Genomic DNA, 55438 nt, shown 5'->3' with positions numbered 1-55438 from the left:
TTCTGGGGTTAAGCCTTGTAGCATGGGTGTCTCCGGTGTGCGTGTTTCTGACGTGTTTTCGGGGGTTTGCGGGCATTTTTAAAAGTCGGGTGGTACGCTGTACCACCTAAATGCTTGCATGTACCACCGGCAAACAGGATGTACCACCATGGCAACGATCAGACCGCGAAAGAGGGCTGACGGCACGATCAGTTACACCGCTCAGATTCGAATCAAAAAAGATGGGGTGCAAGTTTACACAGAGAGCCAAACCTTCGCGCGCAAGAAGGCGGCTGAGGCATGGGTGAAGCGTCGCGAGACTGAGCTAAGTGAGCCGGGTGCAATCGAGCGCGCCAAGAGGGGCGGTGTGCTGCTCAGGGATGTAATCGATAAGTACTTGGCAGAGGTCGGCCAGGCTCAGCCGCTTGGGCGGACGAAGGAGTACACACTGCGTGCGGTAATGGCTTCGTACCTGGGTGATATTACGCCAGCGCAGATGACCAGCCAGGTGCTGGTTGACTTTGCGCTATGGCGAATGAGCTCTGAGGGTGGTGGTGTTCAGCCGCAAACTGCCGGTAATGATCTAGCTCATCTTGGAGCAGTTCTATCAGTCGCCCGCCCAGCTTGGGGGTATGACGTGCCTGCCGGCGCTATGACCGATGCTCGGATGGTACTCAATAAGCTGGGTTACAAAATGAAAAGCCGTGAGCGCGAGCGGCGGCCGACCCCGGCTGAGCTGGCTCTGTTGCTCGAGCGATTCTGTGATGTTTTGAAAGCACGTCCGTTGTCGGTGCACATGCCCAAGGTCGTTCTTTTTGCGTTGTTCTCCACTCGGCGGCAGGACGAGATCGTTCGGATTCGCTGGGCAGATCTGGATGAAACACGGCAGGCGGTACTTGTCCGGGATATGAAAAACCCAGGGGACAAGTGGGGCAACGATGTGTGGTGTCATCTGCCTCCAGAGGCCTGGGCCTTAGTGCAAAGCATGCCTCGGGTCTATGAGGAGATTTTCCCGTACACCGGTGACGCGATACAGGGCGCATGGGCGCGGGCGATTGAGAGGACGCAGATCGAGGATCTTCACTTCCATGACCTGAGGCACGGTGGCGTGAGCAGGCTGTTTGAAATGGACTGGGATATTCCTCGGGTGGCGAGTGTTTCTGGCCACCGGGACTGGAACTCACTTCGGCGCTACACCCACCTGCATGGGCGTGGGGATTCTTTCGCAGGTTGGGAGTGGCTTCCGAAGGTGTTGGCGATGCCAGTGAGCTTTGGCGCGGCTGTGGCCAAGCGTAAGAAACAGCCAGGCTCATAACTGTTTGCACTCTTTGATTGCTGCAGCGCGCTGCTCGTCTAGATAGTTTGCGAGGTCTTGCAGATGGATGCCTTTGGCAGACTTCTGGCTGCTTTCAAGTCGGGTGATCGGGATTTTGATCTGTCCGGCCAGTGCTTTGCGCTGGAACATATCTGGGGTGAGGTGGGTGAAATAATCCCGACAGACCTGTTCGAGCGGGATAATCGCTTGGCCGTTGTACTGGGCCATCAGCAAAAATGTTGTGTTCATCGCTGATATCCTTTCACAACTTTTTGCGCTGCGGGTACTGCTCGTACAGGATCGGTTTCTTTGCCCGGGAAGCTAGTCGCGCATTTAACGGTCTCAGGCTGATGTTCTCTACTCATGGGTGCTTTTTGCTCAACAGTGCTGGGTGATTCATCGTGAGCAGTTTTTGCCTTTAAAGGGGGCGAGTTCCGTACCCATGAGGGGTCAGTGTTGGCGCTGATGGAAAATTGACCCACCCTGCCGATTGAAATTTGACCCAGGGCGGATTGCTGATTTTGTTACCAGCAACTGTGGATAAGTCTACCAGCGCAGCTGCTGTTGCCCCCACTCCTTCGCTAGCCCAGTTCAGTTGTTTAAGACCTGCCACACGCAGCCATGTAGCAGGCCGTCGTCGCCATGAAATCAGAACGGCTCATCGTCCTCCGGTTCTTGGCCGCCCTTACGCTTTCGCTCCCGTGATTTGATCTTGGCCTGGGCCGCCAAGCTACTGTGTTGCAGGCGATAGGACTCGTTACCGGTTTCGACGATGTGGCAGTGGTGGGTCAGCCGATCCAGCAGGGCGGTGGTCATCTTGGCGTCGCCGAACACGCTCGACCATTCGGCGAAGCTCAGGTTGGTGGTGATCACCACGCTGGTGTGTTCGTACAGCTTGGACAGCAGGTGAAACAGCAACGCACCGCCAGCCTGGCTGAACGGCAGATAACCCAGTTCGTCGAGGATGACCAGATCCATGCGCAGCAGTGCCTGGGCGATCCGCCCGGCTTTGCCGTCGTGTTTTTCGCGCTCCAGCAGATTGACCAGATCGACCGTGGAGTAGAAGCGCACGCGCTTGCCATGCCGGGTGATGCCGGACACGGCCAGCGCGGTGGCTAGGTGGGTTTTACCGGTGCCTGGCCCACCGATCAGCACCACGTTCTGCGCGGTGTCGGTAAAGGCCAGGCTGGCCAGCTCGCTGATCAGGCGTGCGTCGGCGCTAGAGGCGTTGAAATCGAAGCTGGCCAGATCGCGGTGCATCGGCAGCTTGGCCATGTTCATCTGGTGGCTCACCGAGCGCATGGCGCGATCTGTGTGCTCTTGTTCCAGCAGGTGTTCGAGCAGCCACTTGGACGAGGCTGTGTTCGACTCACCCTGTGCAGTTAACTCCGCCCAGGCCGTGGCCATGCCGTGCAGGCGCAGCTCCTTGAGTTCCGCCATCAAATCACGCATGACCGACCTCCTCGGCCTGGCCACGCAGGCGGTCGTAGCGCGCCGTGTTAGCGACGGGGGCTTCCTTGAGCGACAAGTGGGTTTCGACGCTGGGTGGTGGTTCGGATGCTGTCAGCCGTGCCACGACATTGAGGATGTGTTCGGCGCTCAGGCTGCCGCTCTCCAGTACCAGCTCAACGGCTACCAGCACGGCATCGAGTCCGGCGACCGGTACGGCAGCCAGGACTTGCGCCATGATCCGGTCACCGCCGGCATGACGCCCCAGACCGTGCTTAAGCTGACGCAGCGGCGCCGGCAGATCAGCAAAGGGCGCGCCGTTGCGCAGCGCACCGGGCTTGCGTTCGATCAGCGGGAGGTAGTGCTGCCAGTCATAGCTGACCTGGTCGCGATCCAGCAAGCGGACATGGCTGGCGATCAGCGCGTCGTCAGCCACCACCTCGATTCGCGTCGGATACAAACGGCTGCTGACCCACTTACCCGCGTACTCACACGGCACCGAGTAGCGGTTGCGCCCGACGCTGACCAGGCAGGTGCTGGAGACCCGCGCAGGCCGCTCGACGTAACCGTCGAATGGCGCTGGCACAGGCATCAGTTCAGCGCGCTCCAACTCCAGCACTTCGGCCACACTCAGCCCGCTGTATTGAGGGTGCGTCAGCTCGTTCCAAAGCGCGCGGCAGCGCTGGCCCAGCCAGGCATTGAGTTCCTCGAAGGAGTGAAACTGGCAGTCCTGGGCGTCTAGCCAGATACGCCTGCGGCTGTCTTGCACGTTCTTTTCAACGATGCCCTTTTCCCAACCAGCGGCGACGTTGCAGAAGTCCGGATCGAACAGGTAATGCGCGCACATCACCGCAAAGCGCGCATTCACCGCCCGGCCTTTGCCCTTATTGACCTTGTCGACGGCGGTCTTCATGTTGTCGTAGATGCCCCGGCGCGGCACGCCGCCCAAGGAGCCGAACGAGCGTGTATGGGCGTCAAATAACATCTCATGGCCCTGGCTCGGATACGCCACAAGCCAGAACGCACGGCTGGCACACAGCTTCAGATGTGCCACCTGCATACGCCGGTAAATGCCGCCGACCAGCAAGCCTTCCTCGCTCCAGTCAAACTGAAACGCCTCGCCAAGAGCAAAGGTCAGCGGCACAAAGGCCTGCGACGCCTTGCCCTGTCCCCCTCGCCAGGCACGGATAAACGCGGTGAGCTGGCTGTAGCCACCGTCATAACCTTCGGCTTTGATTTGCGCCAACAGCGCCTTGGCACTGCGCCGCTGTTGCTTGGGCCGCAGCGAATCGGCTTTTAGCGCCTGCTCCAGCGTGGCGTGAAAAGGGCTGAGTTTGTTGAAGATCGCGCGGCGTTGGTAGACCGGCGGCTTGGCCTCAGGTGCTCTGACCCACTTGCGAATCGTGTTGCGCGCCAACCCGGTGCGCTTGGCTATCTCATGCAGCGACAGCTTGTCGCGGAAATACATCCGGCGGATTTTGCCCATCATTTCCATACTGATCACCCTGTGTTCTCCTGCTCAAAAATTGAGCAGAAGCAGTTGAACACCTGGGTCAGTTTTCAGTCGGCAGAACAGCCTCTACTGGGTCAGTTTTCGGTCAGCGGCAACACCATCAAGCTCGGTACGAGCTGCCAGCGCAAGGCTTTGAAGTGTTCACGCTTTCGTGCTTTTTTCTTTTCTGATCGGCTAAGCAGGTTGTCGAGGTGTCCACGCCAGCGTGCAGGATTTTCGCCTGTACGAAAGCCGCGGGCTTTGGCAGCGTCCAGTATCTGTTCTATCTGTCCGCGCACCTCGTCAGCCGTACGGCTTTTCGTCGTCCAGATGGGCTGCAGGACTTTCAAAACTTGCGCAGTGTCGATGTCCTCAGCAGGCAACTTGCCTATCTGCTTGAATGCGTACAACTCCAACTTGCGCATCCAGCCTTTACGCCACTTTTCTGACCATGCTCCGCCATGCGCTGCGGAATACTCCGCTGCCAATACTTCGAATTTGATCTCCCTGGCTTCTCTGGCGCGTTGTGCTTCGCGCAGTGCTGCTCGTTCAATATCGCGCGCGGCAAGAGGGTCAATGCCGTCTATGAGTTGCCTGTGTTTGGAGCTTGCCTCGAGGCGTGCATTCTTAAGGCTTATTTCAGGGTAGGGCCCTAAACCCATCTCCCTCCGTCGGCCGTCAAGCTGGAAGCGCAGTAGCCAAGATTTGCGCCCGGTAGCTTTCACGATCAGGCGCAATCCATCGCCGTCCTCGTATGTACCAGGCTCAATTAAATTCTCAACCTGTTTGGGATTTAGCTTGCCCATGGCTTCCTCGGCGCAGATTTCTGTCCCCCCACTTGACCCCCCACTTTGTCGTCGGATGGGGTCGAATTGGATTGGACGTCTTTAGAGCTATATTTGGCTGTAGCCCTTGATTTATATAGGTTACCAGGCGTTTTGTCGGATGGGGTAGGATTGTTTCAGACAATAAAAAAGCCGGCTTGTGGCCGGCTTTTAGGGGACGGTCTCGGCTTATTTTTGGTAAGCAGCGACTGCCTTAAGAATTAGATCGCGGGCTTCATCAGCGCCGCCCCAGCCTTCAACCTTAACCCATTTGCCTTTTTCGAGGTCTTTGTAGTTCTCAAAGAAGTGCTTGATCTGCTCGATCAGCAGGGGTGGCAGGTCGGTGTATTCCTGAACGTCTTTGTACAGCACGGTCAGTTTGTCGTGTGGCACGGCAACCAGTTTGGCGTCGCCGCCAGCTTCGTCGCTCATGTGCAGCACGCCAACCGGACGAGCGCGGATGACCGAACCTGGGGCCACTGGGTATGGGGTCACAACCAGCACGTCGAGGGGGTCGCCGTCGTCAGCCAGGGTATGCGGGATAAACCCGTAGTTGGCCGGGTAGAACATCGGGGTGGCCATGAAACGGTCGACCATCAAGCAATCGATGTCGTGATCGATTTCGTATTTGATCGGCGCGTGGTTGGCCGGAATCTCGATGGCAACGTAGATGTCGTTCGGCAGGTCTTTACCGGCCGGGATCTTGCTGTAGCTCATGGGGCGACTCCCGAGGGGTGGGCCAAAAAAGTGGCGCGATTATAGGCATATTCCCTAGGCGTTGCTACGCCGGCTTATCTAGCCATTAGTCGCGAGTGCGCTGTCTTTGGTGTTGGCGGGGTAAGCCGAATGGCGCTGCTGAAGTTGTTGCAGTCGCGCCAGCGGGTCCTGGCGGTAGAACAGGGCCAGTTGCGCGTAGACCGCAGGGAAGGATTCGGCGAGCTGGTCGGGGGCGCTGAAGAAGTACTCGCTGGTGACTGCAAAGAACTCCGCTGGGTTTTCTGCTGCGTAAGGGTCGATGGCGGTTTCGCGCCCTGGGTTGGCATCCAGTTCGGCGTTCAACTGGTCGAAGGCGCTCTGCATGGCGTTGGTCCATGCTTCAATATGCATGCTGTTATGCAGCGGTGGCAGGCCGTTGGCGTCGCCATTGAGCATGTCCAGTTTATGCGCTAACTCATGGATCACCAGGTTGTAGCCATCCCACTGGCCGCTGGCCTGCACGCCTGGCCAGGCCAGAATCACCGGGCCATGCAACCAGGCTTCGCCGCTGTGCGCACCGTCCCATTCATGCACCACGCCGCTGGCATCGCGGTGGCGCTGTGGGCTGACGAAGTCGTCTGGGTAAATCACGATTTCATGGAAACCCTGGTACCAGTTGAGGTCCGCCAAGTGCAGCAGGGGGAGCTCGGCCTGCACTGCCAGTAGCAGGCGGGCGTGGGCGTCCAGTTCGAGGCTGGGCAGTGGGCTGAGGTGCTTGTGTTGCAAGAACAGCACTGCCCGTTCGCGCAGGCGTTGCTGTTCGGCAGCGTCCAGGCCGTCGAGGATCGGCAGTTGTCGCATGATGGCGTCCCACTGAGCGCTGCTCACGGGATGACGGGCAAGGAGGCGCTGGCGACGCCAGGCACGTAGCGACCACATGGGTTCTGCTCAGGCTCTAGGAAGCGGCCACCATAAGCTCGGCGGCGGCGCTGGGCAAGTCGGCACAAAGGCTGCACTGACAAACCTATCCGCGACCTGGGAGGGCTGCCAATGTCGATTGAGCGTCTCGATCATCCCGCCATCAAACTGCTCTGCGGCAATGGTCTTGACCTGCCGGGGCAGGCTGCACGGACGCGCGCGATCTGCTTGCCAGGGCGCGAAGGGCGGCCGCCGGTGCTCGTGGTTGCGCTGCTTTGGGTGCGAGAGTGCCCCGATGTGGTGCGCACGCTTGAGGCTTACCTCGACGGTCTACTGGCCGATTGCACGTGCACGCCCTCGAGTTGGAGCGAAGCCCAGGCCGCGCGGCAGGTGCTGGCCGGGTTTAACCAGCAACTGTTTCGTCAGCGCCAGGGCGGCCGCCACCTGGCTCAGATAAATGCCGGGCTGTTGCTGATGCAGAACGCCGAGGCGCAGTTTCTCCAGGCCGGGGCCATCGGGTTATTACGTTATCAGCAGGGCGGCGTACATCGGTTGGTCGGCGTTGAGGGGCTGCAGCTTGGCGCGCAGCCTGAGCTGGCGCTGGTGCAGCACAGCTTGGTGCTCAGCCCGGGCGAGTTATTGCTGCTGGCGCCGCAGCCATTATTGGATGTGGCGGATCTGCAGGGCTTTCGTCGTATGGACGAGCCGCTGCCTGAGTTAATTGCGCCCTTGTTACAGGCGCCAGGCGCGGCGGCTTTAGTGCGCCTCGTCGACGCTGACAATACGCCGGTACTGGCCCCGCCTGCGCCCTGGCCGGTGGTGGTCAATGCGCAACCCGGGCAGCAACTTGATGGCTGGACACTGCTCTCGGCTTGTCCGTTCGGGCCGCCAGGGCGGGTGTTTCGCGCGACGGACCCGCGAGGGCGTGAGGCCATGTTGTGGCTGGCCGAGCAGGCGGCGGATGAAGTCTTTCGGCAGCGCGAGTGGGCGCTGCGGCGCAGTCCGGTGGCCAGCTTGCCGCAGGTGATGTCCGCGCATCAGCCGCGAAGCCATGCCTTCTTGCTGTTTGAGCCGGTCAGCAAGGGCATGCGTAGCCTGGTCGATTGGTTGGCGGCGCATGGGGCGTTAGACGGTGTGACGGTTCTGGCTTTGCTCGATCAGCTGATTGTTGCTGTGCGTGGTTTGCAGCGACGCGGCATGCAGGGCCTGTGGTTGGACCCACGCAGTATCCTGGTGGATGACGCTGGGCGCGTAGTGTTGCTGCCTGAATATGCCGCGTTGTTGCCGGGTGTTCCGCCGCAACCCCTGCCTGAGCAGGCGGTGCCCTTGGCGCCAGAGGCGCGTAGCGGGCAGGCGCTGGATGGCCGCGCCGACCAATTTGCCCTGGCGGCACTGGCTTACTGGCTAATTGGACGGCGTTGGCCCGAAGCGGCGCAGGTGGATGCTGACCACACCAGCCGTTATGTGCCGTTGGCGCAGTTCAATGTGCGTGTGCCGGCAGGGTGGGATGGAGTGCTGGCGCGGGCCTTGGCGCCCAAACCGCAGGCGCGCTTTGAGGCCCTGTCGGCGTTTCAGTATGCGTTGCAGCAACCGTTGCGGCAGCAGCTCACGGCTGCGTCACGGCCACGGCATTATAGGCAGCCTTGGCATCTGGCGGCGCTCAGCTTGCTGGTGGTGCAGTTGGTTGTGGGCTTATGGCTAAGCCTTGAAGGCTGATGCGCTGAGCCAGCGCGAGTGGCGCGCCGCTGGCTCAGTTGCAGGCTTAGGGCGCGGTGAAGTCTTCGGTGATCGGCAGGACAAAGCTCTTGAACTCGGTGTCTTCCTTGAAACCAATGGATTCGTAAAGCTTGTGCGCGACTTCGTTGTCGACGCTGGAGGCGACGCGCAAGCGCACGGCATTGGTTTTGAAGGCCATTTGCTTGGCCGTCTGGATCAGGCGATCCGCCACCAGCTGGCGGCGCGCGTCCTGGCAAACGTAGATGTCGTTGAGAATCCACACGCGCTTGAGCGACAGCGAGGAGAAGCTCGAATAGAGCTGGCAGAAGCCGAGAATCTTGTCTTCATCATCGGCCATGGCCAGATAGATCACTGACTCTTTGCGGCTGATGCGGTTTTCCAGAAATTTCCGTGAGGAGTCAGGGTAAGGCAACTGGCCAAAGTGTTCGCGGTAATTGACGAACAGCGGAGTCAGTTGATCCAGATGCTCCAGGGTCGCTTGGACGATGCGCATGGTGAGCCTCTACTTCAGTCGTGTGGATGGCTTCGGCAACACGGCAGCGCTGCCTGCGAACGCTCCCGATGCTGCCTAAAGCTTTTTGAAAGTGCAATCCAAACAAGCGTTTGGTTGTAATCACCGCCCCGCTAGGCGTATGGCGTGCACAAGGCAGTCGACGGTGGATTGCCTTAGGAGGGGTTTTAGCCGCGATGCTTCAGCATTTCAGGCTAGTCGCGGCTAAAGCCCCTCCCACATAAGCCTGGTACTGCAGCGCCTGATTAGGGCGGCCTAGCCCAGCAAGAAGTTTCCGCGTTGCTCCCCCCCCGCCAGCAGTGGTACCTCGGCCTCATCCTTGAGGTTGACCCCAGACAGCTGGCGACGGCACGCCTCGCGCATCAGGTAGAGCAGGCGATGGCTGGCCATGGCGTAGCTCAGGCCCTCCAGGCGCACGTTGGAGATGCAGTTACGGTAAGCGTCGGTAAGACCGACCTTGGGTGCATAGGTGAAGTACAGACCTAGGCTGTCCGGTGAGCTAAGCCCCGGGCGTTCGCCGATCAGGATCACCACCATCTTTGCGCCGAGTCGTTCGGCCACTTCATCGGCCACAGCCACCCGGCCCTGGGTCACCATGACGACAGGGGCCATGCGCCAGTTTTCGGCCTGCGCCTGTTCGCTTATGCGTTCGAGCATGGGCAGTGCATGACGGTGCACGGCCAGGGCAGAGAGGCCGTCCGCCACGACGATGGCCAGGTCGTAACCGTCCGGGTTGTTCTCGCGGTGCTGGCCCAGCAGCTCGGCGGACTCGTGACTCAGGCGTCTGCCCAGGTCTGGGCGCTGCAGGTAGGTGTCGCGGTCCTTGGCGGCGCTGTGCAGCAATAGGCTTTGTCGATGTTGATGGGCCAGGCCTGAGGCAAGTGCGGCGTGATCGAACGGCAGGTGCACGGCATCACGGGCCTGGGCGTGGGCGTACTGGAAGTCCAGCTGCGCGCGGGTCGGCAGGCTGGTGCCGGCGCGACCCAAGGCGATGCGCGCCGGCGTGAGGTTACGCAATTGCTGCCAGGGATTTTCGCTAGCACCGCTGAGTGGGCTGTCATCGTACATACGCGGTTCCTCGGTTAACCAAGCTGCGCCAGCGCCTGACGGAACGCCGGCGGTAGGCTGTTGCCCAGGCGCGGGCGGCCATCGGCTTGGGTGAAAATGCCCATGCGCTGCAGCCAGGCTTCGAATTCGGGGGCCGGTTTCAGCCCCAGGCTCTGGCGGGCGTACAGCGCGTCGTGGAAGGAGGTGGTCTGGTAGTTGAGCATCACGTCATCGGAGCCGGGGATGCCCATGATGAAGTTGATCCCGGCCACCCCGAGCAGGGTCAGCAGCACGTCCATGTCGTCCTGATCGGCTTCGGCGTGGTTGGTGTAGCAGATGTCGCAGCCCATCGGCAGGCCCAGCAGCTTGCCGCAGAAGTGGTCTTCCAGGCCGGCGCGGATGATCTGCTTGCCGTTATACAGGTACTCCGGGCCGATAAAACCGACCACGGTATTCACCAGAAACGGCTTGAAATGCCGCGCCACTGCATAGGCACGGGTCTCGCAGGTTTGCTGGTCGAGGCCATGGTGGGCACCGGCGGACAGCGCGCTGCCCTGACCGGTTTCGAAATACATCAGGTTGTCGCCCAGGGTGCCGCGCTTGAGGCTCAGGCCGGCGTCGTAGCCTTCCTGCAGGATATTCAGGCTGACACCAAAGCTGGCGTTGGCCGCTTCGGTGCCGGCAATCGACTGGAACACCAAATCCAGCGGTACGCCCCGGTTAATCGCCTCGATTGAGGTGGTGACGTGGGTCAGCACGCAGGCTTGGGTGGGGATTTCATAGCGCTGAATGATGCCGTCGAGCATGCGCAGCATCTCGCAGATCGATTGGGTGCTGTCTGTGGCGGGGTTGATGCCGATCATGGCGTCGCCATTGCCGTACAGCAGGCCGTCGAGAATGCTCGCGGCGATACCCGCAGGTTCGTCGGTCGGGTGGTTGGGTTGCAGGCGGGTGGACATACGCCCGCGCAGGCCAATGGTGTTGCGAAAACGGCTGACCACGCGGATTTTCTGCGCCACCAGCACCAGGTCCTGCACGCGCATGATCTTCGACACCGCCGCGGCCATTTCCGGCGTCAGGCCTGGGGCTAGGGCGCGCAGGCTGGCTTCATCGGCGTGGTCACCGAGCAGCCAGTCACGAAAATCGCCGACGTTCAGGTGGCTGACCGGGGCGAACGCGGCGGCGTCATGGCTGTCGATAATCAGCCGGGTGACTTCATCATCTTCATAGGGGATCAATGCTTCGTGGAGAAACTGCTTGAGCGGAATATCGGCGAGGGTCATCTGCGCGGCGACCCGTTCGCCAGCATTGCTCGCGGCCACGCCGGCGAGAAAATCACCGGAGCGCGCCGGGCTGGCTTTGGCCATCACCTCGGCAAGGCTGTCGAAGCGGTAGGTTTCACCGCCAACGCTGTGGCTGTATGCGGGCATTGAGTTCCCCTTGAGGGCTTGGCTGCGCCAAAGCGGTGCTGCAGTTGTCATCTATGCACTGGAATAAACAAGGCTGTCGATGGCAGGGCAGAAATTAAACAACGACGAGCGTCTTGGCCAAGGTTCAGCAACCCCTGTGCCAGAAGCTGACGCAGGGGCTGGGCCTCTGCTGGGCGGCGGCGCTGTGCTAACCTGCGGCCAGTTTTTCGCGCGCCTATTCACCGGTTTTTGAGGGCACCTTCAAGGTACATCATGCATATTCATATTCTCGGCATCTGCGGCACGTTTATGGGCTCGCTGGCCGTCTTGGCCAAAGAACTTGGCCACCGTGTGACCGGTTCAGACGCCAACGTTTACCCGCCCATGAGCACCCAGCTGCAAGCCCAGGGCATCGAACTGACCCAGGGCTATGACGCCGCGCAACTCGACCCTGCGCCCGATTTGGTGGTGATCGGCAATGCCCTATCGCGCGGCAACCCGGCGGTGGAATATGTGCTGAACAAAGGCCTGCCTTACGTCAGCGGCCCGCAATGGTTGGCTGATCATGTGCTGCAAGGCCGTTGGGTGCTGGCCGTGGCCGGTACCCACGGCAAAACCAGCAGTTCAAGCATGCTCGCTTGGGTGTTGGAACATGCCGGCATGAGCCCAGGCTTTTTGATTGGCGGCGTGCCGCAGAACTTCGGTATTTCTGCGCGCTTAGGCGGTACGCCGTTCTTTGTAGTCGAAGCCGATGAGTACGACAGCGCGTTTTTCGACAAGCGCAGTAAGTTCGTGCACTACCGGCCGCGCACCGCGATTCTGAATAACCTGGAGTTCGATCACGCCGACATCTTCCCTGATCTGCCGGCCATCGAGCGGCAGTTCCACCATCTGGTACGCACCATTCCCGGTGAAGGGCTGATCATTCATCCCACCACTGAACCGGCGCTTAAGCGCGTGATCGAAATGGGCTGCTGGACGCCGGTTGCCACCACCGGCGATGGCGGGCAATGGCAGGCCAATCTGCTGAGCGCTGACGGCTCGCGTTTCGAGGTGATTTTCGAGGGTAAAACCGCCGGCACAGTGGACTGGCAACTGACCGGCCAACATAACGTCGCAAATGCCCTGGCGGTGCTGGCGGCGGCGCGCCATGTCGGTGTTGTGCCGGAGCTGGGTATCGTGGCGCTGTGTAGCTTTATCAACGCCAAACGGCGCATGGAGAAGGTTGCCGAAGTCAACGGTGTGACCATCTTCGATGACTTCGCTCACCACCCCACGGCGATTGCCACCACTCTGGATGGCCTGCGCAAGCGCATCGGCGATGCCAAGTTGATTGCCATCGTCGAGCCGCGCTCCAACTCGATGAAGCTCGGCGCGCACCGCGACGGTTTGCCCGAGTCCGTGGTGCAGGCCGATTCGGTATATTGGTACGCGCCGCCGAACTTGGGCTGGGATTTGGCCGGTACGGTGGCCACTTCAACGGTGCCGACTCAGGTGTGCGATTCGCTGGAAGCGATCATTGCCGGGGTAAAAGCGGAAGCCGCGCCGGGTACTCAGATTGTGGTGATGAGCAACGGCGGCTTCGGCGGCCTGCATGGCAAGTTAGCTACGGCCCTGGCTGAGTAGGGTGGGCTGAGGCGCGCAGCGACGCTATCCATCGGATTGAAGTCGATGGGTAGCGCTTCGCTCTACCCATCCTACGGTGCGGTCAATAAGTGCGTAGCCCGGATGCAGTCCGGCTACGTGGTTGCTGTGCGGCTAGTCGCGCAGTCGTTTCCCCAAAAATCGAGGAGCTTCGATGAGCGGTCCAGAACGAATTACTTTGGCCATGACCGGTGCCTCCGGCGCGCAGTACGGTTTGCGCCTGCTCGATTGCCTGGTGCGGGAAGACCGCGAGGTGCACTTTCTGATTTCCAAGGCCGCGCAGTTGGTGATGGCCACCGAAACCGATGTCAGCCTGCCGAGTAAACCGCAGGCCATGCAGGCGTTTCTCAACGAATACACCGGCGCGTTGCCGGGGCAGATTCGTGTGTACGGTAAGGAAGACTGGATGGCCCCGGCGGCCTCCGGCTCCGGTGCGCCCTCGGCGATGGTGGTGGTGCCGTGCAGCACCGGCTCGCTGTCAGCGATTGCCAATGGCGCCTGCAATAACCTGATTGAGCGCGCGGCGGATGTGGTGTTGAAGGAGCGTCGTCAGCTGATTCTGGTGCCGCGTGAGGCGCCGTTCTCCAGCATTCATCTGGAAAACATGCTCAAGCTGTCGAACATGGGCGCGACGATCCTGCCAGCCGCGCCGGGCTTTTATCACCAGCCGCAGACCATTGATGACCTGATCGACTTTGTCGTGGCGCGCATTCTCAATTGTTTGGGTGTGCCGCAGGACATGCTGCCGCGCTGGGGCGAACACCATCAGACCACCCCGGATGAATAAGCCACTGGCGCGTGCCACCGTCGCTGTGCTGTTGGGGCTGACCCTTAGCGGTTGCGCCACTGTGCGCACTCTGGACGCGGCCAAACCGGGCGCGCCAGTGGTGTACGCCGGTACGCGCCTGGATTGGTATGCGCTGCAAGGAGGCTGCTGCGCCACTGATCGCTTCGGTGCTGAAGCGCCGGCTTACCCGGCAGTTGATCTGCCGGTCAGTGCCTTGCTCGATACCCTGTTGCTGCCGTTGTCCTTGGCCACCGCCATTGGCCTTAACCTGGGCATCAGCGGCGGCTTGTAAGGGGCGTTTAGCTGTCCAGCTGGCAGGCTCGGGGCATGGCCTGCTGCAGGCCGTAGCGGCCTTTTTCATCACGGCTTACGCGGCCCATAGCGGTATCCGGGTCGTGGGTAAAAACCAGGCGACCGCCGCGTGTATACAGGTCGGCCAGCAGGGCTTCTTTCTCTTCAATCAAGCCTTCGGGGAAGCGGTCATAACCCATGGTGATCGGCAGGTGCACCCACGGTGCGCCGGGGATCAGGTCGGCGGGGAACACCACCGGGCCATCGGGCATGGCGACTTCGGGGATCAACTGGCCGGGGGTGTGGCCGTCGCTCCAGTGCAGGCGCCAGTCCGCGCCCAATAGCTCACAATTCTCGGTTTCATCGACCAGGTGCAGGCGGCCGCTGGCTTCGAGCAGCTCCAGCAACTCCGGGATATAGGATGCGCGGTCGCGGGCATGGGGCTGGTAGGCGCGCTGCCATTGGCGCCTGCCGGTGATGAACTGCGCATTGGGGAATAGCAAGCGGGCCGGTTGGTCGTCTTCCCAGGCTGCGAGCAAGCCGCCGGCATGGTCAAAATGCAGGTGGGTGAGCACCACGATGTCGATGTCGGCATCACTCAGGCCCGCCGCAGCAAGGCTGTCGAGCAGCACATGACGCTCTTCCTGCACGCCGAAGCGCTGTTTCATTTCGGGGCTGAAAAACGCGCCGATGCCGGTTTCAACCAGGATGTTGCGGCCCTCCTCTTGCACCAGCAGGGCGCGGCAACCGAGGTCGATGCGGTTCAGTTCGTCCGGTTTCATCCAGCGTTGCCACAGGGCTTTCGGCGCATTGCCGAACATGGCGCCGCCGTCGAGTTTTTGGCTGTTACCGGTCAGGGTAGTCAGGGTGCGCATGGCTATCTCTTGTTGTTGTGTGGGCTTGCAGTCAGGGTGCATGGCGCGGTCGCCCGGCGCCATTGCACCTTGGTTGGACGGGCTTAACGCTCGATGGCCAGCGCCACGCCTTGGCCGCCACCTATGCACAGGGTGGCCAGGCCTTTGTGAGCGTCGCGGCGGATCATCTCATGGATCAGGCTGACCAGAATCCGGCAGCCCGACGCGCCGATCGGGTGGCCGAGGGCGATGGCGCCGCCGTTGACGTTGACCTTGGCGCTGTCCCACTGCAGCTCGCGGCCGACCGCAATGGCTTGGGCGGCGAAGGCTTCATTGGCTTCGATCAGGTCGAGTTGCTCCAGGCTCCAGTTGGCTTTCTCCAGGACGCGGCAGGTGGCGAACACCGGGCCGATGCCCATAGTCGCCGGGTCGACGCCGGCACTGGCATGGGCCTTGATCCGCGCCAGCACCGGCAGGTTCAGCTCGGCGGCTTTAGTGGCGCTCATCAGCAGCACAGCGGCCGCGCCGTCGTTGAGGGTGGAGGCATTGCCAGCGGTGACGCTGCCGTCACGTTTGAAGGCCGGGCGCAGTTTGCCCAGGGCTTCCAGGGTGCTGCTGGGGCGCGGTTGTTCATCGGTGGCGACGATCAGGCTGTCACCTTTGCGTTGGGGGATCTCAATCGGGGTGATTTCGTTGGCAAAGCGCCCGGCTTCAATGGCGGCGCAGGCGCGCAGCTGCGAGTGCGCGGCGAAGGCATCCTGCTCGGAGCGGCTGATGCCGTACTGCTCGGCCAGGTTCTCGGCGGTGATGCCCATGTGGTAGTCGTTGAAGGCATCCCACAGGCCGTCGTGGATCATCGTGTCGACTAACTGGCCGTGGCCCATGCGCAGGCCATTGCGTGAGCCGTTCAGCACGTGTGGCGACTGGCTCATGTTTTCCTGGCCGCCGGCGATGATCACCTCGGCGTCGCCACAGCGAATCGCCTGGGCCGCCATGATCACGGCCTTGAGGCCGGAGCCGCAGACTTTGTTCAGGGTCAGCGCGGGTACGGTGTGCGGCAGGCCGGCTTTGAGTGTGCTCTGGCGGGCCGGATTCTGCCCGGCACCGGCGGTCAGTACCTGGCCGAGTATCACTTCGTCGACTTGTTCGGCGGGCAGGCCGGTGTCGGCGAGCAGGCGGCGGATAACGGCAGCGCCCAGATCAACAGCGCTCACGCTGCTCAATGCGCCCTGAAAGGCACCGATAGCGGTGCGGGTGGCGGCGACTATAACGACTTCTTGCATGTGCTTCCTCGTGCTGCCGGGGCAGCCAGTGGCTCGAATAAAAAAACGCGACGCCCTTAATGGACGCCGCGCAAACGCTCAACCGGTGTTCGCAGTTCCCGCCAGGCAGGGGCGGGTTGGCGTCAGAATTGCTCGGCGCGCAGGCCGTACAGTGCGTCGCTGCCTGCGCGAATGCTGGCTTCCAGGGTCAGGATGCGCGGCAGCAGGCGGGCGAAGTAGAACTCGGCGGTGGCCAGTTTGGCGCTGTAAAACGCTTCGTCTTCGCTGCACTTGGCCTGCGCCACGGCGGCCATGCGCGCCCACATCCAGGCGTAGGCGGTGTAGCCGAACAGGTGCAGGTACTCCACCGACGCTGCGCCGGTTTCGTGCGGGTTGCCCGCGGCACGTTCCTGCAGCCAGCTGCTGGTGCGCTCCAGGCGCTCAACGGCATCCAGCAGAGCGGCGGCATACGGCGCGTCGGGCTGCTCGGCGAAGCGGCGAATCTCGGCGGTGAACTGGCGCAGCGCCACGCCGCCGTTGGCGATGATCTTGCGCCCGAGCAGGTCGAGGGCCTGAATACCGTTGGTGCCTTCGTAGATTTGCGCGATGCGCACGTCACGCACCAGTTGCTCCTGGCCCCATTCGCGGATGTAACCGTGGCCGCCGAACACCTGTTGGCCATGGATGCAGCTGTCCAATCCCGTGTCGGTAAAGAACGCTTTGGCCACTGGTGTGAGCAAGGCCACCAGGGTTTCGGCTGTTTGGCGCTCGCTGTTGTCGTCGCTGAATTTGCTCAGATCGAGCTGTTGGCCGACATAGCAGGCAAACGCGCGGCCGCCTTCGGTGAGGGCTTTCATGGTCAGCAGCATGCGCCGCACATCGGCGTGCACGATGATCGGGTCGGCGGCTTTGTCCTGGGCTTCTGGGCCAGTGGCGGCGCGGCTTTGCAGGCGCTCGCGGGCGTAGTCGCGGGCCGCCTGGTAAGACGCCTCGGCGCAGCCAATGCCTTGGATGCCGATGGACAAGCGCTCGTAGTTCATCATGGTGAACATCGCCGCCAGGCCTTTGTTCGGCTCGCCGATCAGGTAACCGGTTGCACCGTCGAAGTTCATCACGCAGGTGGCCGAGGCCTTGATGCCCATCTTGTGTTCGATCGAGCCACAGCTCACGGCGTTGCGCGCGGCCAGGCTGCCGTCGGCATTGACCAGCACTTTGGGCACCAGAAACAGCGAGATGCCGCGTGCGCCAGCCGGGGCGTCGGGGAGTTTGGCCAGTACCAGGTGGATGATGTTTTCGGTGAGGTCCTGCTCGCCGCCGGTGATAAAGATCTTGCTGCCGCTGATCTGGTAGCTGCCATCGGCTTGCGGTTCGGCCTTGGTGCGGATGATGCCCAGGTCAGTGCCGGCATGGGCTTCGGTCAGGCACATGGAACCGGCCCAGCGGCCTTCGTACATCGGCGGCAGGTAGGTGTTTTTCAGCTCTTCACTGGCGTGCGCGTCGATGGCCAGACACGCGCCGGAACTCAGCGCCGAATACAGAGCGAAGCTGGAGCCTGCGGCGTAGAGCATCTCTTCAAATGCCACGGCGAGCATCTTGGGCATGCCCATGCCGCCGTAGGTTGGGTTACCGGACAGGCCGACCCAGCCGCCTTCAATGTAGGTGGCATAGGCTTCTTTGAAGCCTGCCGGGGTGCGTACATCGCCTGCAATCCATTGCGCGCCTTCTTCATCACCGCTGCGGTTGAGCGGGGCGATCAGGCCGGCCGTGACCTTGGCGGCTTCTTCCAGAATGGCATCGGCAGTCTCGGCGTCGACGGTTTCAGCCAGTGCCGGCAGGCGAGCCCATAGGCTCGGGGTGTCGAACACTTCATGGAGGACAAAGCGCAGGTCGCGCAGCGGGGCGTTGTACTCAGGCATCGGCAGTTTCTCGCACAGATGCCGCGCAGAGCGCGGCGATTAAAACGCCCCTGGCGTTATTGCACCCGGGGCGTTGCAGGAATAGGCAACACGGCCCGCCGCGCGGCGGGCCGGGTACGGTTACTCGGCCTCGGCTGGGCCTTTGACGGTGTTTTTAGTGGTGAATTTGAGCAGGTGTGTGCGCTCAACCAGGATGTACAGCGCCGCACCTGCAGCCAGGCCCCAGCCTGCGCCGTAGACGGCCAGTACCACACCCATGGTGCCGGCCACGCCGCGTTCGGTGTTGTTGCTCAGCTGCTCAAAACCAACCATCAGGCAGATGTAGCCGGTGAGGATCAGGGTCAGCGACAGGGCAATCGGCAGTACCGGCTGGAAGAAACTCACCAGCGGCAGGGCGAACAGGGCGATAAACCCGGTGATCCAGAACGTGCCCGCGCCGCTATAGATCGAGTCCATGGCTTTGCGGCCGTACTTGTAACGCTCAGCCATGGTGGCCGCGACGGCAGTCCACAGCGGCCCAGCCAAGCCCGGATACGGAGCGAAGAAGGCATGCAGGGCGTTACGCAGGGCGGTGACCAAATGCACGCGGTCGATGTTGTTCTCGATCACTTCGTCAGTGCGCAGTTCATCGGCGCGCTGCATCAGCGACTGGCCGACGATGATGTCGCCAAACGCGATGACATAAGCGATAACCGCAGTCGGCACGGCCAGCAGGAACACATCCAAACCGGGGAAGCCAACGCTGAACGGCAGGTAGTTCCACATCTCGGCGAAGGCCGGCGCGGTGATGCCGAACTTCACATCGGGCATCTTGTACTCGCCCACGGCAATGCCGATGAAAATCGCGATCAACATACCCGGCACCATGCCGTAGTTGACGATTTTGCGGGCGAAAGGCACGCGTTCGGTGAGGCCTTTAAACGACACCGAGAACATCAGGTACAGGCAGATCAGGCTGCCCAGCACCAGGGAGATTGGCGTGTTGGCCAGGCGCCCGCCGGTGGAGATTTCGCCCATCAGTGCCGCAATACCCGCGCCGATGATGATCCCGCCCTTCATCGAGTTGGGAATCAGCTTCACCAAGGTGCTGCCCAGGCGCGTGACGCCGAGGAACAGGAAGATCACGAAGACCAGAAATTGCAGGGCAAACAGTGCCTGAATGGCTTCGGGGCCGGGTTTGAAATTGCCGAGAAACAGCAACACAACTGGAATGCCGGGGGTGATCCAACCGGGCACGAAGGGCACGCCGAGCAGCGCCGGCAGCATAAAGCCGACACCACACACCACGACATAGGCGAGGGCTACGTCGTAGGGCAGGCCGAGGTATTTTTCCAGCAGCGGGATCATCGCCAGGCTGACCACGAACATGATCAACGCTTGCAGCATCTCCGCGGTTTCCCAGCGGTAGTGGACAAAGGGCAGGCGTACTTTGAACGGGCCGACTGGCCAATAGGGTTGTTCATCCCCGTCACGGCGTTTAAATAGTTGCATTGAAGCTCTCCGTCGGCCAGTGGCCGGTTTTTGTTGTTGTGGAAACGGTTGTTGCTAACGCATTACTACGCCACCCAATGGGTGGCGCAGTGAGCGGTTAGGTGGCGTGGCGCCGTTACAGGGCCTTGGCCATATCGCGCAGAACGAACTTCTGGATCTTGCCGGTGCTGGTCTTCGGCAGTTGGGTGAAGACCACGGTTTTTGGCACTTTGAAACCGGCCAGGTGTTCGCGGCTGAAACTGATGATGTCCGCCTCGCTGACCTGCTGTTGGTCGGCCTTGAGGGTGATAAAGGCGCAGGGGGTTTCGCCCCATTTCTCGTCTGGGCGAGCCACCACGGCGGCTTCGAGCACGCCGGGGTGACGGTAGAGCACGCCTTCGACCTCAATGGTGGAGATGTTCTCGCCGCCGGAGATGATGATGTCTTTGAGACGGTCCTTGATTTCCACGTAGCCGTTCGGGTGACACACGGCCAGGTCGCCGGTGTGGAACCAGTCGCCGGCAAAGGCTTCAGCGGTGGCGGTGGGGTTCTTCAGGTAGCCCTTCATCACGGTGTTACCGCGCATAAAGATTTCGCCGATGGTTTCGCCATCGCGCGGGGTCGGCTCCAGAGTTTTCGGGTCCGCCACCATCACCCCTTCCAGGGTGGGGTAGCGCACGCCCTGACGGGATTTGAGTACCGCGCGCTCATCCAGCGGCAAGGCGTCCCATTCGGCGTGCCAGGCGCACAGGGTCACCGGGCCGTAGACTTCGGTCAGGCCGTAAACGTGGGTGACCTGGATGCCCATTTCTTCGACCGCACCAATCACTTTGGCAGGTGGCGCAGCCCCGGCAACCATGGCCTTAACCGGATGGTCGATGGCGGCTTTGGCTTCGGCTGGCATATTCACCAGGGCATTGAGCACGATCGGGGCGCCACACATGTGGGTGACTTGCTCGCTGCGAATCAGGGTGAGGATTTTCGCCGGGTCGACGCGGCGCAGGAACACATGCACACCCGCCAGAGCGGTGATGGTCCAGGGGTAGCACCAGCCGTTGCAGTGGAACATCGGCAGGGTCCAGAGGTACACCGGGTGGTTGCCCATGGCCCAGGTCATCTGGTTGCCCAGCGAGTTCAGGTAAGCGCCACGGTGGTGGTAGACCACTCCCTTGGGGTTACCGGTGGTGCCGGAGGTGTAGTTGAGGCTGATCGCCTGCCACTCGTCTGCCGGCCACTGCCAGGCAAATTGCGGATCGCCTTCGGCGAGGAAGGCTTCGTAGTCGAGGTCGCTGACCGCTTGGCCTTCGCCGTACTCGGGGTCATCGACGTCGATCACCAGTGGCGGATGATCAAGCATGCCCACGGCCGCGTGGATCACGTCATAGAATTCGCGGTCGGTGATCAGCACCTTGGCTTCGCCGTGCTGCAGCATAAAGGCGATGGCCTCGGCATCCAGGCGCACGTTGAGGGTGTTGAGCACTGCGCCGATCATCGGCACGCCAAAATGCGCTTCGAGCATCTGCGGAATATTCGGCAACATCACCGCTACCGTATCGCCCTTGCCGATACCGCGACCGGCCAGGGCCGAAGCCAGGCGGCGGCAGCGTGCGTAGGTTTCACTCCAGTCACGGCGGATCGAACCATGCACCACGGCCGGGTAGTGCGGGTAAACACTGGCGGTACGTTCGATAAAGCTCAGTGGTGAGAGGGCAATATGGTTGACGGCGGCAGGCGCAAGGCCCTGTTCATAGATCGACATGCGAATACCCATGCAGGTTGGATGCTCGGGCCATTGTGCGGGTAGTCTTACGCATAGGCCCGGTATTGTTCTGGGTCTATTTATATATCTGATGGTTTGTATATGGAAGTTAAACCATAGTTGTATAGTATTTATACTATATTGTTTTTCTGGCGATTAGCCCTTGGTCGCTTTGCATTTGCCGGCTGCCGGCCTGATGCTGCGCCGCCTCGCGCAATAAGTGGCCGATAGGAATGAAACTGGATGAATGAGATCTCCGTGCAGCTGCACAGCTGGTTGTGTATGCAACGTGAGTGCTTGCCGCTGGCGGTGCGTGCCGATGCGCTGTTACGCGCCCTGCATGCCTGCCCGGAAGTGCGCCAGGCGTTTTTTTTGCGCTGGCAAGCGAGCACGGCGATCTACAGCCATGAAGGCAATGCGCCGCATCTGCCGCCGGGCTTTGGTGACCCGCTAGAGGCCAGTGATCAGTTGCTGTTTGAGCGCTTGCAGCAAGAGCCTCGGCTGGACTTGGGCGCATTGCGTCAACTGCCATGCTGGCTGGCGGGGCGAGTGCGGCGTGCCGGGCTCAACCATGGCCAGGCGCTCGCCCTGGCGCTGGATGAAGGGCAGCCCGGTTTACTGCTGATTGAGTTGCAGGAACACGCCGGCAGTGACTGGCTCGGGCTGGTGCATCAATTACTGCTGGCGGTGCTCGCCAGCCTGCCGCAGCAGGCGCGTGGCAGCCGGTTGCTGGGCAGTGACCCGCAGCCCAGCCTGTTGTTGGATATCGACGCGCGGCCGCTGCAACTAAATGCCGCCATGCACACACTGCTGGGTGAGCAACCGCTGGCGCAGGTGGCCGATTTGTTGCCGGTCAACGCGCCACAACTGGTGCGCGCCTGTTTGCAGCAGGGGCGGGCCATCGAAGCGGTTGAGGCGCAGCATGCCGGCCAAGTGCTGATGTGGACCTTTATGCCCGACGCTGCCGAGCAGCAGGTGCTGGCGCGCTGTCGACCGGCGACCGCTCAGGTGCAGGCTGAGCGTGAAGCGGCCAAGGCCAGCCGCCTGTACCGCTTGATTACCGAGAACACCACGGACCTGATCTCCCGGCACACCCCCGATGGCTGTTTTCTCGATGCCTCGCCGGCCAGCTGGACGCTGCTCGGTTACTGGCCGGAAGCTTTGCGTGGGACCTTGGTGCAGGCGCTGTTTCATGAACAGGACCAGCAGCATCTGGTCGATACCACCCGTGAAGCCCTTGAGCAAAACGGCTATCACACCATGACCTACCGGATTCGCCATCGCGATGGTCATTACCTGTGGTTTGAAACCGCCAGTCGCGCGATCCGCGAAACCTATACCGGCGCGGTGGTTGAAGTGGTCAGCGTGTCGCGCGACATCACCGCGCGGGTCCTGGCCGAAGAGAACAAGCGGCGTCTGGCTGAAGTGGTGGAAGCCAATACTGACCTGGTGCTGTTTATCGACCCCAGTGGGCACCTGACGCACCTCAATCCGTCTGCGCGGCATGCCTTGAATATTGAGGATCAGCAGCCGTTGCCGGCGCTCGAAAAGCTGCTGGCACCCAGCGATTTTCAGCAGTTACAGCGCCACGGTTGGGCGGCTGCCGATGCGGCCGGGGTGTGGAGCGCCGAGGTGCGCCTGCTGCCGCTGGGGCCGCGGGCTCATCTGCCGGTGTCGCTGGTGCTGCTGGCGCACCGCGGCCGCGATGGCGAGCATTACTACTCGCTGGTGGCGCGCGATATGACTGAGCGTGAGTTGCGTGAGGCCGAACAGCGACGCCATCAGGATGAGCTGGCGCACACGGCGCGGCTGGTCACCCTCGGCGAGCTGGCTTCTGGTATCGCCCATGAGATCAATCAACCGCTGGCCGCGGTGGTCAACTACGCCAGCGCCAGCCAACGCTACCTCAAGGCGCTGGGCGCTAACCCTGAGGCGGCGAGTAAGGTGGCGCAAGGGCTGGAGCGGATCAACGAACACGCCAACCACGCCTCGGAAGTGATCAAACGCTTACGCGCTTTTCTGCGCAAAGGTCAGCGCCGCACCCAGGCACTGGATATTGCCAGCGTGGCACGCGAGGCAGTGCGGCTGTGCCAATGGGAGGCGAGTAATTGGCAGGTGACCATCGATGAGCAATTGGCGGACAATCTGCCACCGGTGTATGCCGACCGGATTCTGCTGGAACAGGTGCTGCTCAACCTGCTGCGCAATGCCATTGACGCCAACCGTGAGGCTCACCCCGGCCACTCTTCGCGTATCGAACTCAGTGCCGCCGAGCAGGATGGCCAACTCTGTGTGCGCGTGTGGGATCAGGGGCCGGGTGTGGCGCAGGGTGAGTTGGAGCATATTTTTACCCCGTTCTACACCAGCAAGGCCGAAGGGCTGGGGCTGGGGCTGTCGATGAGCCGCAGCATCATCGAAGGCTTTGGCGGCGCGTTGGAGGCGCACCCTGGCACGGCCGGCGGCTTGTGCCTGGAGTGCCGCCTGCCGTTGTTACGTGGTGAGGACGCCGAGGCGCTGGCTGGGGTTGCCGAGCGCGGCTAAAGCCCCTCCCACCAGCCGCAAATGGTTTGAGGCTTTAGCCGCAACACAGCGAATGCATAACAATAAAAGGAGCAGGGCATGAGCCTGCAGATGCAACACCAGGTTTATGTGGTCGACGATGACCAGGGCATGCTCGACTCCACCGTCTGGCTGCTGGAGTCCGTGGGGCTCAAGGCGCTGCCGTTCACCAGCGGTCAGGCATTTCTCGATGCCTGTGATACGCACAGCCATGGCTGTGTGCTGCTGGATGTGCGCATGCCAGGCATGGGCGGGCTGAATGTGCAGGACGCAATGCGCGCGCGCGGCATTGAAATGCCAGTGATCTTCGTCAGCGGGCATGCGGATGTGCCCATCGTGGTGCGCGCCTTCCGTGCCGGCGCCGTGGACTTTATCGAAAAGCCCTATAACGAGCAGTTGCTGCTCGACAGCGTGCAGCAGGCCTTGAGCCATGCGCCGGCGGCGGAGCAGGCGGACCCGCGCTTGCAGGCCGTGGAAGCGCGCCTGGCCAGCCTCACCCCGCGTGAACGTGACGTGCTGCTGCCGTTAGTGCGTGGCTACACCAACCGTGAGATGGCCGAGCAGCTGGATATCAGCGTCAAAACCATCGACCTCTACCGCTCGCGGGTGATGAAGCGCATGCAGGCCGAAACCCTCGCTGATCTGGTGGGGATGGCGATTGCCGCCGGGCTGGTGGACGCCTTGCAGCTGCGCGGCGAGCAGCCGTGACCTGAGCCTGGCTGCCGTGGGCTGGGTACCTGAACATTGCGCATTCGTGAACCATGCTCAGTTGCTATCATTTATGGCCTAGCTCGCACGCTCTACCCACGCCTAACCTGGATAACTGAATGCTTCTGGAACTGATCAATAATGCCATTTTGCTGATTATGCTGTGTTGGATGCATGGTTTGATGACGCGTTATCTGGATGAAAACTTGATCTCCGGCAAGCTGCTCTCCGGAGTGTTGTTTGGCGCGGCCTGCGTGATCGGTATGGCATTTCCTTTCACGCTTGAGCAAGGCTTGATCTTCGACGCGCGCACCGTGGTACTGAGCATGGCGGTCTTCTTCGGTGGGCCACTGGTGGGGTTGATTGCTGGCGCTATTGCTGCGGTTTACCGCCTGTGGCTGGGCGGTGTGGGCGCAATGCCGGGGCTGCTCAACATTCTCATGCCGGTGCTTATGGGGTTGGCGTATCGCCGCCTGCACATGACGGGCCGCGTGCCATTCAGCGTGTTCTCGCTACTGATTTTTGCCGGTCTTGTGCAGTGCTTGCAGTTCGCCAACCTGGCCTTATTACCCTCTGAGCAGTTTGCCGCGTCCTGGCAATATGCGGTTTGGCCTTTATTCTTGGTCTTGACCCCTGCAACCGTGGTGCTCGGTTATCTGTTGAAGGATATTCGCCGGCAGAAGCGTGACCGTGAAGCACTGCGCCAGAGCGAGGCACAGTTGCGGGCGATTACCGAGGCGGTGCCTGACCTGTCCATGGTGCTGGATGAGGATGGCCGTTATGTGAAGATCAAGGCCCCCGACAGCGACCTGCTGTTTTCCGGCGGTGCCGGCTTGCTGGGTCGGCTTATGGCGGATGTGCTGCCAACCAGTCAGGCCGAGCTTTTCATGCAGTTGATTGGGCGCACCCTGGCCAGCGACCAGGCGCAAAGTATTGAATACGACATGCAAACGCCGGCGGGGCGGCGGGTGTTTGAAGGCCGTGCGCGGCGTCTGGATATTAAGGTGAATGGCAAGCGGGCCTTGGTTTTTATGGCGCGCGACATTACCGAGCGTGTTGCGCTTGAGTTGGATCGACGCATCTCTGCCATTGCCTTTGAGTCGCCCCAAGGCATGCTGATTACTGATGCCAGTACGCGCATCCTCAAAGCCAACCGGGCCTTCAGCGAGATATCGGGCTACAGCCTGGAAGATGTTGTTGGGCAGCCCACACGCATGCTTGGTTCGGGGCGTCAGGGCCCGGAGTTTTATCAGGCTATGTGGCGCAGCCTGCAAGAAACCGGGCTGTGGGAAGGCGAGATATGGAATCGGCGCAAGTGCGGTGAGGTCTTCCCCGAGTGGTTGACCATTGGTGCCGTGCATGATGAAAACGGGCTGGTGACGAACTACGTGGCCTCGTTGGTGGATATCAGCGAGCGCAAAAATGCCGAACAGAAAATCCTCCATCTGGCTTTTTATGACCCCTTGACCGGCCTGCCCAACCGCCGCCTGTTACGTGATCGGCTTGAGCAGGCCACCGCGCTGTGCCGCCGCAATGGGCATTACGCGGCGTTGATCTTTCTCGACCTGGACGACTTTAAAAACGTCAACGATGTCTATGGGCATCAGGTGGGGGACGAGTTGCTCTGCCAGGTGGCCGAACGGTTAAAAAGCGCTTTGCGTGAGCTGGATACGGTGGCGCGCTTGGGCGGTGACGAGTTTGTGATCATGCTTGAGGGCTTGGAACCTATCGCCGAAGACGCCGGCTCCCAGGTTGAACACATCGGCAGCAAGCTGATGCTCGCCTTGCGAGAACCGTATGAGGTCAATGGTCAGCACTTCTTCAACAGCGCGAGCCTAGGCGCCGTGTTGTTCAACGATGAGCAGCAGTCGGTGGATGAGCTGATGCAGTGCGCCGACCTGTCTATGTACAGTTCCAAATCAGCCGGCAAGGACACCTTGAGCTTTTATGACCCGCGTATGCAGGAGGTGGTCAGTTTGCGCCTGCAGCTGGAGCAAGATATGCGCCGCGGCCTGGCTGACGGTGAGTTTGTGCTGTACCTGCAGGCGCAAATCAATCAGTACGGCGAGTTGCAGGGCGCGGAAGCGCTGGTGCGTTGGCAGCATCCGCAGCGTGGCTTGCTGGGGCCGGGGACATTTATTGAAATTGCCGAGCGCAGCGGGCTGATCGCCGAGCTTGATCTCTATGTGCTTAAACAAGGCTGCAGTTTGCTGGCGCGCTGGGCCTGTGAGCCGCGGTTGGCCGGGTTGAGCCTGTCGGTGAATATCAGCAGCCGGCTGCTGTTTAAGGACGACTTTATCGACATCTTGCATCAGGCCTTGGCTGACAGCGGCGCCAACCCGCAGCGCTTGAAGCTGGAAATTACCGAGTCGCTGTTGCTGACCGACAAGAACGAGGCGGCTGTGCGCATGCAAACCCTGCAGGCCATCGGCATTCGGTTCTCCATCGATGATTTCGGCACCGGCTATTCATCAATGGCCTATCTGCAGCAGTTACCGCTTGATCAGTTGAAGATCGACCAGTCGTTTGTGCGTGATTTGCCTGGCAGTTCCAGCAGCCTGGCGATCGTGCGGGCAATTTTGGCGTTGGCTGAGAGCCTGGGGCTTGAAGCCATTGCCGAGGGTGTGGAAACCCAGGCGCAGCATGAGGTGCTGCTGGCGAATGGGTGCAAGCACTTCCAGGGTTATTTGTTCAGCAAGCCGATTGCCATTGATGCGTTTGAAGCCCTGCAGCTGTGTGAATCGGTGTAATCGTGGCGTGCTCGCTGAAGCTTGCAGCAGGGGCTGCCGCTGCGCCGCCAGAGCGCCGAGCGGAGTCTAATTCTAATAGGTGGGATTTGGCGGTATAGCAACGGCCTAGTCGGCCCAGCCCTGATAGATATAGGTCATGGGCTTGGGGCCCTTGAGGTAACGGTTGCTCAGCTCGCCGATGTGAAAGCCGCCCGCGCGGATCAGTGCGGCGATATCACGATTGAGATGGCAACCACCGGTCAGCGGTTTCCACAGCGGCGTCAGGCGATTCTGCCAGCGCAATACCGGCAGCTCGGGTGCCAGGCCGTGTTCGCAAAACAGTAAACGTCCACCCGGCTTGAGCACCCGGCGCATCTCGCGCAGGGCCGCGACGGCATAGGGAATGGTGCACAGGGTGAAGGTGCAGACGATGCAATCGAAGCTGGCATCCTCGGCCTGAATTTGCCCCAGTTCCAGGGCAATCATCTCCACGGGAATACTGATCGCGTCGGCCCGTTGCCTGGCCAGCGTCTGCATGTCGGCGCTGGGGTCGACGCCGATGATCGTGCTGACTTTTTGCGCGTCGTAGAACGCCAGGTTTAAGCCGCTGCCGATGCCAATTTCCAGCACCCGCCCGTGGGCTTGAGGCACCAACTGCGAGCGGGCCTTCATCACCGCGCCCATGCCGCAGACGAAGTCGATCAGGTGCGGCAGCAGGTAACGGTCATATAAGCCCACAGGGTTTACCTCGCGCGTTGCGCTATTCGGCGTCGTTGCTGGCGTCTTCCGGCTGATCGCTGTTGTCGCCGCTGACGGCGGCAAAGCACTTGATCAGGTGAGGGCCGGCCGTGTCGTTGAGGCGCCAGGCATCGGCTTCACCATCAAAGCGCGCGGCGATTATCTGGGCCAGGCTGAAGTGCCATTTGCACAGGGCGCGGCCGTCCATGCATTCGATGCTCAACAGCGGCGCGTCGGTGGCCGCTTGGCCGCCAGTCTGATGCTGCGCCAGTTGTTCGGCGTTGAGGCTGAACTGCCAGGCATGCAGGCCGTCGATTTCCAGCATGTCGGCATGCTTCAGGGCGCTGATTAGGTCGTGCGGGGTGGTGCTCATAGGTGGGGTCTTCTGTTAGCGGCCGAGGCGGCGCAGTTGGTCTGATTCGATCACGCGAGTGCCGGCATCTTCTTCCAGGGCCAAGCGCCACAAGGCGCGGGCCAGTACGGTGGCGTCGATGCCGCGGTATTTGCCCGGCAGCCAGCGCATAAAAGGTGCGGCAAGGCGTTCGCCGAGGCGAAACTCCTGGCGCGCGCCGAGTAGCAGCGAGGGGCGGACGATGGTCAGTTGCGGCCAGTCTTGCGCGCGCAGGGCTTGCTCCATCTGACCTTTGACCTGGTTGTAAAACACTGTCGAGCCCTGGTCTGCACCGAGGGCGCTGATCACCAGCAGGTGGCGCGCACCGAGGGCGCGGGCACGTTCGGCGAAGGCGATGACCAGATCATGGTCGACGGCGCGAAAGGCAGCTTGCGAGCCGGCCTGTTTAATTGTGCTGCCCAGGCAGCAGAAGGCCGTATCGACCTTGCCCTGCAGTTGCGGCAGTAGGGCAAGCAGCTCGCCCTGCGGGTTGTCCAGGTGCGCATGCTCAGCCAGTGGCCGGCGGCTGGGGGCTAGCACGCGGGCGACCGTGGGCTCATTCAGCAGGCGGTCCAGCAAGTGCTCGCCGGTCAGGCCGGTGGCGCCTGCGAGAAGGATGTGCTGGGGCGTCAAATACATAGCGTGGGGTTCTCCGCTGATATCCATCAGCTTAACAGGCTGTAGGGGCTGCGCACTCTGCGCTTGCAGGTCGCTGTAAGGGTTACGGCTGGTCCGTAGGTTGCGCGGCGTTTTGGCTGTTGAGGGCGAGTGCCGCTTGCTGCTCACGCAGCTTATGCCACTGTGCGAGGACCGCCTTGGCGGGCCAGATTTGCGGTTCGGACGGCTCGAAGCCATCGGCCTTTTCGCGCGCGGCGACGCTGGCCTGGGCCAGTGTGAAGGCGCGCTGCAGGTCATCGGTCTGTTGCAGGGCTTCGGCAAATAACGCACGGCCGAAGTAAGTGAAATCATTTTCCTCCGAGCAGCCGAAGGACACCCGGTCGGCGCGCGCGGCGGTGATCACCAGGGTTTTCTCATCTTGCATTTTGGGGATAAAACCACCCGAGTAGCAGGCCGAAATTACCAGCACCTTGTAGCGCTCTTTAAGCGGTGTCAGCAGGGTGGCCAGTTCGCTGGCGGGTAGGTCGCTGAGCTGCAGGCGTGGCTGGTCGAGGTGCAGCTCGTGTTGCGCGGAGCCGTGGCTGGTCAGGTAGATAAAGATCAGGTCTTCTTCACCGCTGCGTTCAGCCAGGGCCCGAATGCTGCGACCCAGGCTGGCGCTGGTGGCCAGCGGGCGATCCGCCAGGTGGTCGCGGTGATTGACCAGGGTAATCAGGCCGTGGGCAGCAAAGCGGTTTTGCAGCAGGTCACCCACGTAGTCGGCCTCGCGCATAAACACGCTTTGTTTGCCGTCGCCGGCCAGGGTCAGCGCATACAGTTCGATGGCGGGGGTCGAGGCGGGCAGCTGGTCAATGGCGGCGTCGAGCAGTCGGCCTTGCTCCAGTAAGCCAATAGCCAAAGTGTCGGGTACTGCCTGGCCGTCGCTGTCGCGAATCAGCCGGCCTTGCCGCCAGGTACCGCTTTGCAGGCTGCCGTCTGCCTGGGTCAGGCTGCCTTTGCCGTGGTATTTGCCGTAGGCAAAGTGGCCCTGATAAACGCTGCCGTCGACGAGGGTTAGGCGGCCTTCGCCGTGGTAGTTCCAGTCGCGGAACTGGCCAACGTAATGGCTGCCATCGACGCCCTTGAACTGGCCTTGGCCGGTCAGGCTGCCATTTACGAAGCGCCCGCCCCAGACGTCGCCATCCGCACTTTGAAAGCGACCTTTGCCGTGGAATTGGTTGTCGCGGAACTCACCGCTGTAGAGATCGCCGCCCAGGTTCTTGAAACTGCCCTGGCCGTTGAGTTGCTGATTATCAAAGGTGCCCGCGTATTCATTGCCTTCAGCGTCGCTCAGGACGCCTTGGCCGTGGGGCTGGCCCTTGCGGAACTGGCCCTGGAAGCGTTCGCCATGGCTCCACTGCAACGAGCCCAGGCCGCTGTAGAGGCCATTGCTGAATTCGCCGCGGTATTCCAGTTCGCTGCTTTTGAGGTGGCCTTCGCCGTTGGGCGCGCCGTTGGCAAAGCCACCGATATAGCGGCTGCCATCGCTGTAATCCAGGCGGCCCTGGCCATGGAAATGACCGCCCTGAAATTCCCCGCTATACACCTCGCCCTGCGCACTGTGCCATTCACCGGTTCCGTTGAACTGGCCATCTTTAAACGATCCCAGGTAATAACGGCCGTCGCTGTAATCCAGGCGGCCCGGGCCTTGCAGCAGGCCGTCGAGTACCTCGCCACGGTAGCGCCCGCCATCGGGCAGCACCGCGTCGGCGGGCAACAGCGGTTCGCCATCGCCACAGGCGGCAAGCAGTAGAGCAAGGCTCAAGGGCGCTAGATGGGAAAGGCGGCGCATGCAGAAAATCCGGTCTGTAGGGTCGGCTGAGTATGCCTTAAACCGCTGCATGTGCCGTGATAGAGCGCGCGTAGCGGCCACAACAGAGGCGCACAGACGGATGTCTGTGCGCTTTGGTTTGGCGGCAGTGATCAGACGAAGCAGAGGGTCAGCGGCTCAGCGATATAGGCCGGTTTTTCCGAGCCTTCGATTTCCAGCACTACCTTGGCCTTGAGCAGCCACTGGCCCGGATTTTTCTCCGTCACTTCGGTCAGGGTGGCTGACAGACGAACCTTGGAATTGACCTTTACCGGTTGGATAAAACGCACGCTGTCCAGGCCATAGTTGACGGCCATTTTCAGCCCAGTGGGCATGATCATGATGCCTTCCATCAGCTTGGGCACCAGTGACAGCGAGAGAAAACCGTGGGCGATGGTGGTGCCGAACGGGGTGAGCTTGGCTTTTTCCGGATCGACATGGATGAACTGGTGGTCGCCCGTGCATTCGGCGAACTGGTTGATGCGTTCTTGGTCGATGGTCAGCCAGTCGGAGCGGCCAAGTTCTTTGCCGATGTAGCTGGACAGTTCGGCGGCGGGTACTGAAGTCATGGTTTCTCCTTGAAGACGCGAGTGTTGTTTTTTTTGGGGGCGTAAATCCTTCTGTCCTAAGATCATCATGGGTTCGCCACCGGGTCAAGTGGCGAGTGCAGCGCGGCCTTAGGTCACGGTTTATCTCGCGCAACCGCTGTAAACCGGCCGTTACAGGGGGCTTTTGCTTATAATGCGTGGCATTACGCCTGGGATCATACGATTCGGAGATTACCCGTCATGTTGTTACGCGGCCTTTTTTGGCTGGTGCTGTGCCAGTTGCTCGGCACTGCGCTGAACGTTTTGCTGATACCGATGCTGCCGGGGCCGATTATCGGCATGCTGCTGCTGTTTGCTTTTCTGTTGTTGCGTGGTGAGGTGGGTGAGCCGCTGCGTCAGGCTTCAGGCAGCCTGCTGAAGTACCTGCCGTTATTGCTGGTGCCGCCAGCGGTAGGGGTAATGGCCTATGCCGAGGCGATCTCTGCCGACTTTTGGGCGATTGCCGGTGCGCTGCTGTTATCCCTGTTGCTGTCCATTGCATTCGCCGGCTGGCTGATGCAGAAACTGATCAACCGCCAGCAACGCAGGAGGGACGCATGACTGTGGAATGGCACGCCGCCTGGCAGGCGCTGACGCACCATCCTCTGTTTGGCGTCGGCATTACCCTTGGTGCTTATCAGTTGGCCATGGCCGCTTACGAAAAGACCCGCTGGGTGTTTCTGCAGCCGGTGCTGGTGTCGATGCTCACGGTGATCGGCATTCTCCTGGCCTGCGGCCTGACCTTCGCGGAGTACAAAGATAGTGCCACCGCGCTGACCCTGTTCCTCGGGCCCGCCACGGTGGCGCTGGCGGTACCGTTGTTTGTTAACTTGCGGCGGATTCGTCAGCTGTTCTGGCCGACCTTTATTACGCTGCTGGTGGCCGGTGTGGTTGCTACGGCGCTGGGGGTGACCCTGGCCTGGGCCTTTGGCGCGGAACACATCATGCTGATGAGCATGGCGCCCAAGTCGGTGACCTCGCCGATTGCCATGTTGGTGGCCAGTCAGATTGGCGGTATTGCGGCGTTGGCCGCGGTGTTTGTGATGATCACCGGGATTATTGGCGCGATCATCGGCCCGTCATTGCTTAAGCGTCTGGGGGTGCAGCATCCCGCAGCGCTGGGTATGGCCTTGGGCCTGACCGCGCATGCGGTCGGCACCGCGCGCGCCCTGCAGGAAGGCGAGGAGTGCGGGGCATTTGCTGCCCTGGCGATGAGCCTGATGGGCGTGTTCACGGCCGTGTTGCTGCCGCTGGCTATTTTGTTGTGGCTATAAGGAGGTGCCCATGACCCTGCCATTGTTTCCACTGAATACCGTGCTGTTTCCAGGCTGCATGCTGGATTTACAGGTGTTCGAAGCGCGTTACCTGGACATGGTCAGCCGTTGCATGAAGCAGAACCAGGGCTTTGGCGTGGTCTGCATCATCGATGGCGCTGAGGTGGGTGAGGCTGCCGGGCAGTTTTCGGCCGTCGGTTGTGAGGCGCTGATCCGCGACTTCCAGCAGCGGCCCAATGGCCTGTTGGGTATCCGGGTTGAAGGCGGTCGGCGGTTTCGCGTGCAGCGCGCCCAAGTGCTGCCTGACCAGCTGGCCCTGGCCGAGGTCGAGTGGCTGGATGAGCCGCCGGAGCAGCCTCTGACCACTGAGCATGCCGACTTGGCCGCCCTGCTGGAGGCGCTAAACGCACATCCGCTGGTGGCGTCCTTGGGTATGCCGAGCGAGCCGACAGGCCAGGATGCATTGGCTAACCAACTGGCTTACCTGTTGCCGTTGGACGTTGAGCAAAAGCTGACGTTGCTCGAAACCGTCGATGCACCGTTGCGCTTGGAGCTGTTGCAGCAACTGCTTGAGCAGTTGCAGGGCGAGCGTCAGTAGCGGTACAGCTGCAGCCCGGCGGACAACTGCCAGGTGGTGATGCCGCCCAGCAGAGCGATAATCGCCGGTAGCAGCAGCCACCACGTCTTTTTAGGCAAGGCCGGCAGCGCTGTGCGCCATTGCACCAGTGTCAGGCTCAGGGCGCAGATGCAGGCCGCCAGGATGGCGCCGGCAATGATGTCGCTGGGCCAATGCACTCCCAGGTAAACCCTTGAACCGGCAATCGCCGCAGCGGGGAAGCTTGCCAGGAGCAGCCAGGCCAGGCGCATGCGCGGCGGTTGTCCGCGCCCGGCCAGCACCCCGAGTAGTAAGAAGAAGGCAAACGCTGCCGAGCTGTGGCCACTGGGAAAGCTGAAGCTGCTCAGGGGTTCGAGCAGCACATCGGGGCGGCTGCGCGCGAAGAGCGTCTTTAGCGCGCTGTTTGCTAAGGCCGTGCCAAGCAGGGTGCCGATGGCCAAACATAGGGTTCGCCATTGCCGCGTTACCAGCAGCGCCAAACACAGCAGTAAAGCGGCTGCCAGTTGCGTGGTCAGATCGCCGAGGCGGGTGATCAGCACCATCAGCGTATCCAGTGCGGGCGCACGATGCTCCTGAACCAGGCTCAGCAGGCCTTGGTCGAGCGGGCTGAGGTGTGGCCAGCTGAGCATCAGGCCAATCAGCAGCGCCAGGCACGCACCCGCAGTCAGCAAACTGGTATGGCGCAGGCCGCGCACGCTGCCTTGTACGCTGACGGCAACCACCAGCGCCACGCCGGCCACAATGGCCCCGGCCTCCGTCCAGAAGCCTTCCGGCAGCGGCAGGCGCAGCGCCGCGCCAGTCGCCCAGCCAGGCAGCATGTAGGCGACTGACCAACCGACTCCGGCCAGCAGGCTGACGATAAAAAAGCGTGCGAAGGGCATGTCGAACATGCCCGCGATCATCGGCAGCATGGGGCGTAGCGGGCCGATAAAACGACCGATCAACAGGCTGGTGACGCCGTAACGCAGAAAGTAACCGTGTGCGCTGCTCAGCCACTGTGGGTTATTGCGCAGTACCGGTAATCGGCCGATGTCCTGATGAAAATAACGCCCCAGCGCATAGGACAGGCAGTCGCCCAGCATGCCGCCGAAAAAAGCCAGCAACAGGGTTTCGCTCAGGCCCAGTGCGCCGTTGCCCGCCAGTGCGGCCACCGCGAACAGCAGCACGGTGCCGGGCACCAATAAGCCGACAATCGCCAGGCATTCGAGGCAGGCGAGCAGAAAAATGGCCAGGCCCAGCCATTGCGGGTTGGCGCTCAGCCAGAGGGTCAGGGTGTCGAACCAGTGGCTCATCGATGATTGTCCGTACGGCTGAGTAAGTGATAATCCTGGCCGGCTAGTTGTCCGCGGCGCAGTGGGTTACGCGTGCAATGGCGGGCAAAGTCGGCGTCGACAAAACGGTAGGGCAGTTGCTCGTCTCGGCCCTGGGGGATGCCCAGGCGCGTGCATTGCACGACGTGCGCGGGGGCGTGCTCGAGGTCTTCGACAAACAAACGCTGCTCATCGAAGGGTTGTGCGTCCCAATCGGGCACTTTTAGTCCGAGGGCTTTGCACAGGAGGGTTTGGCCATTGCACAGTTTGTCTAGCGGGCGTGCTCGGCCTTGGCGGTCGGGGTTGTTGCGTTGCATCTGGGCTACGGCATCCGCGCCGCTGTGCGTGTCCTGCCACGGGTAGGCGGATTTGATCAGCACTGCGTTGCCCGGCCCCTGAGCGCTAAAGTTCAGTGAATCGCCGCCGCGCGCGTAGTACATATAAATGTGCCCGCCCGCCATAAACAGCGCTCGGCGTTTATGGGTATAGCCGAGGGACGCGTGACTGCCTTTCTCGCTTAGGTAATAGGCTTCGGTTTCAATAATCCGTGCGCTCAGCCAGTGCTCGCCGTGCTTATGGCGAATTACCTTGCCGAGCAGTTCGCGCGCCAACACGCGTGCATCGCGGTCGAAAAAGCTCGCCGGCAGGGCGCGGCCTTGGGGCCAGGGCGGGCTAGGGTTGGGGGCGTGTGGCATGCGCTGTCACGGTTGCTCGGCGGTACATGGGGTGGGCGATAGTAACAATAAGCGCATGAAGCGTGCCTGAATGCGCGCGTGTCTGCTGCTTCGCGCCTACCGTCCGCCGCGCAGCGCTGGGCGTGGAGCGGCGCGACCGTTATACTCAGCGACTTTTTTCAACCGCCAGACCCGCCAAGACTATGACTGAGTCCGTGCTCGACTATATGACCCGCCTGGGACAGGCCGCTCGCAGCGCCTCGCGCGTGCTCGCGCGCGCCAGTACTGCGCAGAAAAATCGTGCTTTGCAGGCCGCTGCCGCCGCGCTGGATGCTGCGCGCAGCGAGTTGGCCAGTGCCAATGAACTGGACCTGGCCGCCGCGCGCGCCAGCGGTCTGGAACCGGCCATGGTCGATCGTCTGGCGCTGACCCCAGCGGTGATCGACAGCATGATCGAAGGTCTGCGTCAGGTCGCCACGCTGCCAGACCCGATTGGTGAGATCCGCGACATGCGCTTTATGCCGTCCGGTATTCAGGTCGGCAAGATGCGTGTGCCGCTTGGCGTGATTGGCATCATTTATGAGTCGCGGCCGAACGTGACCATCGATGCCGCCAGCCTGTGCCTGAAATCCGGTAATGCGACCATTCTGCGCGGCGGCTCCGAGGCGATTCATTCCAACCAGGCGATTGCCCGCTGCATTCAGCTGGGTTTGAGCGAAGCTGGCTTGCCTGCCAGCGCCGTGCAAGTGGTGGAAACCACTGACCGCGCCGCTGTCGGTGCGCTGATCACCATGCCCGAGTTCGTGGATGTGATCGTGCCGCGTGGTGGTAAGGGCCTGATCGAGCGCATCAGCCGCGATGCCAAGGTGCCGGTGATCAAGCATTTGGATGGCGTGTGCCACGTCTACATCGACGTCGCCGCCGATCTCGACAAGGCGATTCGGGTTGCCGATAACGCCAAGACCCAGCGTTACTCGCCATGCAATGCCATGGAAACCTTGCTGGTGCATAGCGCCGTTGCCGCCAAGGTGTTGCCGTCTCTGGCCGCTATCTACCGCGACAAGGGCGTTGAACTGCGTGGCGATGCCGCGACCCGCGCACTGCTGGGCAGTGATGTGTTGGAAGCGAGCGAAGACGACTGGTTTGCCGAATACAACGCGCCGATCCTGGCGATTCGTATTGTTGATTCGCTGGAAACAGCGATTGAGCACATCAACCACTACGGTTCCAAGCACACCGACTCGATCATTACCGAGAACTTCAGTGATGCGCGGCGCTTCCTGACCGAAGTGGATTCCGCCTCGGTGATGGTCAACGCCTCGACCCGCTTTGCCGATGGGTTTGAGTACGGTTTGGGTGCGGAAATCGGTATCTCCACGGACAAGTTGCATGCCCGTGGCCCGGTCGGCCTGGATGGCCTGACCAGCGAGAAGTATGTGGTGTTCGGCGACGGGCATATCCGTACCTGATGGCCCGACGCGACGGCGTCCGACGTACCGACGCCCGCCGCATCGGTGTGCTCGGTGGCACCTTTGATCCGGTGCATATCGGTCATTTGCGCAGCGCCGTGGAAGTCGCCGAGGCGCTGTTATTGGATGAGCTGCGCCTGATACCCAATGCGCGGCCGCCGCACCGCAGCGCACCGCAGGTCAGTGCGATGGATCGCCTGGCTATGGTTGAACTGGCGCTTGCGGGCGCCACTGTGCTGCAGGTGGATGATCGCGAACTGAAACGCGACAAGCCGTCCTACAGCATCGATACGTTGGAGTCATTGCGCGCTGAGTTGGCGGACGATGACCAGTTGTTGCTCATCCTAGGGTGGGATGCCTTCTGTGGCTTGCCCGGTTGGCAGCGCTGGGATGAGTTGTTGGAGCATTGCCATATCTTGGTGTTGCAGCGTCCGGATGCCAACAGTGAGGCGCCCGAAGCGCTGCGTAACCTGTTGGCCGCGCGCAGTGTGAGTGACCCATCGGCCCTGAGTGGGCCGAGTGGGCAAATTGCTTTTATCTGGCAGACACCCTTGGCGGTGTCGGCCACCCAGATCCGCGCGCTACTGGCGAGCGGAAAGTCGGCACGCTTTTTAGTGCCTGACGCGGTACTGGCCTATATCCATGCGCACGGACTGTACCGTGGCGCGAATTGAACACGAGGCAAACGAGTTACTTATGACGAACGCAAAAAAAATCATGCCGAGCGAAGACCTGGTCAAACTGGCCACCGCTGCTCTGGAAGAAATCAAAGCGCAGGACATCACCACCATCGATGTACGCGGCAAAACCAGCATCACCGATTTCATGCTGATCGCCAGCGGCACCTCCAGCCGTCACGTTAAATCGCTGATCGACAACGTGTTGGAAAAAGTAAAAGAGCAGGGCGTGCGCCCGATCGGTACTGAAGGCATGGACACCGGCGAGTGGGCATTGCTCGACCTCGGCGACATCGTGGTGCACGTGATGCTGCCAACGGCCCGCCAGTTCTACGACCTTGAGCGTCTGTGGCAGGGTGCCGAGCAGAGCCGTGCGCAGTTCAGCGCTGAACCTGACGCTGATAAGCAGTAAGGTCGCACCTCTGTGCGTATCAAGCTGATTGCGGTGGGCTCGCGGATGCCGCGCTGGGTGGAAGACGGTTGGCAGGAATATGCCAAGCGTATGCCTAGCGAGCTGTCCCTGGAACTCGTGGAAATTCCGCTGACCACCCGCGGCAAAAATGCCGATGTGGCGCGGATGATCCGTCAGGAAGGCGAGGCCATGCTGAGCAAGGTGCAGCCAGGGGAACGGATTGTCACCCTGGAAGTCGAAGGGCGACCCTGGAGCACCGAGCAACTGGCGGTCGAGCTGGATAAGTGGCGCCTGGACTCACGCACCGTCAACTTGATGGTCGGCGGGCCAGAAGGGCTGGCGCCCGAGGTACAGGCGCGCAGTGAGCAGCGCTGGTCGTTGTCGCCGCTGACCCTGCCGCATCCCTTAGTGCGTATTCTGATTGGCGAGCAGATGTACCGCGCCTGGACCGTGTTGTCCGGCCATCCGTATCACAAATGATTCTCCACCCATAATCAGCAGCCACCGATGCCGCAGCCTATCCGCCTTAAAGACCACGAGAAAGACGGCCGCCTGATCCGCAAGCGGGCGCTGGTCGGTGCTGTGCTGGTTTTGTTGCTGACCTCGGTGTTGCTGGCGCGCCTGTATTACCTGCAAGTGGTGCAGTTCGAGTACCACACCACCCTGGCGGAAAATAACCGCATCCATGTGCAGCCGATTCCGCCGAGTCGCGGGCTGATTTATGACCGTAACGGCGTGATCATTGCCGATAACCGGCCCAGTTTCAGCCTGACCCTGACCCGCGAGCGTGCCGGTGATTGGCTTCAGGTGCTCGATGCAATTGTCGATGTGCTGGAACTGGAGCCCGATGACCGTGCGCTGTTCGAGCGGCGCGTGCGTCAGGGACGGCGACCTTTCGAGCCGGTCCCGGTGCTGTTTGAGCTAAGTGAAGAGCAAATCGCGCGCATCGCGGTCAACCAGTTCCGTTTGCCGGGCGTTGAGGTCTCTGCCCAGCTGGTGCGGCACTACCCGTTGGGTGAGCATTTTGCCCATTCGGTGGGGTATGTCGGGCGTATTAACGAGAAAGAACTGAAAGAGCTCGACCCGGTGTCCTACAGCGGCACCCACCATATCGGCAAGACCGGCATCGAGCGCTTCTATGAAGACGAGTTGCACGGTGAGGTGGGTTACGAGGAAGTCGAGACCAACGCCCGTGGCCGGGTGCTGCGCGTGCTCAACCGCACCGACCCGATCCCCGGCAAGGACATTGTGCTGAGCCTGGATATCCGCTTGCAGGAGGCCGCCGAGGCCGCCCTGGCGGGCCGCCGTGGGGCGATTGTGGCGATTCAGCCACAAACCGGTGAGGTGCTGGCGATGGTCAGTCAGCCAAGCTTCGATCCCAACCCCTTCGTGACGGGCATCGGTTTCAAAGCCTATGCCGATTTGCGCGACTCGATTGATCGGCCGCTGTACAACCGTGTACTGCGTGGCCTTTATCCGCCGGGCTCGACCATCAAACCCATGGTGGCGGTGTCTGGCCTGGATGCGGGCGTGGTCACGCCGCAGACGCGGGTGTTCGACCCGGGTTATTACCAGTTACCCAATTTGCAGCACAAGTACCGTAACTGGAACCGGAATGGCGATGGCTGGGTGGATATGGACCTGGCCATTTCGCGTTCCAACGACACTTACTTCTACTCGCTGGCGCACAAGATGGGCATCGATCGGCTGCATGACTACATGAGCCGTTTCGGCCTGGGCCAGCGCGTGTCGTTGGACATGTTTGAAGAAACCGCTGGCTTGATGCCGTCGCGTGAGTGGAAGCGCGTGCGCTATCGCCAGGCCTGGTACCCGGGCGAGACGCTGATCTTGGGTATTGGTCAGGGTTATATGCAGACCACCCCGCTGCAACTGGCGCAGGCCACCACGCTGATGGCCACGCGTGGCAAGTGGATTCGTCCGCACCTGGCCAAGACTATTCAGGGGCGCGTCCCCGTCGACCCCAATCCGCTGCCTGATATTGTGCTGCGTGATCCAAAATTCTGGGATAACGGCCGCCACGGTATGGAGCAGGTGATGCACGGCCCGCGTGGCACCGCGCGCAAGGTTGGCGATGCGGCGCTCTACCGGATTGCTGGTAAGAGCGGCACGGCGCAGGTGGTGGCAATCAAGCAAGGTGAGAAGTATGACCGCAGCAAGGTCGCCGAGCGTCACCGTGACCATGCGTTGTTCGTCGCCTTTGCGCCGGCGGACAACCCACAGATTGCCGTATCGGTGATGGTGGAGAATGGTGAGTCAGGTTCCGGTGTGGCGGCGCCCGTGGTTAAGCAGGTGATCGATGCCTGGCTGCTGGATGAAAACGGTCAGTTGAAAGCCGAATATGCTCCGCCTGTGGCGGCTGAGGTTAGCGCACGATGAGTAATAGCTTCGACCGAAACCTCTCCACCGATGACTTGCTGCGCCGCCGCGCCACTCTGCTGCAGCGCCTGCACGTCGATGGCATTTTGTTGGTGTTGCTGCTGATTCTGGCGACCGGCAGCCTGTTTATTCTGTATTCCGCCAGTGGCAAGAACGTCGACATGTTAATGAAGCAGGCCAGCTCCTTCGGCATTGGTCTGGTCGGCATGTTCATCATCGCTCAGTTCGAACCGCGCTTTATGGCGCGCTGGGTGCCGCTGGCCTATGTTGGCGGTGTCGCTTTGCTGGTCGCAGTGGACGTCATGGGGCACAACGCCATGGGCGCCACACGCTGGATCAATATCCCTGGGGTGATCCGCTTCCAGCCCTCGGAATTTATGAAAATCATCATGCCGGCAACTATCGCCTGGTACCTGTCCAGCCGCAGTCTGCCGCCACGGCTAAAGCATATCTGTATCAGCCTGGCGATGATCATTGTGCCGTTTGTGCTGATCATGCTGCAGCCTGACCTCGGCACCTCGCTGCTGATCATCGCCTCTGGCGGCTTTGTGCTGTTTATCGCCGGTCTGCAGTGGCGCTGGGTGATTGGGGCGGTGGCGGCGGTGGTGCCAATCGCCATCGGTATGTGGCTGTTTGTCATGCGTGAATATCAGAAGCAGCGCGTGCTGACCTTTCTCAATCCTGAGAGCGATCCGCTGGGCAGCGGCTGGAACATTATCCAATCCAAGGCCGCTATCGGCTCCGGTGGTGTGTTGGGCAAGGGCTGGCTGCAAGGCACCCAGTCGCACCTGGATTTTCTGCCAGAAAGCCACACCGACTTTATTATTGCGGTGCTCGCCGAGGAATTCGGCCTGGTAGGCGTGTGTTTGTTACTGCTGGTGTACATGCTGTTGATCGCGCGCGGCCTGGTGATTACCGTGCAAGCGCAGACGCTGTTCGGTAAGCTTCTCGCCGGTGCGCTGACCATGACGTTCTTCGTTTATGTCTTCGTCAATATCGGTATGGTCAGCGGTTTGTTGCCGGTGGTTGGGGTGCCGTTGCCGTTTATCAGTTATGGCGGCACTTCGTTGATTACGCTACTCGCAGGATTTGGGATTTTGATGTCGATCCACACTCACCGTAAGTGGATGACGCAGGCTTGATTGGGATTATGAATTTAATGCGCAACGCACGTGGTTGGATGGTACGTACTGCACCTTGGCTGGCCTTGGCCGGGGTGTGTGGGATGGTTCAGCCCGTGCTGGCCGGTGATTATCAGCAGTCACCGCAGGTGACTGAATTCATCGGCGAAATGACCCGCGACTACGGTTTTGCCAGCGAGCAGTTGGTTGGGCTGTTTGCCGAGGTCGAGCGCAAACAGGCGATTCTCGACGCTATTTCGCGGCCAGCGGAAAAGGCTAAACCGTGGAAGGACTATCGGCCGATTTTTATCACCGACAAGCGCATCAGCAAGGGCGTTGAGTTCTGGAAGCAGCACGAGGCGACCTTGGCCCGCGCTGAGGCCGAGTACGGCGTGCCGGCACAGATAATTGTGGCCATTATTGGCGTGGAAACCTTCTACGGCGGCAATACCGGCAGCTGGCGGGTGATGGATGCGCTGTCGACCCTGGCCTTCGATTACCCGCCGCGCGCGCCTTTCTTCCGCAAGGAGCTGCGCGAGTTTCTGCTGCTGACTCGCGAAGAGCAGGTCGAGCCGCTGAGCATGACCGGCTCCTACGCCGGGGCCATGGGCCTGCCGCAATTTATGCCGAGCAGTTTCCGCGCCTATGCCGTGGATTTTGACGGCGATGGCTATATCAATATCTGGAATAACCCGGTGGATGCCATTGGTAGCGTCGCCAGCTACTTCAAGCGTCACCATTGGCAGCCAGGTCAGCCGGTGGTCAGCGCCGCTACCGTCAAGGGCGCGCAGGCCGAGCAGGGTCTGACCGTTGGTCTTGATCCGGTGAAGAATGCCGCTGAGCTGCGGGCGCTGGGTTGGACCAGTGCTGATCCGCTGGCCGACGACTTGCCCGTGACCGCCTTCCGTCTGGACGGTGCCGAGGGCGCCGAGTACTGGATGGGGCTGCCTAACTTCTTTGTGATCACCCGCTACAATCGCAGTGTGATGTATGCCATGGCAGTCAATCAGCTGGCCGAGTTGCTGGTTGATGCACGAGGTCAGAATTGATGGTGCGTTTACCCTTTAAATTGGCCGCCTACGCCAGCCTCGCGCTGCTGTTGGCCAGTTGCTCCTCCACCCGTGCGCCGCAGCCCGTAGCACCGGTGCAGCCAGGTGTGGGGATTTCCGGCCCGGATGATTTCAACCGGCCGCACAAGGATGGCGCGCCCTGGTGGGACGTCGACGTTTCACGCATTCCCGATGCGGTGCCGATGCCGCACTACGGCTCGGTTAAAGCCAGCCCTTACACGGTATTCGGCAAGCAGTACTACCCGATCCCCGATGCCCGGCGCTATCAGGCCGTGGGCCCGGCGTCGTGGTATGGCACCAAGTTTCACGGCCAGGCCACCGCTAACGGTGAAACCTATGACCTGTACGGCATGACCGCCGCACACAAGACCTTGCCGCTGCCCAGCTACGTGCGGGTGACCAACCTAGAAAACGGTAAGAGCGCCATTTTGCGGGTCAATGACCGCGGGCCTTTCTATTCCGATCGGATTATTGATCTGTCCTTCGCCGCGGCGAAGAAGCTCGGTTACGCCGAAAGCGGTACTGCGCGGGTCAAGGTTGAGGGGATTGATCCGCACGAGTGGTGGGCTCAACAGGGGCGTCCGGTACCGATGGTGCTAGCCGCGCCGCAGCAGGTGGCTCAGGTTAAAGCTACGCCGCAGCCTGTATCTCAACCATTCGAGCAGTACTCGCCGCCCCCTCAGCAGCACGCCGCTGCGGTCGTTCCCGTGCAGATTGACGCAAAAAAAAACGCTTCAGTCGCAGCCTCTGGCCTGTATCTCCAAGTGGGCGCTTTCGCCAATCCGGACGCTGCGGAGCTACTGCGCTCGAAGCTGAGCGAAACAGTGGCTGCGCCAGTGTTCGTCAGCTCAGTGGTGCGCAACCAGCAGATATTGCACCGCGTGCGCCTGGGGCCGGTGAGCAACCAGGGCGAGGCTGAGCAGCTGCAAAACACTGTGCGCCTGGCTAATCTTGGCGAGCCAGCCTTGGTCAAAGCAGACTGACGGGGCACTTATGGTTTTTCTGCTGGACTAAACAAACAACCCCGGCCAGCCAGTCGCTGGCTGAGGGGACGTAACCTATGCCCACTGGGCCTGTTCGACTATCAGCAATCTAGAGAGACGGATGAATATCACCAGCTTTGCGCAACGCGTTTTCCTATTACTTTGTCTGTTCGGCGCCCCGACAGTCTGGGCCAATCAGCCAGCCATCCCCTCCGCGCCACAGTTGGCTGCCAAGTCCTATGTGCTGCTGGACGCTGCCAGCGGCAAGGTGCTGGTGGAAAACAACGGTGACCAGCGCCTGCCCCCAGCCAGCCTGACCAAACTGATGACGGCTTACATCGCCACCCTGGAAATTCGCAAGGGCAAGATTGGCGAGCAGGATCTGGTGCCCATCAGTGAGCACGCCTGGCGCACCGGTGGTGCGGCATCGGGTGGCTCGACCATGTTCCTACCGCTTAATAGCCAGGCGACCGTGGATGATTTGCTGCACGGGGTGATCATCCAGTCCGGCAACGATGCCAGCATTGCCTTGGCCGAGTACATTGCCGGCAGCGAAGATGCTTTCGCCGACATGATGAACGAGGCTGCTGCGCGTTTGGGCATGAGCAACAGCCACTTTATGAATGCCACCGGCCTGCCGCACCCGGAGCATTACTCCAGTGCACATGACATGGCGATTTTGGCGCGCGCCATCATCAATGAAGACCAGCAGCACTACGCCATTTATGCGCAGAAGGAGTTCCTCTGGAACAACATTAAGCAGGGCAACCGTAACCTGCTGCTGTGGCGCGACAAGACCGTCGACGGCCTGAAAACCGGTCACACCAACGAGGCGGGCTACTGCCTGGTGGCCTCTGCTGTGCGTGACGGCGCGCGCATGATCACCTCGGTGTTCGGTACTGACAGCGAGTCGGCACGTGCGGCGGAAACGCAGAAGCTGCTGACCTATGGTTTCCGTTTTTTCGAAACCCGCAGCTTCTACAAAAAAGGCCAGGAGCTGGCGCAGGCGCAGGTGTGGAAAGGTGCAACGCGACAAGTTAAAGCCGGCCTGGCTGATGACCTCACCCTGACCCTGCCAAAAGGTCAGCTGGATAAGCTGCAAGCAGGCATGGTTATCAACCCGCAACTCACCGCGCCGATTGCTCAGGGTGATGTGATCGGCACCGTCCAGGTCAAACTGGGTGAGGAGCTGGTACACAGCGCTGACTTGATTGCCCTGGAGGCCGTCGAGGAAGGCAGTTTCTTCCGCCGTTTGTGGGACAGCATCAGCCTGTTCTTCTTCGGGCTATTCAACTGATACCGTGACCTTAGCGCCCTTGTCGAACTGCAAGGGCGCTGTTATTGCCACGGCATACGAGGCCGTTACCGCCATGACTCAACCTGACGTTAAGTCGCACAAAATCGAATTCCCCTGCGCTGACTACCCGATCAAAGTGGTTGGTGATACGGGAGCTGCTTACAAGAACACCGTGATCGAAGTGCTCAGCAAATATGCCACGGTCGATCTCAGTACGCTGGCCGAGCGCCAGAGCAGTAATGGCAAGTACACCACGGTGCAGCTGCATATCATCGCGACCGGTGAAGACCAGTTGCGCGATATCAACAGTGCATTGCGCGCCACCGGTATCGTGCACATGGTGCTGTGATGAGCCTGCCGCTTGGCTTTCGCGAGCTGGGGCAGGTTGAGTACGAGCCGACCTGGCACGCCATGCAGCGCTTTACCGATACGCGCGGCGTGGATACACCGGACGAAATCTGGCTGCTTGAGCATGCGCCGGTGTTTACCCAGGGCCAGGCCGGCAAGGCTGAGCATGTACTGTTTCCGGGTGATATTCCGGTGGTGCAGGTAGATCGCGGTGGCCAGGTGACTTATCACGGGCCTGGCCAGTTAGTGGCGTATCTGCTGCTGGATGTGCGCCGCAGTGGCGTCGGTGTACGTGAGCTGGTCAGTCGCATGGAGCGCAGCTTGATTGACCTGCTGGCCAGCTACGGCGTCAGCGCCAATGCCAAGCCGGATGCCCCTGGGGTATATGTCGAGGGGGCGAAGATCGCATCCCTGGGTTTGCGCATTCGTAATGGCCGCTCGTTCCATGGCCTGGCGTTGAATGTGGACATGGACCTGCAGCCCTTCCAGCGCATCAATCCGTGCGGGTATGCCGGCATGGCCATGACGCAGCTTGCTGATCGGGCCGCGTCGCCAGTCGTCTTTGCTGAGGTCAGCGCACGGCTGCGTGAGCAGCTGAGCAAGCACCTCGACTATGCGCAGCAGCAAAGTCTGCCCGGCGTAATCGACTGCTAGTCATCGGCAGATTAGATAGCGGCAGAATAAAAAACGCCTGACCCAGGTCAATCTAGGGTCAGGCGTTTTTTATGGCCCGATTAATTCAGATTCAGGGTCGGAATCAGGCTGCTGTCCAGTAGCTGGCCCGGCACGGGTACCGGTGCAGCCAGGCCCAGGTTGTTCTTCTCGAACACCTTGTCAGCGCGGTAGCTGGAGCGCACCAGTGGGCCGGCGGCAACTTCCATAAAACCCTTTTTCAGGCCGAGCTCGCGGAAGTCATTGAATGCTTCCGGGCTGACCCAGCGCTGCACGGGCAAATGGTTGCGCGTGGGTTGCAGATATTGGCCCAGAGTGAGGATGTCCACACCGATGGCGCGCAAGTCGTCCATGGTTTGCAGGACTTCTTCGTCGGTCTCGCCGAGACCGAGCATCAGGCTGGTTTTTGTTAGCACATCGGGCCGATGGCGCTTGGCGTGTTCAAGCACGCGCAAGGTCTTCTCGTAGCCCGCGCGCGGGTCGCGCACAGCATGGGTCAAGCGTTTGACCGTCTCGACATTCTGTGCGAACACCTCAAGGCCAGAATCCACCACGCGCTCAATGGCTTGTAGATCGCCATCGAAGTCGGGCGTTAGCGCTTCCACCACCACGTGTGGTGTGCGTTCTTTGATCGCCCGCACGCTGGCGGCATAGTGCGCCGCGCCGCCGTCATCCAGGTCGTCACGATCCACCGACGTCAGCACGATATAGCGCAGCGCCATCAGCTCGACCGACTTGGCGGTGTTCTGCGGTTCTTCCAGGTCCAGCCAGCCGTTAGGGTTGCCGGTATCCACCGCACAGAAGCGGCAGGCGCGCGTGCATACCGAGCCCATCAGCATGATGGTGGCGGTACCGTTGGACCAGCATTCACCCATATTGGGGCAGTGGGATTCCTGGCACACGGTGCTCAGGCGGTGTTCGCTGACGTTGCGTTTGACGGCTTCGAAGCGGCTGCCGCCGGGTGCCTTGACCCGCAGCCACTTGGGCTTGGGTTCGAACACCTGAGGTTCGCTTGAGGCGCGGCGCTTCTGCCCGTCCTTGATCGCAGTGATGCCTTGAGTGGTGCGAAATTTTTCGCCGCTGGCAACGGTTTTTGGCGGGGAGGTATCGGACATCGGCAATTGGGCTCCGCTAGAGGCTCCGGGGGACGAGGCGGCTTTTCGCCGCCGCGCAGTCTACCATAAGAGCTGACCGCGCAGTCAGCAGGGCGCGCTGTGGTTCAAGCTGTTGCCACCTGGCAATGGGGCCTTGGTGGCAGCGTGAGGGTGCTTGGTTGGTTATCTAAGCTGCTCGAGCAGTTGGTGGCTGGGGTAGCCGTCGGCAGGCTGTCCCAGGCTTTGCTGGAACGCGCGAACTGCCTTGCGGGTATTGGCCCCAATAATGCCGTCTGCGGGGCCTGGCTCATAGCCTTTGCTGGCGAGCAGTTCCTGCAGTTCGATGCGCTCACTGCGGCCCAATTGGCGATCGTTACGAGGCCAGACGGCCTGTACGCCAGGGTTGCCATCCAGGGCATCGCTGAGCAAGCCGATGGCCAGGGCGTAGGCGGCGGAGTTGTTGTAGCGCAGAATGCTGCGGAAGTTGTTCAGCAGCAGGAAGGCCGGACCGCGGTGGCCTGCTGGCAGGAATAACGTGGCCAGGCTTGTGTCATCGGCATCGATGGCGCGGGTTGGTTTAACCCCCAGCTCACGCCATTGAGTCAGGCTGCGACGTACTTCCGGGTCGGCCAGGGCGTAATCAAAGCCCTGCGGCAGGTCCACTTCGAAGCCCCAGGGTTGGCCGTTTTCCCAGCCCGATGCTTGCAGGTAGTGCGCGGCAGAGGCCAGGGCGTCGGGTGCTGAACTCCACAGGTCACGCCGGCCGTCGCCGTCAAAGTCCACGGCATGTTGATTAAAGGTGGTCGGCATAAATTGCGTCTGGCCCATGGCGCCTGCCCAAGAGCCGATCAAGCCCTGCGCGGGGGCGTCGCCGGCCTGGATGATTTGCAAGGCGGCGAGCAATTGGCTGCGCCAAAATACTTGGCGGCGGCCGTCGTAGGCCAGGGTGGCAAGGGAGCGGATGACGTTATGGCTGCCGATATTGCTGCCGAAATTGCTTTCCATGCCCCAGATTGCGATGAGCACTTCATGGTCTACGGCATAGGCGCTGCGAATGGCTTTCAGCGTTGGCCGATGCTGCGCTTTGAGCAGGCGGCCTTGGGCGACGCGCGAGACGGAAACCGCGCCATCGATGTATTCCCATACCGGCCGAGTAAACTCCGGCTGGCTGCTATCAGAGGTCACCACGCGTGGATCAAGGGTGATGCCGGCAAAGGTGCGGTCGAACAGTTCAGCGTCGATGCCAGCGGCGATGGCATCGCTACGCAGGAGCATGCGCCATTCTTCGAAGCTGATGAGCGGTTTAGGAGCACTGACAGCTGGGCTGGCGGGAGCCGCGCTCTGAACGATGGCAAGCGGCTGCGCAGGCGTTTCGGCGCAGGCAGTCAGGAGCAGCAGGAGGAAGGCGCTGACGCTATGGGACAAGCCCCGAAGAAGCAGGTAAGGCATGATGGTCTCGGCACATTTTGCAGGCCGTCACCTTAGCATGATTGAGAGGGGATGCGGGCTGAGGCGGGCGTTTCAGGCGACCAGAAGGTATGAAGCCTCCCAGTTTTGCTGGGAGGCTTCGCGGCGGTAGCTACCTTTACCTTTGCTGGGCTTTTCCTGACGGCTGCGAAACAGCGGCTGGGCAATCAGGGATTTGGCCTTGTTCGGGCTGTGCTTGGTTTTCTTGCTCATGACGCGTCCTCTGGCGATGGCTTGCCGTGTGCCGGCGCGCGAAGCATGGTCCGCACGCTGCAAAAAGTCCAGCGCCTGTCTGTTAGCCGAGTAGCCGCAAGCGCTGCCCGCACAGGCTCAGGGTCAGCAGGCTGAGGCCGCTCCAAGGGTCGCCCATGGCCTGGCCTTTGATTTGCGCGTCGATCTGCTGGGCATCCTCTAATAGGGCTGCCCAGCGTGAGGCGGATAGGCGTTGCAGGGCTTTGCTGACCAGTGGCCGGCGTTTATCCCAGACCGGTGGGCGGGCTGAGCTGAACGCTTTATCCAGCGGCATGCCCTGGGCATGTTGTTGCGCGAGGGTGGCCAGTAGGCGGATTTCCCGGGCCAGCGCCCAGAGAATCACCGGTGGTTCGACGCCTTCGCCGCGCAGCCCTTCGAGCATGCGCAGAGCGTGGGCGGCTTCGCCATTGAGGGCTGCATCGATCAGGCCGAATACATCAAAGCGTGCACTGTCCGCGACCGCAGCCTGCACGGTGTCGACGTCAATCTGCGTGCCTTCGGCCAGTAGTTTGAGTTTTTCGATTTCCTGGGCGGCCGCGAGCAGGTTGCCTTCGACGCGGATGGCAATCATGTCGACCGCTTCAGCGCTGGCACTTAGGCCGGATTGCGCCAGGCGTTGGCGAATCCATTGTGGCAATTGGTGGGCATCGACCGGCCAGATCTGCATAAACTGGACGTTTTGCCCGTCGATCAGCGCCTTGCCCCATTTGCTCTTCTGCGCGTTGCCGTCGAGTTTCGGCAGGCTGATTAGCAGGACGGTGTCTTCGGCGGGGCGTGCCAGGTATTCGAGTAACGCGGTGCCCTTGTCGCTGGGCTTGCCGGTGGCAATGCGCAGCTCCAGCAGGCGTTTTTCCGCGAACAAGGACAGGCTGGCGCCGGCTTGCAGCAGGTTGCCCCAGTCAAAGTTGTTGTCGGCGTTAAACACCTGGCGCTCACTAAAGCCCTGCTGGCGAGTGGCGGCGCGAATGGCGTCGGCGGCTTCCTGGCAGAGCAATGGCTCGTCACCACTGATCACGTATACCGGGCTCAGGGTGCCCTGCAGGTGTTTGCCGAGTTGTGCGGGGTTGAGTTTCATCGCGGTGCGAAGCGGGGCCGCTTGCGCGGCCCGGCAAGCTTACTGAGCAGACATTGGCAGTTGAATCGGCGACTGCTGGGGCTGCGCCGCTTGCTGTTGGCGGGCGGCTTCCAGGGCGTCAGCTTCAGCCTTGAGCTTGGCTTCTGCGGTTTGCTGCAGTTGGTCCAGCTGTTGCGGGCTGATCTGTTGCAGGCGCAGGACCAGTAGCTGGATCAGTTCGCGGTTCATTTCCTGGCGAACTTGCGCGGCTTCCTGATCCGCGCCGATCAGGTTGTTGCTGTCCTGGGTGTAGAAGCTCTGCGCTTCCACTTTGTCGCTCAGCAGCAGCAGGTTTTTGCTGCCACGGATCTCGTATTCCAGGGTTTTGTTCAGCTCATATTCGGCCGTACGGGCAGAGCTGGTAAAGCTGGCTGCGCGGCGGTTTTCCTGTTCGTTGCTCAAGACCAGGCGGTATGGCGCGCCCGGGTAAACACGCACGTCATTGTTCTGCAGCACTTCGCGCACCTGATTGACGGTTTCGCCGTAGGCGTTGCGCGCGCTGACGTCGAGTTCCTTCAGGGCGAACTGCACGTCACCGGTGCCGCGCAGCTGAAAGCCGCAAGCGCTCAGCAGGGTAGCCAGGCCAATTACCAACAGATTCCGTTTGATCATCTTTTATCCCCTTGGCGTGTCGTGCGGCGCGCCGCTGTGCGGTCGCGCCGAGCTTAATCAGTTGGCTACGATGTTGACCAGTTTGCCCGGCACCACGATGACCTTGCGAATAGTCAGGCCTTCGGTGAAGCGCAGTACGCTCTCATTGCTGCGGGCGCTGGCCTCGACATCTTCGCGGCTGGCGCTGGCGGACACTTCGATCTGCCCGCGCAGCTTACCGTTGACCTGGATAACCAGGGTCAGGGTGTCCTGCACCAAGGCGGACTCGTCCACCTGCGGCCATGGCGTATCAATCATCACGCCATCGCGGCCCAGTTCCTGCCACAGCTGGTGGCTGATGTGCGGGGTAATGGGGGCCAGCAGTAGCGCCACAGTTTCCAGGCCTTCCTGCAGCAGGGCGCGGTCTTGGCTAGTGGCTTGCGAGGCTTTTTCCAGCACGTTCATCAGCGTCATTACCTGGGCAATGGCTGTGTTGAATTTGTGGTGCTGGCCAATGTCGATGCTCGACTGCTTGATCGCCAGGTGAATGGCGCGGCGCACGGCCTTCTGCTCGTCCGTCAGGCTGCTGAGGTCGAGTGCCTCTGCAGCGCCTTGGTTCACGTGGTTCTGCGCCAGGCGCCAGACGCGGCGCAGGAAGCGGTTAGCGCCTTCAACGCCGGCGTCAGACCATTCGCAGCTCATATCGGGCGGCGAGGCGAACATCATAAACAGGCGGCAGGTGTCGGCGCCGAACTGGTCGATCATCGACTGTGGGTCGACGCCGTTGTTCTTCGACTTGGACATCTTCTCGGTGCCACCGATTTCCACCGGCAGGCCGTCGGACTTCAATTTGGCGCTAATGACCTTGGCTTTGCTGTCACGTTCCAGCTCGACATCGGCTGGGTTGAACCAGTCTTTGCCGCCGTTATCCAGGGTGCGGTAGTAGGTGTCTGCCACCACCATGCCCTGGGTCAGCAGGTTTTTGAACGGCTCATTGGAGCTTACAAGACCTTCGTCGCGCATCAGCTTGTGGAAGAAGCGCGCATACAGCAGGTGCAAAATCGCGTGTTCGATGCCGCCGATGTACTGATCAACCGGCAGCCAATGGTTGGCTGCGGCCGGGTCGACCATACCGCCGGTGTAATGCGGCGAGGCGTAACGGGCGTAGTACCAGGACGATTCAACAAAGGTGTCCATGGTGTCGGTTTCGCGTTTGGCCGCTGCGCCGCATTTCGGGCAGCTGCATTCGTAGAACTCGGGCATGCGCGCCAGCGGGCTGCCGGCGCCATCCGGCACGACGTCTTCTGGCAGTACAACCGGCAACTGGTCTTCCGGCACCGGTACGTCACCACAGGTTTCGCAGTGGATGATCGGGATCGGGCAGCCCCAGTAACGCTGGCGGCTGATGCCCCAGTCACGCAGGCGGAACTGGGTCTTGCGCGCGCCATGCTCATTGGCTTCCAGATCCGCAACGATGGCATCAAACGCCGCGCTGAAATCGAGGTTGTCGTACTTGCCCGAGTTGATGGTGGTCAGCCCGGTTTTCTCGCCGTACCAGTCTTGCCAAAGGCTGGCGTCGTAGTCCTTGCCTTCGCCGGTATACACCTGGGTAACCGGTAGGCTGTACTTGTTGGCGAACTCGAAGTCGCGCTCATCGTGTGCCGGCACGGCCATCACTGCGCCTTCGCCGTAGCCCCACAACACGTAGTTGGCGACAAACACCGGCAGCTTGTCGCCGCTCAGCGGATGGATGACGAACTGGCCGGTGGCCACGCCCTTCTTCTCCATGGTGGCCATGTCGGCCTCGGCCACGGAGCCGCCTTTGCATTCTGCGATAAACGCGGCGATCGCCGCATTGCTCTCGGCGGCGCGCTGGGCCAGCGGATGCTCGGCTGCCACGGCGACGTAAGTCGCGCCCATCAAGGTGTCGGGGCGGGTGGTGTAGACCTTCAGCTGGCCGTCGATGCCGACGCTGGCGAGGTCGTAATCAAACACTACATCGGCGCCGAAGCTTTTGCCGATCCAGTTGCGCTGCATGGTCTTGACCTGTTCCGGCCAGCCATCCAGTTCGTCCAGACTGCTCAAGAGTTCTTCCGCGTAAGCGGTGATCTTGAAGTAGTACATGGGGATTTCGCGCTTCTCGATCAGCGCGCCGGAACGCCAGCCACGGCCGTCGATAACCTGCTCGTTGGCCAGAACGGTCTGGTCGACCGGGTCCCAGTTAACGCTGCCGTTCTTGCGGTAGATCACGCCTTTTTCGAACAGGCGCGTGAACAGCCACTGCTCCCAGCGGTAGTAATCCGGCTTGCAGGTGGTGACTTCACGGGTCCAGTCCACGGCCAGACCCAGGCTCTTGAGCTGGGTCTTCATGTACTCGATGTTTTCGTAGGTCCACTTGGCCGGGGCGACTTTGTTCTTCATCGCGGCGTTTTCCGCCGGCATACCAAAGGCGTCCCAGCCCATCGGCTGCAGCACATTCTTGCCCTGCATACGCTGATAGCGGGCGATCACGTCACCAATGGTGTAGTTGCGCACATGGCCCATGTGCAGTTTGCCGCTCGGGTAGGGGAACATCGACAGGCAATAGAAAGTCTCCTTGCCTGGTTGTTCACTCACTACAAAGGAATTCTGCGCATCCCAATGGGACTGCGCGGCGGCTTCGATTTCACGGGGCGAATACTGTTCTTGCATGGCTACCGGCGCTTGGAATGAGGGCTTGCGGGAAACGCCGTAGCATACATGAGCCCCGCTTACTCAGGGAAACCCTGATTAATCAGTGGCCTGTTGGCCTTGGTTGGGGTTTCGCCGTTTGTCGCCAGGGGCCGCTGGTTAAGGGGTGGCCGCTAAGCTTGAAGTATCGGGCGCAACGCTGCCCGCGTGAGGTGATAAATGGCAGAGTTAAGGCGCAGCGCACCGACTGGTGGGCCCTACGAGCGGCTGTTACAGCGCCTCGCTGTTGCATTGGATGAAGCCGACAATTTGAGTGCGCTGTCCACGCACCCGCTGCTTGATTTAGAACTGCGTGGTTTGACCGCTGCAGAGATGGAGCTGATTCGCGCTTACCTTGAGCGTGATCTGGACTGGCTGCGTGGCTGGCACGCCGCGGCTCAAGAAATGACCCAGATCGAGCAGTTTCAGAACACCCGCAAGTTAGCCCGAGGTGGGCATAAAACCGCAGCCGTGTTGCCCAGTCAGGTCAAGCCGCTGCGCAATCATCGTATGCAACTCTGCTGCGCCTTGTGTGGTGACGTAACGGGCTGGCAGTCAGGCCATGCGGTGCTGGCGTGCAAGACCTGCGGTTCGCAGTTGTTTCGCGTGCGTAATCCTCGCTAGGCTGCGCGCACCCTTGGAGGTGCTCGATGCCGATTCGCTACATCCTCAAACAGTTTTTTCTGCCGCCAGGCCTTTTCCTACTGTTGCTGCTGGCCGCTTGGTGGCTACGTCGCCGCTTTCCGCGCTTGGCGGCCGGCTGTTTGGTGCTCGGCTTAGGCGGCATGTGGCTGTTCAGCCTGCCGGTGGTGGTCGAGTATTCGGCGCGAATGCTGGAAACCGAGCTGGCCTTGAATGAGCCGCAATGGGCTGATTTGGCTCGGCACGCAGAGGTGGTTGTGGTGTTGGGCGGCGGGCGTGAGCTGGCTGACCCTGGCTGGGGCGCGGATCAACCCAGCCTGCTGGCGCTGGAGCGCGTGCGTTTCGCTGCGCGTCTGGCCAAGGCGTCGGGGTTGCCGCTGTTGACCACAGGCGGCCTGCACTATGGCGCGCCGCCCAGTGAGGCGGCCTTGATGGCTGAGGTGCTGGCGCGTGATTACGCGCTGCCGGTGCGTTGGCAGGAAGGCCTGAGTCGCACGACTTGGGAGAATGCGACCCACAGCGCCGAGCTACTCAAAGCCGCTGGTATTCATCGTGTGGTGCTGGTGACTCAGGCCTGGCATATGCCCAGGTCACGCTGGAGCTTCGAACAGGCTGGTTTGCAGGTGGTCAGCGCGCCCATGGGCTTTCTCGGTACGCCCAATGGACGCCCAGCCGGTGGCTGGCTGCCGGAAGGTAAGGCGGTATGGCAGAACGGCCTGCTGCTTAACGAGGCCGTTGGCGTGTTGGCTTATCGGCTGTTTTATCGGGGCCCCGCTGAGCAGAAATAAGCCCCGGTTTGCAGCCTAACTGTTGATCAACTCCGCATGGTGGCAAGCCACCTGCCGTGCATCCAGCAGGCGCAGGGCGGGCTGTTCAACCTGGCAGCGCTCATTGGCGTGCGGGCAGCGCTGATGAAAAGCGCAACCGCTGGGCGGTGACAGCGGGTTGGGCAGCTCGCCGCTGATCTTGATCTTCGGTTTGCTCGGGTTCGGGTGAATGGTCGGCGTCGCCGACAGCAGCGCCTGGGTGTATGGGTGCAGCGGGCGATTGTAAATCTGCTCACTGGGGCCCATCTCCACCGTGCGGCCGAGGTACATCACCAATACATCGTCGGCAACGTGGCGCACCACCGAGAGGTTGTGCGAGATAAACACGTAGCCGGTGTTGAACTGCTCCTGCAGGTCCATAAACAGGTTAAGCACCTGGGCCTGGATCGACACGTCCAGCGCCGAGGTCGGTTCATCCGCCACCAGCACCTTGGGTTGCAGCATCATCGCGCGGGCCAGGGCGATCCGCTGGCGCTGGCCGCCGGAGAACATATGCGGGTAGCGCTGGTAATGCTCAGGGCGCAGGCCGACCTGCTGCATCATTGCCTGCACCCGCTCGCGCCGTTCCAGCCGCGACAGCTGAGTGTTGATCAACAGTGGTTCGCCGAGCTGGTCGCCGACCTTCTGCCGCGGGTTGAGCGAGGCGTAGGGGTTTTGAAAGACCATCTGTACATCGCGGCGCAGTTGCTTGCGCTGCGCTTTATTGGCACCGGTCACTTCCTGCCCGGCGATTTGCAGCGAGCCGGAGCTAGGCTTCTCGATCAGCGTCAGGGCGCGGGCCAGGGTGGATTTGCCGCAGCCAGACTCGCCGACCACCGCCAGAGTTTTGCCCGCTTGCAGTTCAAAGGACACGCCGTTGAGCGCCTGCACCTGGGCGTTGGGC

52 protein-coding genes and 1 pseudogene (2 of these 53 only partly in view) are annotated in these 55438 nt (G+C 61.3%); 24 read left to right on the top strand and 29 right to left on the bottom strand.

What is annotated here, in order from left to right:
- A protein-coding gene (dusA, locus tag N1078_RS01615) for a tRNA dihydrouridine(20/20a) synthase DusA (protein WP_274086453.1) crosses the window boundary here: on the bottom strand, positions 1-24 show its beginning. 981 nt of this gene lie to the left of the window's left edge; 24 of the gene's 1005 nt are visible here — the first part of the coding sequence; the start codon lies at positions 22-24; the stop codon falls past the left edge of the window.
- Between the two features lie 124 nt (positions 25-148).
- Here dusA and N1078_RS01610 point away from each other — a divergent pair, with 124 nt between their 5' ends.
- Positions 149-1294: a site-specific integrase gene (locus tag N1078_RS01610; RefSeq protein WP_274086452.1), complete on the top strand. Its 1146-nt coding sequence runs from the start codon at positions 149-151 to the stop codon at positions 1292-1294.
- Here N1078_RS01610 and N1078_RS01605 read toward each other — a convergent pair.
- The 6 genes and pseudogenes from N1078_RS01605 to N1078_RS01580 form a co-directional block, all read right to left on the bottom strand.
- Positions 1289-1543, bottom strand: a complete 255-nt coding sequence (locus tag N1078_RS01605) for a pyocin activator PrtN family protein (RefSeq protein WP_274086451.1) — start codon at positions 1541-1543, stop codon at positions 1289-1291. The genes N1078_RS01610 and N1078_RS01605 overlap by 6 nt on opposite strands.
- A 399-nt stretch (positions 1544-1942) precedes the next feature.
- Positions 1943-2746 carry an IS21-like element ISPst3 family helper ATPase IstB gene (istB, locus tag N1078_RS01600; RefSeq protein ID WP_011911830.1) on the bottom strand — a complete coding sequence of 268 codons (804 nt, stop codon included), beginning with the start codon at positions 2744-2746 and terminating at the stop codon, positions 1943-1945.
- A complete protein-coding gene (gene istA, locus N1078_RS01595) occupies positions 2739-4238 on the bottom strand; it encodes an IS21-like element ISPst3 family transposase (protein WP_191122770.1) in 1500 nt (499 codons plus the stop codon). The genes istB and istA overlap by 8 nt, the downstream gene beginning before the upstream one ends.
- A 116-nt stretch (positions 4239-4354) precedes the next feature.
- Positions 4355-5041: pseudogene (locus tag N1078_RS01590) on the bottom strand (tyrosine-type recombinase/integrase); the annotation flags it as partial.
- A 207-nt stretch (positions 5042-5248) separates the two neighbouring features.
- Positions 5249-5776, bottom strand: coding sequence for an inorganic diphosphatase (gene ppa / locus N1078_RS01585; protein ID WP_274086450.1), 528 nt, complete (start codon positions 5774-5776; stop codon positions 5249-5251).
- A 78-nt stretch (positions 5777-5854) separates the two neighbouring features.
- Positions 5855-6694 carry a zinc-dependent peptidase gene (locus N1078_RS01580; protein WP_274086449.1) on the bottom strand — a complete coding sequence of 280 codons (840 nt, stop codon included), beginning with the start codon at positions 6692-6694 and terminating at the stop codon, positions 5855-5857.
- Between the two features lie 111 nt (positions 6695-6805).
- Between N1078_RS01580 and N1078_RS01575 the strand changes: the two genes are divergently transcribed.
- Positions 6806-8389 (top strand): SpoIIE family protein phosphatase, encoded by a 1584-nt coding sequence (locus N1078_RS01575; RefSeq protein WP_274086448.1) that lies wholly within the window; start codon positions 6806-6808, stop codon positions 8387-8389.
- Positions 8390-8435: 46 nt separating this feature from the next.
- On the opposite strand, the gene N1078_RS01570 is transcribed toward N1078_RS01575, so the two are convergent.
- The 3 genes from N1078_RS01570 to N1078_RS01560 all read right to left on the bottom strand — a co-directional run bounded on the left by N1078_RS01570 (position 8436) and on the right by N1078_RS01560 (position 11398).
- Entirely contained in the window at positions 8436-8903 is a 468-nt protein-coding gene (locus tag N1078_RS01570; RefSeq protein ID WP_274086447.1) for a GNAT family N-acetyltransferase, read from the bottom strand.
- 273 nt (positions 8904-9176) lie between these two features.
- A complete protein-coding gene (eutC, locus tag N1078_RS01565; protein WP_274086446.1) occupies positions 9177-9989 on the bottom strand; it encodes an ethanolamine ammonia-lyase subunit EutC in 813 nt (270 codons plus the stop codon).
- A 14-nt stretch (positions 9990-10003) separates the two neighbouring features.
- Positions 10004-11398 (bottom strand): ethanolamine ammonia-lyase subunit EutB, encoded by a 1395-nt coding sequence (locus N1078_RS01560; protein WP_274086445.1) that lies wholly within the window; start codon positions 11396-11398, stop codon positions 10004-10006.
- Between the two features lie 252 nt (positions 11399-11650).
- Between N1078_RS01560 and mpl the strand changes: the two genes are divergently transcribed.
- The 3 genes from mpl to N1078_RS01545 all read left to right on the top strand — a co-directional run bounded on the left by mpl (position 11651) and on the right by N1078_RS01545 (position 14100).
- The gene (mpl, locus tag N1078_RS01555; RefSeq protein ID WP_274086444.1) at positions 11651-13003 is read left to right on the top strand and encodes a UDP-N-acetylmuramate:L-alanyl-gamma-D-glutamyl-meso-diaminopimelate ligase; all 1353 of its coding nucleotides are present in this window, start codon (positions 11651-11653) and stop codon (positions 13001-13003) included.
- Positions 13004-13175: 172 nt separating this feature from the next.
- Entirely contained in the window at positions 13176-13808 is a 633-nt protein-coding gene (gene ubiX / locus N1078_RS01550; protein ID WP_274086443.1) for a flavin prenyltransferase UbiX, read from the top strand.
- A complete protein-coding gene (locus N1078_RS01545) occupies positions 13801-14100 on the top strand; it encodes a YceK/YidQ family lipoprotein (RefSeq protein ID WP_274086442.1) in 300 nt (99 codons plus the stop codon). Before ubiX ends, N1078_RS01545 begins: the two co-directional genes overlap by 8 nt.
- Positions 14101-14107: 7 nt before the next feature.
- Here N1078_RS01545 and N1078_RS01540 read toward each other — a convergent pair whose 3' ends face one another.
- From N1078_RS01540 to N1078_RS01520, 5 genes are all read right to left on the bottom strand, one after another.
- Positions 14108-14974: an MBL fold metallo-hydrolase gene (locus N1078_RS01540; protein ID WP_274086441.1), complete on the bottom strand. Its 867-nt coding sequence runs from the start codon at positions 14972-14974 to the stop codon at positions 14108-14110.
- 83 nt (positions 14975-15057) lie between these two features.
- Positions 15058-16236, bottom strand: coding sequence for an acetyl-CoA C-acetyltransferase (locus N1078_RS01535; protein WP_274086440.1), 1179 nt, complete (start codon positions 16234-16236; stop codon positions 15058-15060).
- 122 nt (positions 16237-16358) lie between these two features.
- Complete coding sequence (locus N1078_RS01530; RefSeq protein WP_274086439.1) at positions 16359-18131, bottom strand: acyl-CoA dehydrogenase C-terminal domain-containing protein; 1773 nt, start codon at positions 18129-18131, stop codon at positions 16359-16361.
- Positions 18132-18251: 120 nt separating this feature from the next.
- A complete protein-coding gene (locus tag N1078_RS01525) occupies positions 18252-19622 on the bottom strand; it encodes a solute carrier family 23 protein (RefSeq protein ID WP_274086438.1) in 1371 nt (456 codons plus the stop codon).
- A 115-nt stretch (positions 19623-19737) separates the two neighbouring features.
- A complete protein-coding gene (locus tag N1078_RS01520) occupies positions 19738-21360 on the bottom strand; it encodes an acyl-CoA synthetase (protein WP_274086437.1) in 1623 nt (540 codons plus the stop codon).
- A 243-nt stretch (positions 21361-21603) separates the two neighbouring features.
- Here N1078_RS01520 and N1078_RS01515 point away from each other — a divergent pair, with 243 nt between their 5' ends.
- The 3 genes from N1078_RS01515 (at position 21604) to N1078_RS01505 (ending at position 27377) form a co-directional block, all read left to right on the top strand.
- Entirely contained in the window at positions 21604-23901 is a 2298-nt protein-coding gene (locus tag N1078_RS01515; protein WP_274086436.1) for a PAS domain-containing sensor histidine kinase, read from the top strand.
- Between the two features lie 78 nt (positions 23902-23979).
- The gene (locus tag N1078_RS01510) at positions 23980-24627 is read left to right on the top strand and encodes a response regulator transcription factor (RefSeq protein WP_411912086.1); all 648 of its coding nucleotides are present in this window, start codon (positions 23980-23982) and stop codon (positions 24625-24627) included.
- Positions 24628-24746: 119 nt separating this feature from the next.
- Positions 24747-27377 (top strand): EAL domain-containing protein, encoded by a 2631-nt coding sequence (locus N1078_RS01505; RefSeq protein ID WP_274086435.1) that lies wholly within the window; start codon positions 24747-24749, stop codon positions 27375-27377.
- Positions 27378-27482: 105 nt separating this feature from the next.
- Here the strand turns inward: N1078_RS01505 and N1078_RS01500 are convergent, their stop codons facing one another.
- From N1078_RS01500 to N1078_RS01480, 5 genes are all read right to left on the bottom strand, one after another.
- Positions 27483-28094, bottom strand: a complete 612-nt coding sequence (locus N1078_RS01500; protein ID WP_274086434.1) for a class I SAM-dependent methyltransferase — start codon at positions 28092-28094, stop codon at positions 27483-27485.
- 22 nt (positions 28095-28116) lie between these two features.
- Positions 28117-28467 (bottom strand): DUF5629 family protein, encoded by a 351-nt coding sequence (locus N1078_RS01495; protein ID WP_274086433.1) that lies wholly within the window; start codon positions 28465-28467, stop codon positions 28117-28119.
- 15 nt (positions 28468-28482) lie between these two features.
- Positions 28483-29124 (bottom strand): oxidoreductase, encoded by a 642-nt coding sequence (locus N1078_RS01490; RefSeq protein ID WP_274086432.1) that lies wholly within the window; start codon positions 29122-29124, stop codon positions 28483-28485.
- Positions 29125-29206: 82 nt separating this feature from the next.
- The gene (locus N1078_RS01485) at positions 29207-30934 is read right to left on the bottom strand and encodes a C13 family peptidase (RefSeq protein WP_274086431.1); all 1728 of its coding nucleotides are present in this window, start codon (positions 30932-30934) and stop codon (positions 29207-29209) included.
- A 131-nt stretch (positions 30935-31065) separates the two neighbouring features.
- Positions 31066-31521, bottom strand: coding sequence for a MaoC family dehydratase (locus tag N1078_RS01480; RefSeq protein ID WP_274086430.1), 456 nt, complete (start codon positions 31519-31521; stop codon positions 31066-31068).
- Between the two features lie 219 nt (positions 31522-31740).
- On the opposite strand from N1078_RS01480, the gene N1078_RS01475 reads away from it, so the two are divergent.
- From N1078_RS01475 to N1078_RS01465, 3 genes are read left to right on the top strand one after another with little or no spacing between them, the layout of a single operon-like run.
- Positions 31741-32100 (top strand): CidA/LrgA family protein, encoded by a 360-nt coding sequence (locus N1078_RS01475; RefSeq protein ID WP_274086429.1) that lies wholly within the window; start codon positions 31741-31743, stop codon positions 32098-32100.
- Positions 32097-32813: an LrgB family protein gene (locus tag N1078_RS01470; RefSeq protein ID WP_411912087.1), complete on the top strand. Its 717-nt coding sequence runs from the start codon at positions 32097-32099 to the stop codon at positions 32811-32813. Before N1078_RS01475 ends, N1078_RS01470 begins: the two co-directional genes overlap by 4 nt.
- A gap of 10 nt (positions 32814-32823) precedes the next feature.
- A complete protein-coding gene (locus N1078_RS01465) occupies positions 32824-33411 on the top strand; it encodes an LON peptidase substrate-binding domain-containing protein (protein ID WP_274086428.1) in 588 nt (195 codons plus the stop codon).
- Here the strand turns inward: N1078_RS01465 and N1078_RS01460 are convergent.
- Positions 33405-34721 carry a bifunctional DedA family/phosphatase PAP2 family protein gene (locus N1078_RS01460; protein WP_274086427.1) on the bottom strand — a complete coding sequence of 439 codons (1317 nt, stop codon included), beginning with the start codon at positions 34719-34721 and terminating at the stop codon, positions 33405-33407. The two genes, N1078_RS01465 and N1078_RS01460, sit on opposite strands and share 7 nt — an antisense overlap.
- Positions 34718-35434: a DNA-3-methyladenine glycosylase gene (locus N1078_RS01455; RefSeq protein WP_274086426.1), complete on the bottom strand. Its 717-nt coding sequence runs from the start codon at positions 35432-35434 to the stop codon at positions 34718-34720. Before N1078_RS01455 ends, N1078_RS01460 begins: the two co-directional genes overlap by 4 nt.
- A gap of 182 nt (positions 35435-35616) precedes the next feature.
- Between N1078_RS01455 and N1078_RS01450 the strand changes: the two genes are divergently transcribed.
- From N1078_RS01450 to lipB, 11 genes are all read left to right on the top strand, one after another.
- Positions 35617-36882, top strand: coding sequence for a glutamate-5-semialdehyde dehydrogenase (locus tag N1078_RS01450; RefSeq protein ID WP_274086425.1), 1266 nt, complete (start codon positions 35617-35619; stop codon positions 36880-36882).
- On the top strand, positions 36882-37556 hold the full coding sequence (nadD, locus tag N1078_RS01445; protein WP_274086424.1) for a nicotinate-nucleotide adenylyltransferase: 675 nt from the start codon (positions 36882-36884) through the stop codon (positions 37554-37556). Before N1078_RS01450 ends, nadD begins: the two co-directional genes overlap by 1 nt.
- Positions 37557-37599: 43 nt before the next feature.
- Positions 37600-37971, top strand: a complete 372-nt coding sequence (gene rsfS, locus N1078_RS01440; protein ID WP_274086509.1) for a ribosome silencing factor — start codon at positions 37600-37602, stop codon at positions 37969-37971.
- 12 nt (positions 37972-37983) lie between these two features.
- Positions 37984-38451 carry a 23S rRNA (pseudouridine(1915)-N(3))-methyltransferase RlmH gene (gene rlmH / locus N1078_RS01435; protein ID WP_274086423.1) on the top strand — a complete coding sequence of 156 codons (468 nt, stop codon included), beginning with the start codon at positions 37984-37986 and terminating at the stop codon, positions 38449-38451.
- Between the two features lie 27 nt (positions 38452-38478).
- Positions 38479-40368, top strand: coding sequence for a penicillin-binding protein 2 (gene mrdA, locus N1078_RS01430; RefSeq protein ID WP_274086422.1), 1890 nt, complete (start codon positions 38479-38481; stop codon positions 40366-40368).
- A gap of 38 nt (positions 40369-40406) precedes the next feature.
- Positions 40407-41510 carry a rod shape-determining protein RodA gene (gene rodA / locus N1078_RS01425; protein ID WP_274086508.1) on the top strand — a complete coding sequence of 368 codons (1104 nt, stop codon included), beginning with the start codon at positions 40407-40409 and terminating at the stop codon, positions 41508-41510.
- A 17-nt stretch (positions 41511-41527) separates the two neighbouring features.
- Positions 41528-42538 carry a lytic murein transglycosylase B gene (gene mltB / locus N1078_RS01420; RefSeq protein ID WP_274086421.1) on the top strand — a complete coding sequence of 337 codons (1011 nt, stop codon included), beginning with the start codon at positions 41528-41530 and terminating at the stop codon, positions 42536-42538.
- A complete protein-coding gene (locus N1078_RS01415; protein ID WP_274086420.1) occupies positions 42538-43542 on the top strand; it encodes a septal ring lytic transglycosylase RlpA family protein in 1005 nt (334 codons plus the stop codon). The genes mltB and N1078_RS01415 overlap by 1 nt, the downstream gene beginning before the upstream one ends.
- Before the next feature lie 121 nt (positions 43543-43663).
- Complete coding sequence (locus tag N1078_RS01410; RefSeq protein WP_274086419.1) at positions 43664-44839, top strand: D-alanyl-D-alanine carboxypeptidase family protein; 1176 nt, start codon at positions 43664-43666, stop codon at positions 44837-44839.
- Between the two features lie 73 nt (positions 44840-44912).
- Positions 44913-45188 carry a DUF493 domain-containing protein gene (locus tag N1078_RS01405; protein ID WP_274086418.1) on the top strand — a complete coding sequence of 92 codons (276 nt, stop codon included), beginning with the start codon at positions 44913-44915 and terminating at the stop codon, positions 45186-45188.
- Entirely contained in the window at positions 45188-45841 is a 654-nt protein-coding gene (gene lipB / locus N1078_RS01400) for a lipoyl(octanoyl) transferase LipB (RefSeq protein WP_274086417.1), read from the top strand. The genes N1078_RS01405 and lipB overlap by 1 nt, the downstream gene beginning before the upstream one ends.
- Before the next feature lie 80 nt (positions 45842-45921).
- Here the strand turns inward: lipB and lipA are convergent, their stop codons facing one another.
- The 6 genes from lipA to leuS form a co-directional block, all read right to left on the bottom strand.
- Complete coding sequence (lipA, locus tag N1078_RS01395; protein WP_274086416.1) at positions 45922-46974, bottom strand: lipoyl synthase; 1053 nt, start codon at positions 46972-46974, stop codon at positions 45922-45924.
- 162 nt (positions 46975-47136) lie between these two features.
- Entirely contained in the window at positions 47137-48402 is a 1266-nt protein-coding gene (locus N1078_RS01390) for a lytic murein transglycosylase (RefSeq protein ID WP_274086415.1), read from the bottom strand.
- Between the two features lie 72 nt (positions 48403-48474).
- Complete coding sequence (gene arfA, locus N1078_RS01385) at positions 48475-48633, bottom strand: alternative ribosome rescue factor ArfA (protein WP_274086414.1); 159 nt, start codon at positions 48631-48633, stop codon at positions 48475-48477.
- Between the two features lie 82 nt (positions 48634-48715).
- Complete coding sequence (holA, locus tag N1078_RS01380) at positions 48716-49747, bottom strand: DNA polymerase III subunit delta (RefSeq protein WP_274086413.1); 1032 nt, start codon at positions 49745-49747, stop codon at positions 48716-48718.
- Between the two features lie 39 nt (positions 49748-49786).
- Positions 49787-50398, bottom strand: coding sequence for an LPS-assembly lipoprotein LptE (locus tag N1078_RS01375; protein ID WP_274086412.1), 612 nt, complete (start codon positions 50396-50398; stop codon positions 49787-49789).
- A 57-nt stretch (positions 50399-50455) separates the two neighbouring features.
- Positions 50456-53068 (bottom strand): leucine--tRNA ligase, encoded by a 2613-nt coding sequence (leuS, locus tag N1078_RS01370; protein ID WP_274086411.1) that lies wholly within the window; start codon positions 53066-53068, stop codon positions 50456-50458.
- A gap of 198 nt (positions 53069-53266) precedes the next feature.
- Between leuS and N1078_RS01365 the strand changes: the two genes are divergently transcribed.
- Positions 53267-53710: a hypothetical protein gene (locus N1078_RS01365; protein WP_274086410.1), complete on the top strand. Its 444-nt coding sequence runs from the start codon at positions 53267-53269 to the stop codon at positions 53708-53710.
- Between the two features lie 26 nt (positions 53711-53736).
- Positions 53737-54516, top strand: a complete 780-nt coding sequence (locus tag N1078_RS01360; RefSeq protein WP_274086409.1) for a YdcF family protein — start codon at positions 53737-53739, stop codon at positions 54514-54516.
- Positions 54517-54531: 15 nt separating this feature from the next.
- On the opposite strand, the gene N1078_RS01355 is transcribed toward N1078_RS01360, so the two are convergent.
- Positions 54532-55438: the 3' portion of a peptide ABC transporter ATP-binding protein gene (locus N1078_RS01355; protein WP_274086408.1), read on the bottom strand. The gene runs 65 nt beyond the window's last position; only the last 907 of its 972 coding nucleotides appear in the window; the start codon falls outside the window, past its right edge — the gene reads right to left on this strand; its stop codon occupies positions 54532-54534.

This window comes from Pseudomonas sp. MIL19, assembly GCF_028680365.1.
In the GTDB taxonomy this organism is placed as follows: Bacteria; Pseudomonadota; Gammaproteobacteria; order Pseudomonadales; family Pseudomonadaceae; genus Aquipseudomonas; species Aquipseudomonas spirodelae.
Note: the sequence above shows the minus strand (reverse complement) of the source record. Positions and strands in the feature narration are given on the sequence as shown.

What these genes read in the sequence shown, in the direction of transcription:
- N1078_RS01610 (WP_274086452.1), top strand. Translation starts at nt 149, where the DNA reads ATGGCAACGATCAGACCGCGAAAGAGGGCTGACGGCACGATCAGTTAC.
- N1078_RS01605 (WP_274086451.1), bottom strand. Translation starts at nt 1,543, where the DNA reads ATGAACACAACATTTTTGCTGATGGCCCAGTACAACGGCCAAGCGATT.
- istB (WP_011911830.1), bottom strand. Translation starts at nt 2,746, where the DNA reads ATGCGTGATTTGATGGCGGAACTCAAGGAGCTGCGCCTGCACGGCATG.
- istA (WP_191122770.1), bottom strand. Translation starts at nt 4,238, where the DNA reads ATGGAAATGATGGGCAAAATCCGCCGGATGTATTTCCGCGACAAGCTG.
- ppa (WP_274086450.1), bottom strand. Translation starts at nt 5,776, where the DNA reads ATGAGCTACAGCAAGATCCCGGCCGGTAAAGACCTGCCGAACGACATC.
- N1078_RS01580 (WP_274086449.1), bottom strand. Translation starts at nt 6,694, where the DNA reads ATGTGGTCGCTACGTGCCTGGCGTCGCCAGCGCCTCCTTGCCCGTCAT.
- N1078_RS01575 (WP_274086448.1), top strand. Translation starts at nt 6,806, where the DNA reads ATGTCGATTGAGCGTCTCGATCATCCCGCCATCAAACTGCTCTGCGGC.
- N1078_RS01570 (WP_274086447.1), bottom strand. Translation starts at nt 8,903, where the DNA reads ATGCGCATCGTCCAAGCGACCCTGGAGCATCTGGATCAACTGACTCCG.
- eutC (WP_274086446.1), bottom strand. Translation starts at nt 9,989, where the DNA reads ATGTACGATGACAGCCCACTCAGCGGTGCTAGCGAAAATCCCTGGCAG.
- N1078_RS01560 (WP_274086445.1), bottom strand. Translation starts at nt 11,398, where the DNA reads ATGCCCGCATACAGCCACAGCGTTGGCGGTGAAACCTACCGCTTCGAC.
- mpl (WP_274086444.1), top strand. Translation starts at nt 11,651, where the DNA reads ATGCATATTCATATTCTCGGCATCTGCGGCACGTTTATGGGCTCGCTG.
- ubiX (WP_274086443.1), top strand. Translation starts at nt 13,176, where the DNA reads ATGAGCGGTCCAGAACGAATTACTTTGGCCATGACCGGTGCCTCCGGC.
- N1078_RS01545 (WP_274086442.1), top strand. Translation starts at nt 13,801, where the DNA reads ATGAATAAGCCACTGGCGCGTGCCACCGTCGCTGTGCTGTTGGGGCTG.
- N1078_RS01540 (WP_274086441.1), bottom strand. Translation starts at nt 14,974, where the DNA reads ATGCGCACCCTGACTACCCTGACCGGTAACAGCCAAAAACTCGACGGC.
- N1078_RS01535 (WP_274086440.1), bottom strand. Translation starts at nt 16,236, where the DNA reads ATGCAAGAAGTCGTTATAGTCGCCGCCACCCGCACCGCTATCGGTGCC.
- N1078_RS01530 (WP_274086439.1), bottom strand. Translation starts at nt 18,131, where the DNA reads ATGCCTGAGTACAACGCCCCGCTGCGCGACCTGCGCTTTGTCCTCCAT.
- N1078_RS01525 (WP_274086438.1), bottom strand. Translation starts at nt 19,622, where the DNA reads ATGCAACTATTTAAACGCCGTGACGGGGATGAACAACCCTATTGGCCA.
- N1078_RS01520 (WP_274086437.1), bottom strand. Translation starts at nt 21,360, where the DNA reads ATGTCGATCTATGAACAGGGCCTTGCGCCTGCCGCCGTCAACCATATT.
- N1078_RS01515 (WP_274086436.1), top strand. Translation starts at nt 21,604, where the DNA reads ATGAATGAGATCTCCGTGCAGCTGCACAGCTGGTTGTGTATGCAACGT.
- N1078_RS01510 (WP_411912086.1), top strand. Translation starts at nt 23,980, where the DNA reads ATGAGCCTGCAGATGCAACACCAGGTTTATGTGGTCGACGATGACCAG.
- N1078_RS01505 (WP_274086435.1), top strand. Translation starts at nt 24,747, where the DNA reads ATGCTTCTGGAACTGATCAATAATGCCATTTTGCTGATTATGCTGTGT.
- N1078_RS01495 (WP_274086433.1), bottom strand. Translation starts at nt 28,467, where the DNA reads ATGAGCACCACCCCGCACGACCTAATCAGCGCCCTGAAGCATGCCGAC.
- N1078_RS01490 (WP_274086432.1), bottom strand. Translation starts at nt 29,124, where the DNA reads ATGTATTTGACGCCCCAGCACATCCTTCTCGCAGGCGCCACCGGCCTG.
- N1078_RS01485 (WP_274086431.1), bottom strand. Translation starts at nt 30,934, where the DNA reads ATGCGCCGCCTTTCCCATCTAGCGCCCTTGAGCCTTGCTCTACTGCTT.
- N1078_RS01480 (WP_274086430.1), bottom strand. Translation starts at nt 31,521, where the DNA reads ATGACTTCAGTACCCGCCGCCGAACTGTCCAGCTACATCGGCAAAGAA.
- N1078_RS01475 (WP_274086429.1), top strand. Translation starts at nt 31,741, where the DNA reads ATGTTGTTACGCGGCCTTTTTTGGCTGGTGCTGTGCCAGTTGCTCGGC.
- N1078_RS01470 (WP_411912087.1), top strand. Translation starts at nt 32,097, where the DNA reads ATGACTGTGGAATGGCACGCCGCCTGGCAGGCGCTGACGCACCATCCT.
- N1078_RS01465 (WP_274086428.1), top strand. Translation starts at nt 32,824, where the DNA reads ATGACCCTGCCATTGTTTCCACTGAATACCGTGCTGTTTCCAGGCTGC.
- N1078_RS01460 (WP_274086427.1), bottom strand. Translation starts at nt 34,721, where the DNA reads ATGAGCCACTGGTTCGACACCCTGACCCTCTGGCTGAGCGCCAACCCG.
- N1078_RS01455 (WP_274086426.1), bottom strand. Translation starts at nt 35,434, where the DNA reads ATGCCACACGCCCCCAACCCTAGCCCGCCCTGGCCCCAAGGCCGCGCC.
- N1078_RS01450 (WP_274086425.1), top strand. Translation starts at nt 35,617, where the DNA reads ATGACTGAGTCCGTGCTCGACTATATGACCCGCCTGGGACAGGCCGCT.
- nadD (WP_274086424.1), top strand. Translation starts at nt 36,882, where the DNA reads ATGGCCCGACGCGACGGCGTCCGACGTACCGACGCCCGCCGCATCGGT.
- rsfS (WP_274086509.1), top strand. Translation starts at nt 37,600, where the DNA reads ATGCCGAGCGAAGACCTGGTCAAACTGGCCACCGCTGCTCTGGAAGAA.
- mrdA (WP_274086422.1), top strand. Translation starts at nt 38,479, where the DNA reads ATGCCGCAGCCTATCCGCCTTAAAGACCACGAGAAAGACGGCCGCCTG.
- mltB (WP_274086421.1), top strand. Translation starts at nt 41,528, where the DNA reads ATGCGCAACGCACGTGGTTGGATGGTACGTACTGCACCTTGGCTGGCC.
- N1078_RS01415 (WP_274086420.1), top strand. Translation starts at nt 42,538, where the DNA reads ATGGTGCGTTTACCCTTTAAATTGGCCGCCTACGCCAGCCTCGCGCTG.
- N1078_RS01410 (WP_274086419.1), top strand. Translation starts at nt 43,664, where the DNA reads ATGAATATCACCAGCTTTGCGCAACGCGTTTTCCTATTACTTTGTCTG.
- N1078_RS01405 (WP_274086418.1), top strand. Translation starts at nt 44,913, where the DNA reads ATGACTCAACCTGACGTTAAGTCGCACAAAATCGAATTCCCCTGCGCT.
- lipB (WP_274086417.1), top strand. Translation starts at nt 45,188, where the DNA reads ATGAGCCTGCCGCTTGGCTTTCGCGAGCTGGGGCAGGTTGAGTACGAG.
- lipA (WP_274086416.1), bottom strand. Translation starts at nt 46,974, where the DNA reads ATGTCCGATACCTCCCCGCCAAAAACCGTTGCCAGCGGCGAAAAATTT.
- N1078_RS01390 (WP_274086415.1), bottom strand. Translation starts at nt 48,402, where the DNA reads ATGCCTTACCTGCTTCTTCGGGGCTTGTCCCATAGCGTCAGCGCCTTC.
- arfA (WP_274086414.1), bottom strand. Translation starts at nt 48,633, where the DNA reads ATGAGCAAGAAAACCAAGCACAGCCCGAACAAGGCCAAATCCCTGATT.
- holA (WP_274086413.1), bottom strand. Translation starts at nt 49,747, where the DNA reads ATGAAACTCAACCCCGCACAACTCGGCAAACACCTGCAGGGCACCCTG.
- N1078_RS01375 (WP_274086412.1), bottom strand. Translation starts at nt 50,398, where the DNA reads ATGATCAAACGGAATCTGTTGGTAATTGGCCTGGCTACCCTGCTGAGC.
- leuS (WP_274086411.1), bottom strand. Translation starts at nt 53,068, where the DNA reads ATGCAAGAACAGTATTCGCCCCGTGAAATCGAAGCCGCCGCGCAGTCC.
- N1078_RS01365 (WP_274086410.1), top strand. Translation starts at nt 53,267, where the DNA reads ATGGCAGAGTTAAGGCGCAGCGCACCGACTGGTGGGCCCTACGAGCGG.
- N1078_RS01360 (WP_274086409.1), top strand. Translation starts at nt 53,737, where the DNA reads ATGCCGATTCGCTACATCCTCAAACAGTTTTTTCTGCCGCCAGGCCTT.